Raw genomic sequence first — 55,481 nt, forward strand, 5'->3', positions numbered from 1 at the left:
CTCGATTTCACAGGCGCTGAAAATCTTGTGTCAGGCCCTCTAGGCCATCACCCCAAACACCGAGTCACATGCTTCACCGACTGGTACCCCGACAACCCCCAAGGCCCCAGCTCCCGCCCAATCCCGCTGCCCTTGGTGCCGCCCCACGACGTCTCGACGAACACCGCCTGCACCGAGTTGATCCACACATGCCCGACCTCCAGCGCATCGGCCACGCGCTCGGCGCGTTCCAGGTCGGCGGAGCAGACCGTGGCGACCAGCCCGAAGCGGCTGTCGTTGGCCTCGGCAATCGCTTGCTCTTCAGTGGCGAAGCGACGCGCGCACAGCACCGGGCCAAAGATTTCCTCGGTCCACAGGCGGCTGTCCTTCGGCACTTCGGTGTACAGCGTCGGGCTCACGAACCAGCCCTCACGGTCAAGCGCCTGCCCGCCGGCCAGGCACTGCAGGCCTTCTTCACGCGCCGTCGCGAAGTAGCTGGCAACCTTCAGCCACTGCGCCTGGCTGGTCAGCGGCCCCATGTCCACCTCTTCGGTCAGCGGGTTGCCGACCCGCAGCTTTTGCAGTGCTGCCTGCAGGCGCGGCAGCAGTGTGTCGGCAATGCCGTCCTGCACCAGCAGGCGCGAGGTGGCCGAGCACATCTGCCCGGCGTTCCAGGTGATACCGGCAACGATCCACTCCACCGCCTGGTCCGGGTCGCAATCGTCGAACACCACGATCGCCGATTTGCCACCGAGCTCCAGGGTCACTGGCCGGCACTGCGCCGAAGCGCTGCGCATCACCTGGCTGCCGACGCTGTTGCTGCCGGTGAACGACAGCTTGTCGAGGCCGTTGTGGCTGCTCAGCGCAGCGCCAGTCTCGGCCTTGCCGTTGACGATGTTCAGCACCCCGGCCGGCAGGCCCAGGGTGTCGGCGATCTGGCCGTAGGTCTGCTCGATCAGCGGGGTGACTTCCGACGGCTTGAGCACCACGGTGCAACCGGCTGCCAGGGCCGGGGCGAGCTTCCAGGCGCTGGTCACCAGCGGGAAGTTCCACGGCACGATCAGGCCGACCACGCCCACCGGCTCCAGGCGGGTGCGGGCGGTGAAGCCCGCTGCCGCCAATGGCACGTCACGGTTCTTCGAGGGCAGTTGTTCGGCCAACTCGGCGTAATAGGCGAAGGTGGCGACCGCATCATCCAGGTCGATTTCGGCCTCGTGCCGCGGCTTGCCGTTGTTGCGCATCTGCAACGTGATCAGTGCTTCGCGACGCTGGCCGAGCTGTTCGGCAAAGCCGCGCAGGAAGGCCGCGCGCGTGCTGGCGCTGACCTTTTTCCAGGCAGGCAGGGCGTCACGGGCGGCGGCCACGGCTTGGTCGACCTGGGCCACGCTGGCAGCCATCAGTTCGGCGAAGGGCAAGCCCAGCGCAGGCTCGCTGACGCTGATGCAGTCGCTGCCCTGGCCTTCGACCCAGCGGCCGGCAATGTAGTGGGAGGTAGTCATGGTCGGTATCCAGTCAGGCCATTTCGGCAGTGGTCACCGGCGTGTGCGGGGCGCTTTTGCAGCGCACCCAGCGCGGGCCGTTGGGGCCATACACGCCAGCAGGTTCAGGGAACAGGTTGAGCAGCAGCAGGTACAGCAGGCCGGCCAGGCCCAGGGTGACCGGCAGGCTCAGGTCGATGCCACCGGCCAGGTCGCCGAGCGGGCCGACGAACTGCCCTGGCAGGTTGACGAAGCACAGGCCGACCACCGCGCTGGGGATCCATGCGCCCATGCCGCGCCAGTTCCAGCCATGCAGGAACCAGTAGTGGCCGCCACGCTGGCCGCGGGTAAACACCTGCAGGTCGTCTGCGTGGTAGAAGCCGCGGCGGGTGATCAGGCCGAGGATCATGATCACCATCCATGGGCTGGTGCAGGTGATGATCAGCACGGCGAAGGTCGACACGCTCTGCACCAGGTTGAACGTGAAGCGGCCGATGAAGATGAAACCGATGGCCAGTACACCGATCAACAAGGTGGCGCCGGCGCGGCTGAGCAGGCGCGGGAACACGCTGGACATGTCCAGGCCGGTGCCATACAGCGCGGTGGTGCCGGTGGACATGCCGCCGATCACCGCTATCAGGCACACCGGCAGGAAGAACCAGCTCGGCGCCACGGCCAGCAGGCCGCCGACGTAGTTGTTGGCGGCGATGTAGTCAGGCGCCTGGCTGGCCACCAGGGTGGCAGTGCACAGGCCGAACAGGAAGGGGATCAGCGTTGCCACCTGGGCGGCGATCACGGCCAGCATGATGCGGGATTTTGGCGTCTGTCGCGGGATGTAGCGCGACCAGTCACCGAGGAAGGCTCCGAACGACACCGGGTTGCTCATGGCCAGGATCGCCGCGCCGACGAATGCCGCCCAAAAGCCCGGCTGGCTGAGGTTGACGCTACCGGCGAAGCCCGCATCGAACGGCCCGGCGAAGGCGAAGATGCCCAGCAGGAACAGCAGGCTCGAAGCCCACACGGCAATCTTGTTGACCCACAGCATGAAGCGGAAGCCAAAGATGCACACCACCAGCACCAGCACCGCGAACAGGCCATAGGCCAGGCCCAGGGTCAGGTCGGTCTCCGGCAGCCCGGCCAGGCGCTTGGCGCCGCCAACCAAGGCATCACCCGAGCTCCACACCGACAGCGAAAAGAACGCCACTGCGGTGAGCAGTGACAGGAACGAGCCGACGATGCGCCCGTGCACGCCAAAGTGCGCGCCCGACGACACCGCGTTGTTGGTACCGTTGAGGGCACCGAACAGGCCCATCGGCGCGAGGATCAGCGCGCCCACGCCGACGCCCAGCAGGATCGCCCAGACGCCGGCCTGGAACGATAGCCCGAACAGCACCGGGAAGCTGCCCAGTACGGCAGTCGCGAATGTATTGGCACCGCCGAAGATCAGGCGGAACAGGTCCAGCGGGGAGGCGTCGCGTTGATCGTCGGGGATCTGCTCGACGCCATTGGTCTCGATACCGGTCGAGTGACTCATGGTGATGCTCCAGCGCGGTAGTTGTAGGCCCATCGCGGTGCGCGGGCCCTCTTGTGGGTGCGATGGCAGTGCGGCAAGGCCGCGTAAGTGCGGATCAGGAGGCGGTGACGACCGACAGGTGTTCGTGGCACGCCAGCCATTGCTCGCCGTGACGGCGGAAGACGATGGTCTCGCGTTCGGCCAGCTGGTGCTCCTCACCGGCAAGGCGGATGTGAGTGGCCACGTCATGCATGAAGATTGCCACGTCGCCTTGCAGGCTCACTTGCACGTTGCGTGACTCACAGCCGAGCACGGCAAAGCCCTCGGCCTGCCACTGGGCCCAGAGGGCTTCATAGGCACGACGTGACAGCAGCGGTTGCGGCAAGGTGTGGAAGAGGAAGCTGGCGTCTTCGCTGAAACAGGCGAAGTAGCGAGCGGTGTCGTTGCTGGCAAAGGCCGCGACGAGGTCGGCGGCAGCTTGCCGTACCTGGAGTGTCTGGTCCACGGGAGTGGCCTCACGGTTATTGTGATTGTGGTGAAGCGATTCTGGTGGGGGCGGCTGAGGGGAAAAATCGCGGCGGAGAAATAATCAGTTCAGGAATTTGTGAAGTGATGGCTACCGATCAAGTAGCCCCCAAGCGAACCGACTGACGGTCCCTCCTGCCCCCCATCCTTGCCTACGCTGAAACTCCAAACCTACGATGCAAGGAGTTCCGTCATGGCCTTCCAATACAAGCGTCTGGACAAGAACAACGCCGCCGTCCTGCTGGTCGATCACCAGGCTGGCCTGCTTTCACTGGTGCGCGACATCGAGCCCGACCGCTTCAAGAACAACGTGCTGGCCCTCGCCGACCTGGCCAGGTACTTCAAGCTGCCGACCATTCTCACCACCAGCTTCGAAACCGGCCCCAATGGCCCGCTGGTGCCCGAACTCAAGGAGCAGTTCCCCGACGCCCCTTATATCGCCCGCCCCGGCAACATCAACGCCTGGGACAACGAAGACTTCGTCAAGGCCGTGAAAGCCACCGGCAAGAAGCAGCTGCTGATCGCCGGGGTGGTCACCGAGGTCTGCGTGGCTTTCCCGGCATTGTCGGCGCTGGAGGAGGGCTTCGAGGTGTTCGTGGTCACCGATGCCTCCGGTACCTTCAACGAGCTGACCCGAGATTCGGCCTGGCGGCGCATGGAGGCAGCCGGTGCCCAGCTGATGACCTGGTTCGGCGTCGCCTGCGAGCTGCACCGTGACTGGCGCAACGATATCGAAGGCCTGGGCACATTGTTCTCCAACCACATCCCGGACTATCGCAACCTGATGACCAGCTACAACAAGCTGGCGAAATAAGGGCTGCTCAGGCGCCGCCTGTTGCCTGACAAGCGAAGCGGAAAAGTGCCATGAATCGACCATACTGACTCTTCATTCGCCCTCAGGAGAGCGCCATGGCCAAACCGTCCAGGAAGAAAGATTCGAACGAGCAGCCAGAAAAACTGGGCGGCAAAGCGTATGAGCAAGCGCTCAGGAAGCTTCACGTGGAGCTGGTGAAACTGCAGGAATGGGTGGTGGCCAAGGGCTTGAAGGTATGCATCGTGTTCGAGGGCCGTGATGGTGCCGGCAAAGGCGGCACCATCAAGGCCATCACCGAACGGGTCAGCCCGCGGGTGTTCCGCGTGGTGGCGTTACCGGCACCGACCGAGCGGGAAAAGACCCAGATGTACGTGCAGCGCTACCTGCGCCACCTGCCGGCCGCCGGCGAAGTGGTGATTTTCGACCGCAGCTGGTACAACCGCGCCGGTGTCGAACGGGTAATGGGGTTCTGCAGCGAAGAGCAGAGCACCAAGTTCCTCACCGTGGTGCCGCTGTTCGAGAAATTGATGGTCGAATCGGGGATCATCCTCATCAAGTACTGGCTCGAAGTCAGCGCCGAAGAGCAGACCAGGCGCCTGCAGGACCGTATCAATGACGGGCGCAAGCTGTGGAAGCTGTCGCCCATGGACCTCAAGTCGTACACCCGCTGGGACGACTACACCCGTGCACGCGACGACATGTTCGCGGCTTCCGATTCATCCTGGGCGCCGTGGTTCATGGCGTATTCCAACGACAAGCGGCGTGCCCGGCTGAACATCATCAGCCACCTGCTGACGCGCATCCCCTACAAGGACATCACCCGCGATGAGGTGGTGAAGCTGCCCAAGCGCGGCAAGATCGGCAAATACAAGGCCGTGCCCTATCCCTTCAAGGTGGTCGAAGAACATTTCTGATCTCTTCCAAAGGGGCTGGCAAGAGTGCGAATCCATGCCACATGACGGCAGCCTGTTGCAGGCGACGGTAGTGTTTCTTCTGGCCGTGGTGCTGCTGGTACCACTGGCGCAGCGTTTGAAGATGGGGGCCGTGCCCGGCTATCTGCTGGCCGGCATCCTGATCGGGCCTTCAGTGCTGGGCCTGCTGGGCAACCCCGACAACGTTGCCCGCCTGTCGGAGATGGGCGTGGTGATGCTGCTGTTCGTCATTGGTCTGGAGCTGTCGCCGCGCCGCCTGTGGACCATGCGCAAGGCATTGTTCGGCATCGGCTCGCTGCAAGTGGGTTTGACGGCGGTGGTGCTCGGCCTGCTGGCGTATTTCCTGTTTGGCCAATCGAAGGCGGCGGCGATCGTGCTCGGTCTGGGGCTGGCGCTGTCGTCGACGGCGTTTGGCCTGCAGGTGCTGGCCGAGCGCAAGGACCTGGGCAAGCCGCACGGTCGCCTGGCCGTCGCGATCCTGCTGTTCCAGGACATTGCTGCCATTCCGCTGATTGCCGTGGTGCCTTTGCTCGGTGGTGATGTCAGCACTGCCGACGAAGGTTCCTGGCCGCTGCTGGCCGTGGCGGCCGGCATTGGCGTGCTGATCGTCTTCGGCCGCTATCTGTTGAGCCCCGTCTTCAGATGGACTGTCGGTTCCGGCTTGCCCGAACTGTCTACCGCCACCGCGTTGCTGGTGGTGCTGGGCACGGCCTGGTTGATGGAGCACGTAGGGGTGTCCATGGCCCTGGGGGCTTTCCTGGCCGGCGTGATCATGGCCGAGTCGCCCTTTCGCCACGAATTGGAAACCCAGATCGAGCCGCTCAAGGGCCTGCTGTTGGGGCTGTTCTTCGTCGGCGTCGGCATGAGCGCCGACTTGCGCCTGCTGTTCGGCATGCCCCTGATCGTCCTGGGGCTGACGCTGCTGCTGGTGGTGGTCAAGTTGCCCCTGCTGCTCGTCCTCGGGCAAACGGCGGGCGGCCTCAACCGCGCCGAGGCGTTGTGCCTGGCGATCGTGCTGGCGTCTGGCGGTGAGTTTGCCTTCGTGGTGTTCAAGCTGGCGCTGGAGCATCAAGTACTGACACAACAGGTACACGACTTGCTGGTGCTTGCCATCACCATGTCGATGGCGGTGGTGCCCCTGGTGATGATGGCTCTGGCGCGGCGGTTGCCTGACGGAGACTGCCCGGTCGGCGAGACGGGCCACTGAATCGCGCCTCGCGGGCGCACCTACTGCGGAGGTGAAACATGCAGCCGAGTCTGAAGCTGGACAGCGCCCTGTCGCGGGGCCTGCTCGACGTGCTGATCAAGGCGGGCCTGGTGGCCGCCCTGGTGATGTTCTCCTTCCAGGTTTTCCAGCCGTTCCTGGAACTGATGCTGTGGTCGGTGATTCTGGCGGTCACGCTGTATCCGTTGTACTTGCGAATCAGGCGCGGCACCGGCATCAAGGATGGCTAAGTGGCAACGCTGGTGGTGTTGCTGGTGCTGATCGTGCTGCTGGTCCCGATCTACCTGGTGGTGATGTCCATCGGCGATTCGGTGGACAGCCTGGTGACCCTGCTCAAGAGTGGTACCTGGAGCGTGCCGGCCCCGCCCGAGTCGGTAGCGACCTGGCCGCTGATCGGGCCCAGGCTGTATGCACTGTGGCTGTCGGCGTCGCAAAACATGGCCAGCGTGCTCAACCAGTGGATGCCACAGCTCAAGGGTGCCGGGCTTACAGTGCTGGGCGCCGCGGCCAGTGTCGGTGGTGCATTTTTGCTGTTCGTCGGTGCGATCATCATTTCTGGCGTGATCATGGCCTTTGGCGAGCGCGGTGAAGTCGCCTCGCAGCGCATCGCCATGCGGGTATCCGGCGAGGAGCGCGGCAAGCCGCTGGCCCAGCTGTGCACCGCAACCATTCGTGCCGTGGCCCAGGGCGTGATCGGCATCGCCTTCATCCAGATGTTGCTGATTGGCGTCGGTTTCGTGGTCAAGGGTGTGCCTGGGGCGGGCATGCTGGCGATCGTCATCCTCATGCTGGGGATTGCCCAGGCACCCGCAACGCTGGTCACGGTGCCGGTGATCATCTATGTGTTCAACGTCGAGGGTTTCACTGCCGCGACCATCATCTTTGCCGTCTATACCTTCGTTGCCGGGCTTGCCGACAACGTGCTCAAGCCGCTGCTGCTGGGGCGTGGGGTGGATGTACCGATGCCGGTGGTGCTGATCGGTGCCCTGGGCGGCATGGTGGTCAAGGGCATCATCGGCCTGTTCATCGGCCCGGTGATCCTCGGCGTGACCTATGTACTGTTCTGGCAATGGGTGGCGCTGCAGGTGCCGGAGCAACCGACCCCGCCTGCGGCCTGAGCCATGCCCAAGCGCTGCTATGGCCTGGGCCTGCTGATGATTCTGGCCGGCTGTACCCAGGTCGGCCCGGACTTCGAAAAGCCCCAGGACCCATGGCTGGACAGCTGGAACACGCCCCTGCTGGAGCAGGCCGGGCGCTTTGCGCCAGCACCGGACCTGCGCCAGTGGTGGCGGGTGTTCGCCGACCCTACACTCGAAGAGCTGATCGCCGAAGCCGATGCCAACAATACCAACCTGCGAGTGGCTGGCTTGCGCATTGCCGAGGCGCGGGCGCAGCTGGCCATCGTGCAGACCGGGCGTTATCCACAGCTGCAGCAATTGAACGCGCAGAGCCTGTACCTGAAGCAAGACCAGTCCGGCACCTCCACCGCCCGTGACTCGGTGTTCTGGCAGTCCAGCGTGGGCTTCGACATCGGCTGGGAGATCGACTTCTGGGGCCGTTTCAGCCGCGCCATCGAGAGTGCCGATGCGGTCTACTTCGCCTCCCAGGCCAACTACGCCGATGCCATGCTGCTGATGCGGGCGCAGGTGGCCGACACCTACTTTGCCCTGCGTACCGCCGAGGCGCGGCTGGATATTGCTCAGGAAAACGCCAAACGCCAGGAGCGCAGCCTGCAGATCACCGAACGGCTGTTCCGCCACGGCGAGAACGACGAACTCGACTGGCAGCAGGCGCGTACCCAGTACCTGGCGACCCTGGCCACCATTCCCGAGTTCGAGAACCAGCTCAACGCCTTGCGCAACGTGCTCTGTTCGCTGCTCGGCCGGCCACCGGGGCCGCTGCCCGAGCTGCAGGCGCGCCACGGGCAGTTGCCGCTGCCGGACCGCGCGGTGCTGCAGGACGTGCCGGCCAGCCTGCTGCAGCGGCGCCCGGACATCCGCGTCGCTGAACAGGCAGTGGCGGCGCAATCGGCGCTGGTGGGCGTGGCCGAAGCAGACCTTTATCCACAGCTGAGCCTGCTGGGCAGCATTGGCTGGACCTTCCTGTCGACCAGCCGCCTGCCCAACACTTTCGACCTGGCGGCGGGGCCGAGCCTGATCTGGAACCCGTTCGACTACGGCCGGCGCAAGAATGCCGTGCGGGTCGAAGACGCCCGCCTGCAGCAATTGATCGAGCTGTATCACCAGAGCGTGCGCGAAGCGGCGCAAGAGGCCGACGCTGCTGCCAGCGGCCTGGTGCGCTCGCTGCAAAGCGCCAGCATTCGCCAGGATGCCTCGCAGGCCGCCCAGCGTTCGCTGACCCTGGCCAGTTCGCAGTACCAGGAAGGCTTTGCCGACTTCCAGCGCGTGCTCGACGCCCAGCAGCTGCTGTTGCAGCAGCAGGACGGCTACCTGGTCAGCCGTGGCAATGCGGTGAGCAGCCTGGTGAGCTTGTACAAGGCACTGGGCGGCGGCTGGGACAACAACCGCAAACCGATCGACCCTGTTACCCGCCAGAAGATGCAAAACCGTACCGATTGGGGCGACCTGCTCGACGAGCCGGCCGCCGCCGACCCCGCACAAGGTGAGCCGAAATGAGTGATTCTGCGCAGAAGCCGCCAGCCCCCGATCGCGGCATGCGCTGGGTGTTGATCCTGATCGCTGTCAGCCTGGTCTGGTACCTGCTGGCCGACCGTTTCACGCCCTACACCCAACAAGCCCGGCTGCAGGCCTACGTGGTACCGGTGGCCGCCGAAGTGGCCGGGCAGATCAAGCGCGTGGCGGTGGGCAACAACCAGCAAGTGCGCCAGGGCGATGTGCTGTTCGAACTCGACCAGGAACAGTACCGCATCGCCCTGGCCCGCGCTGAAGCCGACCTGGACACCGTGCGCCGGCAGATCGGCGCCAGTACCGCCGGCATCGACTCGGCCCAGGCCGCGCTGGTGGCGGCACAGGCCAACGAACGCAAGGCGCGCCAGGATGCCGAGCGGCTCAAGCGCTTGATCGATGAAGACCCGGGCACGGTATCGGTGCGTCGTCTGGAAGGTGCGCAGGCCACCCGTGACCAGGCCATCAGCCAGGTGGCAGCCGCCCGCGCCGAGGTCGAACGGGCCCGCGAGCAGCAGGGCGGGGCCGACGCCGATAACGCTCAACTGCGCAGCGCCGCGGCCAACGTGGAAAAGGCGCGCCTGGACCTGGCCCGCACCGTGGTGCGCGCCGACGCCAACGGTTTGATTACCGACCTGCGCACCGACGTGGGCCACTACGTGGGTGCCGGCAGCCCGATGATGACCCTGATCACCATCCACGACGTGTGGATCAGTGCCGACATGACCGAGAACAACCTCGGTCGCCTGCGCCCCGGCGCGCCGGTGCTGGTGGTACTCGATGCCTTGCCCGGCACCGTGCTGAAGGGGCAGATCCGCAGCATCGGCTATGGCGTGAGCGTCGGCCAGCCTGCGCCCCCTGGGGCCTTGCCAACAGTGCAGAACAGCCGCGACTGGCTGCGTTCGGCGCAGCGCTTCCCGGTGATCGTCGAACTCGACCGTGATCAGCTCAACGACAAGTCCGGATTGCGTGTGGGTGGCCAGGCCGAAGTCATGGCCCTGCCCAGCGAAGGCAACCCGCTGAACCTGCTGGGTCGCGTGTTCATGTGGCTGATGAGCTGGCTGTCGTATGCCTATTGAGCTGCGCCGCCTGCGCGCGCTGCGCCTGGCCTGGGGAGTGGCGCTGTGCCTGGCGACCAGCTTTGGCCTGGGCCTGCCGGTGCCGATCCTGGCGCCGGTGTTTGCGGTGCTGTTGCTGGCCATGCGCAGCGAGCCGCTGCCGTTCAAGGCAGCGCCGGCACTGGCGATCCTGGTATTGCTCAGTTGCGGCAGCGGCCTGTTGCTGATTCCGCTGTTGCGCCATGCTCCGGTGAGCGGGGTGCTGCTGGTCGGCGTGGGGGTGTTCCTGGTCTTGCGCTACGCGCTCAAGGGCGGCAATGGCCTGCTGGCCAACCTGCTGGTGATCGGCCTGACCATGATCGCGGCGGCTGGCACCAGCGATTTTACCTTGGCGCTGTCGGTGGTCGAGGCGTTGGCCAAGGGCATGCTATTGGCGGTGTTGGGGAGCGCGTTGGCCCATGTGCTGTTTCCCGAGCCGCCCGGCGCGCCTGTGCAGCCGTCGCCGCCCTTGCTGGACAGCGCGGATGTCGGCTGGGTTGCCCTGCGCGCCACGCTTATCGTGATGCCGGCGTTTCTGCTGGCGTTGATCGCCCCGGATCAGTTCATGCCGCTGATCATGAAGGCGGTGAGCCTGGGGCAGCAGGCCGGGGAGACGCGGGCGCGGCATGCCAGCCGCGAGCTGATCGGCTCGACCTTGCTGGCTGGGCTACTGGCAATGCTGGTGTGGGGCGCGTTGAGCCTGTTCGTTCACCTGTGGATGTTCTTTCTATGGGTGCTGCTGTTCGTCCTCTGGCAGGCGCGCAGGCTTTACCGTGCGGTGCAGACCCGGCAGAGCCCGGCGTACTGGGTGAGCTGCCTGACGACCATGCTGATCCTGCTCGGGCAGTCGGTGCAGGACAGTGCTGGCGGGCAGGATGTGTACAAGGCGTTTGCCGTGCGCATGGCGCTGTTCGTGGCGGTGTCGCTGTATGCCAGTGCCATGCTGATCTGGATCGACCGGCGCCGGGTTCGGGCTGCCTAGCCCCCCTGCACCGGCCTATTCGCGGGCACGCCCGCTCCCACAGGTACAGCGTCGCTGATGGGATCACACACACCCTGTGGGAGCGGGCAAGCCCGCGAAGAGGCCGGTACAGGGAACTCAGGGCTTCCAATCAATCCCGGTATCTGCCAGGTAGGCATCCACCGCCGCCCCGACCGTAGGGTGAAACGCCCGCTCCCCCATATGCTCGAACAACTCGAAGCGCTTCATCTTGTCTTTCACCGGGTCTTTCATCTCGGCAAACTGCAGCTCCACCCCCCGAGCTTCCAGCGCCCGATCCAGCTCGGCGAGCATGTCTGCCGAAGTGATATCGATGCTGGTCACAGGTTCCGCTGCAATCACCAGCCGCTGCACCGGAGTCGGCGATTCGTCCACCGCCGCCAGCACCGTACCCTGGAACTGCTCGGCGTTGGCGAAGAACAGCGGCGCATCCCAGCGCAGCAGCACCAGCCCGGGAATCCGCCGGGCCTGTGGATAACGTTTCACGTCGTGGTAGCCGCGGGTGCCATCGACCCGCCCGAGCACGGCGAAATGCGGCCTCCAGCCGTCCCACAGGAATTCGATCACCGAGATCGCCACGGCAATGCAGATACCCGGGATGGCACCGAACACCGCGACGCCGACGAAGCAGGTGAACGACAGCCAGAACTCCCATTGCTGCATGCGGAAGATGCGCTTGAGGTCGGCGAACTCGAACAGCCCCAAAGCGGCGGCGATGACCACGGCAGCCAAGGCGCTGTTGGGCAGGTGCTGCATCAGGTTGGGGGCGACCAGCAGCAACAGGGTCACCGCCAGCGCGCCGATGATGCCGGTCAGCTGGGTTTTCGAGCCCGCTGCCTCGGCCACCGGGGTACGTGACGAGCTGCTGCTGATGGGGATGCCCTGGAACAGGCCGGAGGCCAGGTTGGCAACGCCCAGGCCGAACATCTCCTGGTTGGGGTTGACCGGTGTCTTGAGCCGCGCGGCATAGGAGCGCGACAGCACGCTGGTGTCGGCAAACGACACCAGGGCCACGGCAATCCCGCCCAGCACCACTTCGACCAGGTCGATGTCGCTTACCCATGGGAAGACGAAGCTGGGCAGACCCTGTGGCAACTGGCCGAGTACCTTGACGCCCATCTGGTCGAGGTTGAACAGGCTCACGGCCAGGGTCGCCAGCACCACGGCGATCAGGATTCCAGGGATGCGCTTGAAGGGTTTGAGCAGGAGGATCAGCACCAGGCTGCCGGCGCCGACGATGAAGCTTGGCCAGTGTCCCTGGCCGGCGAACAGTGCCTGGCCAAGGTGCCAGAGGTCGCGCAAGGGCCCCCCGCTATCGACTTTGATACCGAACAGCTTGGGTAGCTGGCTGATCAGCACGGTGAGGGCGATACCGTTCATGTAGCCGTAGCGGATCGGCTTGGACAGCAGCTCGGTGATGAAGCCCAGGCGCAGCAGCCCGGCGATCATGCAGAAGGCGCCGGCCACCAGGGCCATCAGGCTGGCGATGGCGATGGCGATGGCGCGCTGCGGGTCGCTGGCGGCGTACTGCACGACCACCGCCAGGATTGGCGCGGCCAGTGCCGAGTCCGGGCCGAGCACCAGGATGCGGCTGGGGCCGAACAGGGCGTAGGCCAGCAGCGGGATGATGGTGGCGTACAGGCCGTAGATGCCCGGTACCCCGGAAGCTTCGGCGTAGGCGATGCCGACCGGCACCAGCATGGTGGTCAGCACCAGGCCGGCGGCGATGTCCTTGGGCAGCCAGGCGGGCTGGTAGTGCAGCAGGGTGGCCAGGCCGGGGAGCCAGCGCTGCCAGTCGAAGCCCGAGCGGGGAGGCGTTTCATGCATGGTCGAGGCTCCTGGGAGGAGGGCGCATGAAGCGCTAGGTGGTCCTTTAGATACTCTGCTTAGATGCAGAAAGTTGGGGCCGCTCTGCGGCCCTTTCGCGACACAAGGCCGCTCCTACAAGTACAGCGCAGTTATCCAGATTTCGCTGTATCTGTAGGAGCGGCCTTGTGTCGCGAAAGGGCTGCAAAGCAGCCCCGGCAATCGTGCAGGAGAAGCTCAAAGACAAAACCCCTTGAAACCATGGGCCTCAAGGGGTTTTCAGTGCTGCAGACTGCCGTTTAGACGTTGAAGCGGAAGTGCATCACGTCGCCGTCTTTGACGATGTAGTCCTTGCCTTCCAGGCGCCATTTACCGGCTTCCTTGGCACCGCTTTCACCCTTGAACTGGATGAAGTCGTCATAGGCGACCACTTCGGCGCGGATGAAGCCTTTTTCGAAGTCGGTGTGGATCACGCCAGCGGCCTGCGGGGCGGTGGCGCCGACGCGTACGGTCCAGGCGCGCACTTCCTGCACGCCGGCAGTGAAGTAGGTCTGCAGGTTGAGCAGCTCGTAACCGGCGCGGATCACGCGGTTCAGGCCAGGCTCTTCCAGGCCCAGGGCCTCGAGGAACATGTCCTTCTCTTCGCCGTCTTCCAGCTCGGCGATTTCCGCCTCGATCTTGTTGCACACCGGCACCACGACCGCGCCTTCTTCCTCGGCGATGGCCTTGACCACGTCCAGGTGCGGGTTGTTGTCGAAGCCGTCTTCGGCGACGTTGGCGATGTACATCACCGGCTTGCTGGTCAGCAGGTGGAAGCCACGGATCATGGCCTTCTCGTCGTCAGCCATGTGCTTCATCAGGCTGCGCGCTGGCTTGCCTTCGGTGAAGTGCGGGATCAGCTTCTCCAGAATCGCCTTTTGCGCCAGGGCGTCCTTGTCGCCGCCCTTGGCGTTGCGAGCAACTTTCTGCAGTTGCTTCTCGCAGCTGTCGAGGTCGGCGAAGATCAGTTCGAGGTCAATGATCTCGATGTCGCGCTTGGGGTCGACGCTGTTGGAAACGTGGATCACGTTCTCGTCTTCGAAGCAGCGCACCACGTGGGCGATGGCGTCGGTCTCGCGGATGTTGGCGAGGAACTTGTTGCCCAGGCCTTCACCTTTCGACGCACCGGCCACCAGGCCTGCAATGTCGACGAACTCCATGGTGGTCGGCAGGATGCGGTTAGGCTTGACGATTTCCGCCAGCGCCGCCAGGCGCGCATCGGGCATCGGCACGATGCCGCTGTTCGGCTCGATGGTGCAGAAAGGGAAGTTCTCCGCCGCGATGCCAGACTTGGTCAGGGCGTTGAACAGGGTGGACTTGCCGACGTTGGGCAGGCCGACGATGCCGCAATTGAAACCCATGGGTATTCCCCTCTCTAGGAAATCAGGCCTTCTGGCTGTGCAGCTCGCGCATGGCCTTGGCGAAGTCGCCAGCCAGCACGTCCGGCAGCACGCCGAGGGCAAAATCGATGCTGGCGTCGAGCTTCTCCTGCTCGGCGCGCGGCGCGCGGCCCAGGACGAAGTTGGAGACCAGTTTGGCGTCGCCCGGGTGGCCAATGCCAAGCCGCAGGCGGTGGAAGTCGTTCTGGTTGCCGAGCTGCGCGATGATGTCGCGCAGGCCGTTGTGGCCCCCATGGCCGCCGCCGCGCTTGAGCTTGGCAACGCCCGGAGGCAGGTCGAGTTCGTCGTGTGCCACCAGGATCGCTTCCGGCTTGATGCGGAAGAAATTGGCCAATGCCGCCACGGCCTGGCCGCTACGGTTCATGTAGGTGGTGGGGATTAACAGACGAACGTCGTTGCCCTGATGGCTGAATTTAGCCGTCAGGCCGAAATATTTTTTGTCAGCAGTCAGCGATACACGCTGGGCGCTGGCAATGCGTTCAACGAAAAGAGCCCCTGCGTTATGCCGGGTCTGTTCGTATTCGGGGCCGGGGTTACCCAGGCCAACGATCAACTGGATGGCGGTCACGTCAGGGGCTCTTCCTTGGAGTTGGTGGGTTACAGGGCGCGGGGCGCACTGTAACCCGATCAACACCGGCGTGCGAGTGGATTACTCGGCAGCGCCTTCTTCAGCAGCTTCGGCGGAAACGCGCGGAGCGTGAACGTTGGCAACAGCTTTGTCATCACCGTGGGCCAGAGCAACGAACTCTACGCCTTTCGGAGCTTTCAGGTCCGACAGGTGGATGATGGTGCCGATTTCGGCGTTGGCCAGGTCGACTTCGATGAACTCTGGCAGGTCTTTGGCTTCGCAGGAAACTTCGATCTGCGATTCAACGTGCGAGATCTCGCCGCCTTTCTTGACCGGTGCTTCTTCGTTGATGAAGTGCACTGGAACAACAGCGGTCAGCTTCTGGCCAGCAACGACGCGAACGAAGTCGGCGTGCATGATGAAGCCTTTGGCTGGGTGGCGCTGCATGGCCTTGACGATGACGTTCTGCTTGGTGCCGTCGACGTTCAGTTCGATAACGTGGCTGAAGGCAGCTTCGTTTTCGAACAGCTTGGCGATTTCCTTGGCCACGATGGTCAGGGATTGAGCTTCTTTATCGCCACCGTATACAACGGCAGGGATGCTGGCGGAGTGACGCAGGCGGCGGCTCGCACCTTTCCCCAGGTCAGTACGCGCTTGGGCGTTCAGGATGAAATCAGTCATTTTGCTTCTCCAAAATAGCCTCCCGAATGGCGTTTGCGACCAGCGCCAGACGGGGATGGCAAAAAAGCCCCGCCCCAACACATGCTGGGGCGGGGCGCTTCACATCAACACGCGTTCCGCTTAGCGGAACATCGCGCTGATCGATTCTTCGTTGCTGATGCGACGGACCGCTTCAGCGACAACCGGTGCGATATCCAGCTGGCGGATACGGTCACAGGCTTGAGCAGCGGCAGACAGCGGAACGGTGTTGGTCACCACCAGCTCGTCCAGTACCGACTTCTCGATGTTCTCGATCGCGCGGCCCGACAGGACAGGGTGCGTGCAGTAGGCGTAAACCTTGGCAGCGCCGTGCTCTTTCAGGGCTTTGGCCGCGTGGCACAGGGTGCCGGCGGTGTCGACCATGTCGTCTACCAGGATGCAGGTGCGCCCTTCGACGTCGCCGATGATGTGCATGACCTCGGAGTGGTTAGCCTTTTCACGGCGTTTGTCGATGATACCGAGGTCGACGCCCAGGGACTTGGCAACGGCGCGTGCGCGCACAACGCCACCGATGTCCGGGGAAACGATCATCAGGTTCTCGAAACGCTGGTCTTCGATGTCGTCGACCAGTACGGGCGAGCCGTAGATGTTGTCGACCGGGATATCGAAGAAGCCTTGGATCTGGTCAGCGTGCAGGTCGACGGTGAGAACACGGTCGATACCCACGACAGTGAGCATGTCAGCAACGACTTTGGCGCTGATGGCTACACGTGCCGAACGCGGACGGCGGTCCTGGCGGGCATATCCGAAGTACGGAATCACGGCGGTGATTCGGGATGCTGAGGAGCGGCGGAAGGCGTCGGCCATCACTACCAGTTCCATCAGGTTATCGTTGGTCGGGGCACAGGTCGGCTGAATAATGAAGACGTCTTTACCGCGGACATTTTCATTGATCTCAGTGCTGATCTCACCGTCGGAGAATTTACCGACAGAGACGTCACCGAGAGGGATATGCAGCTGACGTACGACACGCCGAGCCAGATCGGGGTTAGCGTTCCCCGTAAAGACCATCATCTTGGACACGCGCAGTACCTGAAGGCTGAGGGTATACCTGGATGAGTATAAGGAAAATGGCAGGGGCGGCTGGATTCGAACCAACGCATGGCAGGATCAAAACCTGCTGCCTTACCGCTTGGCGACGCCCCTGTATCTGTTGCTGCGAACGCTTATGCGCTCGACTTCTTGACCAGACTTTGCAGCTTGCGATGCAACATCGAAATATTGCTTCCTTTCGCCACAAACCCTGTTTGGGTCGCTGAAAGAAGGGCCAGAACTTTATCAGCTTCGGCTTTGCTTGGGAAGGCCCCAAACACACAACTTCCAGTGCCGGTTAGTCGAGCCTCTGTGAATTTACCCAGTGAATTCAGCGCGTTGCGAACTTCCGGATAATTCTGCTCTACCACCGGTTGGCAGTCATTTCGACTGTTTCCCTTGGGAACGGGGCGCATCTTAAGGGGGAGGGAATCACGTGTCAACTGTGGATGTGAAAAAATTTCTACTGTGCTGACAGACACTTGCGGCACCAGGACGACATACCACGGCTCTTCCGGGTCGACCGGGGTCAGTTGCTCACCGACGCCCTGGGCAAAGGCGGCATGGCCACGGACGAACACCGGCACATCGGCGCCCAGGCTCAAGCCCAGCGCGGCCAGGCGGTCTTCGTCCCAGTCCAGCTGCCACAGGTGGGCCAGCGCCAGCAGCGTGGTCGCCGCATCCGAGCTGCCGCCGCCGATACCGCCGCCCATGGGCAGTACCTTGGTCAGCCAGATATCGGCACCCAGCCGGGTGCCGGACTGTTCCTGCAATTTACGCGCGGCGCGCACGATCAGGTTGCTGTCGTGGGGCACGCCTTCGATTTCGGTATGCAGGCGGATCACGCCGTCTTCGCGCAGGGCGAAGCTCAGCTCGTCGCCATGGTCGAGAAACTGGAACACGGTTTCCAGCTCGTGGTAACCGTCGGCGCGGCGACCGATGATGTGCAGCCACAGGTTGAGCTTGGCCGGGGCGGGCAGGGTGAGCGTGTGCATGGATCAGTGCCCCAGCTGGCGCGGTTGCCAGTCCTTGACCACCAGGGTCACGTCGAGGTCTTTGCCATGCAGCTTCATGCGTTCCGGCAGCCAGTAGCCGTTCTGCTCGGTATAGCTCAGGTACTGAACCTGCCAGCCATCCTGGTCGAGGCTGGCCAGGCGGCTGTCGCCATCCAGGGTCAGCTTGCTCTTGCTGTCGGGGGCGGGCAGGCCGCGTACCCACCAGACCAGGTGCGAGACCGGCAGCTGCCAACCGAGCTGTTCTTCCAGCAGGGCTTCGGGGCTGCCGGCTTCATAGCGGCCCTGGTTGGCCACTTCCAGCACCACGCCACCCGGGCGGCCAGTCAGGCGAGCTGCGCCACGGCCGAGCGGGCCGGCCAGGCGGATGTCGTAGTAATCCTGGCGTTGCAGCCAGAACAGCGTGCCGCTGCCGGAGTCGCGCGGGGCGCGGATGCCGACCTTGCCGTTGATCTGCCAGCCGTCGAGGCTGCTCAGCTGCTCTTTGTGGGCGCGCCACTGCTGTGGGTCGCCGTGGCCCTGCAAGGCCTCACGGCTACCGAAGCCGGCACAGCCGGCCAGCAGGGCGATCAGGGTGAAGGTGATGCAATGGCGCAGAAACATGGCGTTAAAGAGTCTCGGATCCGGTCAGGCGCAGGAGGGTCTTGCGCAGGATGGGGCTGTCGGCCTGGGCTTCGAAGCCCTTGGCCCAGACCTGGCGGGCTTCGCGGCGCTTGCCGTTGGCCCACAGGACTTCGCCCAGGTGAGCGGCCACTTCGTGGTCGGGGAAGCGAGCAAAGGCCTGGCGCAGGTAGTCTTCAGCCTCTTCGAGGTGGCCCAGGCGATAGTTGATCCAGCCCATGCTGTCGAGCACGGCTGGGTCGTCCGGGGTCAGCTGGTGGGCCTTGTCGATCAGTGCCTTCGCTTCGTCGTAGCGGGTGGTGCGGTCGGCCAGGGTGTAGCCGAGGGCGTTCAGCGCCATGGCGTTGTCCGGCTCGCGGGCGATGATGGCGCGCAGGTCTTTTTCCATCAGCGGAAGGTCATTGCGCTTTTCGGCGAGCATGGCGCGGGTATAAAGGAGGTTGAGGTCGTCCGGGTAGCGCTTGAGGGCTTGCTGCAGCACCTGGTCGGCCTGGGCGTCCTTGTTGTTGTTGCTGTAGCTTTCCGATTCGATCAGGTACAGCTGCACCGCGTAGTCCGGCTGCGCCTCGCGGGCCTCGGCGAGCAGGCGCGAAGCCTCGGTGCCGCGGCCGTTGGCGATCAGGATGTCGGCTTGGCGCAGTTGCGCCGGCAGGTAATCCGGGCCGTTGCCGACCAGGGCGTATTCGCGCAGGGCGCCGGCCGGGTCATGGCGCTCTTCGGCGATGCGGCCCAGGTTGAGGCGGGCGGCGTCGACGTTGCTGTCGCGCTCGATCAGCTCGCGCAGGTAGACCTCGGCTTCATCCCAGTCCTTCATCTCCAGGCACACCAAGGCCAGGGAGTAACGCGCTTCGTCATCATCCGGGTACTGCTGGACCAGGCTGAGGAATTCGGCCTTGGCGTCGGCCATGCGGTCCTGTTCGACCAAGGTGCGCGCATAGGTCAGGCGCAGGCGCTTGTCATCGGGGTTGTCACGGATTGCCCCGCGCAGCAACGGCAGCGCTTCCGGCCCACGGTCCAGAGCCTGGAGCAGGCGGGCGCGCAACAGGATCGGGGCGATTTCGCCATTCTGCGCCGGGTGCGCTTCGAGCAGGTCGAGGGCTTGCTGGGCCTTGCCGTCCTGGTTCAGCAGCAGCGCCTTGCCGAACACCAACTGGCTGTTGTCCGGGTATTTGACCAGCAGGCGATCGAAGCTCTGCATCAGGCCGTCGCGGGTGCTCTGGTCGGTTTCGGCGGCGGACAGGGCAAGGAAGTCGAAGTGGGTGTCACCCTGGCCTTGCAGCACCTTCTCCATATAGGCCATGGAGTCGTCGTAGCGGCCGGCGCGGGCCAGCTGAATGGCGGCGGCGCGCTGGGCGTCGAGGTTGTCCGGGTCGTTCTTGGCCCAGATCAGTGCGCTGTCCAGCGCCGGCTCGTCGGCGCCGAGGTACTCGGCAATCCGGTACGCGCGCTCGGAAACGCCCGGGTCCTGGGTCTTCTCGGCCTGGTCGGCGTAGTTGGCCAGGGCGATGTCGAAGCGGTTGCGCTGGCCGGCCAGTTCGGCCACCAGCAGGCTATAAAGAGTGTCTTGCGTGAACGACCCATACACCACGGGCTTCTTCGCCTCGGCCTCGGCGGCGGGAGGCTCGGCCTTTTGCGGGGCCAGGCTCTGGCAGCCCTGGAGCAGGGCGAAGGCAAGCAGCAATGCGTAGGGTCTGTTCATAGAGAGGCTTAAAAAGACTAACCGGCGGTCGGAGCATGATGACACAAGCGCGAGGGCAAACCCACCTGCGAAGGTCGTGGTTTACAGCTTGGGTGGTGCTAGGTCGGACAGCGGGGTAGGTGAGAGGTTCGGTGGTGTAGATCGCTCCGTTGATTCGGCTATTTAACGGGAAACAGGAAGTGGGAGAGCACGAGCGCAGAGAGCAGCGTCAGATGCAAGGCCAGCAGGCAAAGAAGAATGCGTCGATGCTTTCGGGGGAAAGCCTTGACCTCCTCTGCGTTAGCGAGTCCTCGCCATATGAACAATTTGGGGGTTGCCAATACTACCGATATGGAACCAGTGCGTATCAGCTTTCCTGGCAGGCCCGCGAACCTGTAGATTTTTCTGTTATCTATGACGTATTTGCAATTTGATAGAAAAGACTCAAAAAGCTCGGTGTATTTTTGAGCAACGTAGCACTGGGTAATGAATGTGAGTGCCATGGGGACAATGATTGAAATCCCCACTATTCCCGGTTCCCAGGTCGTATTCACTTCAGGCTTTCCCGATATAGAAATTCACCGAAGGATTTGCCCTTTTCTCCAGCGTAATCACCAGCAGATTTTCCTCCTATAGCTCCTCCCACAACTGCGCAAGCAAGTGTGCCTGTCCCACCACTGGCGACGCCCAGAACTGCGCACACCGCTGGGCCAATATATGCGCCAGCATATGCTCCAGCGCTAGCACCTGCTAAACCACCAACCAAAGATGCAGTCTCGACGAACTGCGCTCTGCTGCATTCCTCCTCTCTCCCCAAGGTACAGGCCTTCTGAATCTCGAGTCCCGTAGCTCCCACTCCGAGTGCTACACCGATATAGCTGCCATTCTTGATCAGGCGCGCAGCTTTGCCCACCCCGGCAACCTTATCCGCATACCCCGAAATTTCGGACTTGGCCCGGTCAGTGATTGGCAGGCTAGGCACCGATATCGGGAAGGCAATAGAGGGACATCCATTTGGGAAATGGACTACAAGATTGTGGATAACTTTGCCTTAGATGTGTCGGGAAGTTTCATTGACAGGTGCTAATTGTAGGAAATATTCCCTTGTGACTTATGGACGCTCGGAGCGGAGAGTGTCACGAGGGGAGGCGACTGGGGGATTCGCTTCTCCTGCTCTGGCCTTTTCGCGGGCATGCCCGCTCCCACAGATTTTGCGCTTGCCTTGGCGGTGGGGTTTTTTCGGGCGGGGCGTGGACAGGGCTCCCTGGGGCCAGGTTGGTCCGCCCTATCACGACAATAGCGAACGGTGGTTGTTCTAAAACCTGCGAAAGAGGACAATTATCGGCTTCTCGTCACAACCAGCGACCTTGCATGGCCTTTCTTGCACTTGGTATCAACCATAAGACTGCCTCGGTAGACGTACGCGAGCGCGTGGCGTTTACCCCAGAGCAGCTGGTCGACGCCCTGCAGCAGCTCTGCCGACTGACCGCCAGCCGTGAGGCGGCGATCCTGTCGACCTGCAACCGTAGCGAGCTTTATATAGAGCAGGACCACCTGTCCGCCGACGCCGTTCTGCAATGGCTGGCCGAGTATCACCGGCTGAGCCTGGACGAACTGCGCGCCAGCGCCTACGTCCACGAAGAGCACGATGCGGTGAAGCACATGATGCGGGTCGCCTCCGGGCTCGATTCGCTGGTGCTCGGCGAACCGCAGATCCTCGGTCAGATGAAGTCCGCCTATGCGGTGGCGCGTGAGGCCGGCACCATCGGCCCGCTGCTCGGGCGCCTGTTCCAGGCCACCTTCAGCGCCGCCAAGCAGGTGCGCACCGACACCGCGATCGGCGAAAACCCGGTTTCCGTGGCATTCGCTGCGGTCAGCCTGGCCAAGCAGATCTTCAGCGACCTGGGCCGCAGCCAGGCCCTGCTGATCGGTGCCGGCGAAACCATCACCCTGGTCGCCCGTCACCTGCATGAACAAGGTGTGCGCCGCATCGTCGTGGCCAACCGCACCCTGGAGCGGGCGAGCATCCTCGCCGAGCAGTTCGGTGCCCATGCCGTGCTGCTGGCCGACATCCCGCAGGAGCTGGCCAACAGCGATATCGTCATCAGCTCCACAGCCAGCCAGTTGCCGATCCTCGGCAAGGGCGCGGTGGAAAGCGCGCTGAAGCAGCGCCGGCACAAACCGATCTTCATGGTCGATATCGCCGTCCCGCGTGACATCGAGCCGCAAGTGGGCGAACTCGACGACGTCTACCTGTACACCGTCGATGACCTGCACGAGGTGGTCGCGGAAAACCTCAAGAGCCGCCAGGGTGCAGCCCAGGCCGCCGAAGAGCTGGTTTCGGTGGGCGCCGAAGATTTCATGCTGCGCCTGCGCGAACTGGCCGCGGTCGATGTGCTGCGCGCCTACCGCCAGCAAAGCGAGCGCCTGCGCGACGAAGAACTGCAAAAGGCCCAGCGCCTGCTGGCCAATGGCGGCAACCCCGAAGAAGTATTGGCGCAACTGGCCCGGGGCCTGACCAACAAACTCCTGCATGCCCCTAGCGTGCAGCTGAAAAAGCTCTCGGCCGAGGGCCGCCTCGATGCGCTGGCCATGGCCCAGGAACTCTTTGCCCTCAACGAGGGCTCGACGGACAAATCCCCGCAATGAAAGCGTCGCTGCTGAACAAACTGGAGATTCTCCAGGACCGCTTCGAGGAACTCACCGCGCTGCTCGGTGACGCCGAAGTGATTTCCGACCAGACCCGCTTCCGCGCCTATTCCCGCGAATATGCCGAAGTCGAGCCGGTTCATGCCGCCTACAAAGAATGGCGCAAGGTGCAGGACGACCTTGAAGGCGCCCAGGCGCTGCTCAAGGACGCTGACCCCGACCTGCGCGAAATGGCCGTTGAAGAAGTGCGCGAAGCCAAGGAGCAGCTGGTCGAACTGGAGTCCAACCTGCAGCGCATGCTGCTACCCAAGGATCCCAACGATGGCCGCAACGTATTCCTCGAGATCCGTGCCGGTACTGGCGGTGACGAAGCGGCGATCTTCTCTGGCGACCTGTTCCGCATGTACTCGCGCTACGCCGAGAAGCGCGGCTGGCGCCTGGAGATTCTCTCCGAGAACGAAGGCGAGCACGGCGGTTACAAAGAGATCATCGCCCGTGTCGAAGGCGACAACGTGTACGGCAAGCTCAAGTTCGAGTCTGGCGCGCACCGTGTTCAGCGGGTGCCGGAAACCGAATCCCAGGGCCGTATCCACACCTCGGCCTGCACCGTTGCCGTGCTGCCCGAGCCTGACGAGCAAGCGGCAATCGAGATCAACCCGGCCGACCTGCGTGTAGATACCTACCGTGCCTCGGGTGCTGGTGGTCAGCATGTGAACAAGACCGACTCGGCGATCCGCATCACCCACTTGCCCACCGGCATCGTGGTCGAGTGCCAGGAAGAGCGTTCGCAACACAAGAACCGCGCCCGCGCCATGTCCTGGCTGTCGGCCAAGCTCAATGACATGCAGACCAGTGCCGCGCAGAACGCCATCGCCAGCGAGCGCAAGTTGCTGGTCGGCTCCGGTGACCGCTCCGAACGCATCCGTACCTACAATTACCCACAGGGACGGGTGACCGATCACCGCATCAACCTGACCCTGTACTCCCTCGACGACATCCTTGCCGGTGGCGTGGAGGCCGTCATCGAACCGCTGTTGGCCGAATACCAGGCCGACCAGCTGGCTGCCCTGGGGGACTGATGACCATCATTGCCAGCCTCCTGCGCAACGCGCAGCTGCCGGACTCGCCCAGCGAACGCCTGGACGCCGAACTGTTGCTCGCCGCTGCCATCGGCAAGTCGCGCAGCTTCCTGCACACCTGGCCCGAGCGCATCGTCAGCAGCGAAGATGCCGAGACCTACGCCAGCTACCTGCAGCGCCGCCGGGCCGGCGAGCCGGTGGCCTACATCCTCGGGCAGCAGGGCTTCTGGAAGCTCGACCTTGAAGTGGCGCCGCATACGCTGATTCCACGCCCGGATACCGAGCTGCTGGTCGAAACCGCCCTGGAGCTGCAGCCCGCATCGCCTGCCAAGGTCCTCGACCTGGGCACCGGCACTGGCGCCATCGCCCTGGCCCTGGCCAGCGATTGCCCGGCCTGGCAGGTAACGGCGGTGGACCGCGTCGAAGAGGCCGTGGCCTTGGCCGAGCGCAATCGCCAGCGCCTGGGCCTGAGTAACGTCCGGGTGCTGGTCAGCCACTGGTTTGGCAGCCTCGCCGGGCAACGTTTCGACCTGATTCTCAGCAACCCGCCATACATCCGCGCTGAAGACCCGCACCTGGTCGAGGGCGACGTGCGTTTCGAGCCCAGCAGTGCGCTGGTGGCTGGTAGCGATGGCCTTGATGACCTGCGGGTGATCGTCGCCCAGGCGCCTGAGCACCTGGTGCCGGGTGGCTGGCTGCTGCTCGAGCACGGTTACGACCAGGCGACGGACGTACGTGCCCTGTTGGCCGCACAAGGCTTCACCGAGGTGGCCAGCCGCAAGGACCTGGGTGGCCATGAGCGTATTTCACTGGGGCGTCTGCCATGTTGAGCGATCAGGAGCTGTTGCGTTACAGCCGGCAGATCCTGCTGGCCCAGGTGGACATCGATGGCCAACTGCGGCTCAAGCGCAGCAAGGCATTGATCGTCGGTCTCGGTGGCCTCGGCTCGCCAGTGGCGCTGTACCTGGCGGCTGCGGGCGTAGGTGAGCTGCACCTGGCCGACTTCGACACCGTCGACCTGACCAACCTGCAACGCCAGGTCATCCATGACAGCGACAGCGTCGGCATGAGCAAAGTGGATTCGGCGCTGCAGCGGCTGCAGGCGATCAACCCCGAGATCGCGCTGGTCGCCCACCGCCAGGCACTGGACCAAGACTCCCTGGCCGCTGCGGTGGCTGCGGTCGACCTGGTGCTGGACTGCTCTGACAACTTCGGCACCCGCGAGGCGGTCAATGCGGCCTGCTTCGCAGCGGGTAAACCCCTGGTGAGTGGCGCGGCGATCCGACTGGAAGGCCAGTTGTCGGTGTTCGACCCGCGTCGTGACTACAGCCCTTGCTACCACTGCCTGTACGGCCACGGCAGCGAAGATGAGCTGACCTGCAGCGAAGCCGGCGTGATCGGCCCGCTGGTTGGACTGGTGGGAAGCCTGCAGGCGCTGGAAGCGATGAAACTGCTGGCCGGCTTCGGTGAACCGCTGATAGGCCGCCTGCTGTTGATCGACGCCCTCGGCACGCGCCTGCGTGAGTTGCGGGTCAAGCGAGACCCGGCTTGTGCCGTGTGTGGCAAGCGCGATGGCTGATCGCTCGGCGCCGGTCGGCGTGATGGACTCGGGGGTCGGCGGTTTGTCGGTGCTCGCCGAAATCCAGCGCCTGTTGCCCAATGAGTCGCTGCTCTATGTGGGCGATTGCGGTCATGTGCCTTATGGCGAAAAGTCTGCGGACTACATCCGCCAGCGCTGCCGGCGCATCGCCGAGTTCTTCCAGGCGCAAGGTGCCAAGGCAATGGTCCTGGCCTGCAATACCGCGACCGTGGCTGCGGTCGGCGACCTGCGCGAGCTGTACCCCGACTGGCCCTTGGTCGGCATGGAGCCGGCGGTCAAGCCTGCTGCCGCCGCCACCCGCTCGGGCGTGGTCGGCGTGCTGGCCACCACCGGCACCTTGCAGAGTGCCAAGTTTGCCGCCTTGCTCGACCGTTTCGCCAACGACGTGCAAGTGGTCACCCAACCCTGCCCGGGACTGGTCGAGCTGATCGAAACCGGTGACCTCGGCAGCCCGCAGCTGCGCCAGTTGCTGCTGGGTTATGTGCAGCCGCTGCTCACCGCTGGCTGCGATACCTTGATCCTCGGCTGCACCCATTACCCGTTCCTGCGTTCGCTGCTGGCGCAGATGGTGCCCGCCGATGTGGCCATCATCGATACCGGAGCCGCCGTGGCGCGCCAGTTGCAACGCCTGCTGGCCGCACGCGATCTCCTGGCAGCGGGGCCGGCGCGTGATGCGGCATTCTGGACCAGCGGCGAACCGCAGGCCCTGAGAAACATCCTGCCAGTGCTGTGGCACAAGTCGGACGTCGTGCAACGCTTTCAGTTGTAAAAAAAATGTGAAAACAGCTGAACTATCGTTGCCTTGCCGATTTCTACCGATTTGCCTGACACAAGGCGAACACTAATAACAGCATCAGGAAAGGATGTTTTTCATGAGGAAGCTGATCGGTTTGGCGGCCGCTGCCGCGTTTACCCTGGGGCATGTGGTGGCAGCGCAAGCAGCCGATGTATCGTTTTCGGTGGGACAGACCGGTGATTCCACCATGGTTTACCGACTGGGCCTGCAGTCCAACTGGGATGCGAGCTGGTGGCAGACCAGCGTCGGCCGGCTGACTGGCTATTGGGACGGCGCCTACACCTATTGGGAGGGTGACGAGACGTCGAGCAACCACAGCCTTTCGTTTGCGCCCGTGTTCGTTTACGAATTCGCCGGTAATTCGGTAAAGCCGTATATCGAAGCGGGGATTGGTGTGGCGGCATTTGCCCATACCGAACTCGAGAGCAACAAGTTAGGTTCGGCGTTCCAGTTCGAAGACCGAATTGGCTTCGGCCTGCGTTTTGCCGGTGGGCATGAGGTCGGGGTAAGGGCGATTCACTATTCCAATGCGGGGATCCAGACCCCTAACGATGGTGTCGAGAGCTACAGCCTGCATTACCGCATGGCGCTCTGAGCCTGTGCCGGCCTCTTCGTGGGTTGAGCCGCGATGAGGCCGGGCCTGAGAACCCGCAACTTAGCGAGATAACGGCCACAGGCTGCTGATATCCAGCACTTCCAGCACCAACTCCGGTTCACGCAACGCCAGACGAGCGATCAGTTCATCTGCCGCACTGTGCGGCGTCCAGGCATCCGGGACGGCCTGCTCGGAGGTCACCGGCGTCTTCAGCGACTGCGGTGCCACCACGGTCAGGTCAACCCCCAGCCCTTTCAACGCCTGGCGCTGTTCGCGCGACCACTGCGGCAGATTGTTCCAGCCCGCCGAAACCTGGGTCGGTGAGTAGAGCTGCAAGGCCGAATAGCGATTGAAAATCGCCATGACCTGCGGCTGATGCCCCTTTGCCAGCAACGGCTGTGCACTGGCCAGGCAATGCTCGCCAGCCAGCTGGTTGTCAGTGACGATGGCCTCGAACACATCGCTGTCCGCCACGTCTTCGGCCAGGTAATCACTGGCCCCACCGTTGATGATCAATACGTCCAGCGAACACCAGGCATGGCATATCTGTTCTGCCGCCCTGGCGGCCGTGCCGTCTTCATGCAGTTGCCAAGGCAGGCGCAACAGCCGGCCACCATGGCGCACGGCCAGTGCGTCCAGTTCCTCGCTTCCTTTGCCACTTGCGGCAACCCGGTGCCCTTGCTCGAGCAACCGCTCCACCAAGGCCAGACCCAGTCCGTTGCTGGCCCCCGTAACCCAGAAACTACGCGAGTAATTCAAGATGCTGCCCTCTGATCCTGCCGGCGTGGTAGGCCCTTGAAGGCTTCCAGTGCACGCTGGCGACTGCTGCCGAGATCGACAATCGGACTGTGATACGAATTATTAGCAAAAAGATCGGCTGACTTCACTGGCTGGTGGATGGATTTTTCGTCCAGCCCGCGCAATTCCGGTAGCCAGTAGCGAATGAAGCGGCCTTCGGGGTCGAACCGCTGCGACTGGGAAACCGGGTTGAAGATGCGGAAATAGGGCACTGCGTCGGTGCCGGTGGAGGCACTCCATTGCCAGCCGCCATTGTTGGCGGCCAGATCACCGTCTATCAGATGGCGCATGAAGTGCCGTTCGCCCAGGCGCCAGTCGATCAGCAGGTTCTTGCTAAGGAACATCGCGACGATCATGCGCAGGCGGTTGTGCATCCAGCCGGTGTGCAGCAGTTGGCGCATGGCCGCGTCAATGATCGGGAAGCCGGTACGCCCCTCCTGCCAGGCCTTGAAATCGTCTGGCGCATCGCGCCAGGGCAGGGCTTCGGTCTGGGGGCGGAAGGCACGATGCCTGGAGACCTGTGGGTAACCTGTCAGGATGTGCTTGTAGAACTCGCGCCAGAGTAATTCGTTGATCCACGTCTGCACGCCGCTGCTGCCACTGTCGAGCTCGCCGCGGTTGCTGGCCAGCGCTGCGTGCAGGCATTGGCGGGGCGAGATCACGCCAGCAGCCAGGTAGGCAGAAAGTTGGCTGGTGCCAGGTTTGGCCGGGAGGTCGCGCAGGTGCGCATAGTCTTCGACCGTTTCATCGATGAAGCGGGCAAGCCGCGCCTGCGCCTGGTCTTCACCGGCGGGCCAGTAATCACTCAGCGCAACGGCGGGCTTGTCGAAGCCATCGATATGCTGCGGGATCGGGTCGCTGGCGATATCCAGTGGCTGCTGGCGCTTCACCCGCGGGGCCAGTGTCGGCAGGCTGCGGTGCAGGTGTTCCAGGCAGACCTTTTTGAACTGGGAAAAGACTTGGAAGTAGTCACCGTTGCGAGTCACGATGGTGCCCGGGCGGAAGAACAGCTGGTCCAGGTAGCTGTGAGCGCGCACACCGGCATTCTCCAGCAGCTTGCGCGTGGCTGCATCACGCTGCTCCTCGTTGATGCCGTATTCGTCGTTCCAGTGCACCGCTTCGATGTTGTGCCGCCGGCACACGTCGAGCAGGGTTGCCGGCGCCTGGTCCCACGTGTCGATCTTGCGCACCAGCAGTGGAATGTTCAGTTGCTCCAGTGCCTGGCGCAGCTGGCGCAGGTTGCGCAGCCAGAAGTCGACCTTGCAGGCAGCGTCGTCGTGGGCCTGCCATTGGCCGGGGCTGGCCAGCCACAAGGCCACGGTCGGGCCGCGTTCGCAGGCGACGCTGAGGGCGGAGTTGTCGTCGATGCGCAGGTCGCTGCGCAGCCAGATCAGTTGCATGGGGCACTCGTCTCTACAGGCTGGCGCACATTGCCTTGCAGCACACGCAATGCCGCCTGCGGGGTATCGAACAGGAAAAGGTCGGGCAGATCGAAAGCGTGCAGCTCGGCTTGGTGCAGGGCGAGGGTGGCGCCGCCCAGCAGCTTGGTCACACCGATGCCCTGCAAGGTCCGCTGCAAGGTGCTGGCATCGATGCGTGGGCCAAGGTGCATCAGCACGGCCCAAGGTTGCAGGGTGGTCACGGCACGTTGTAGCTGCGCGCCGCCCACCGGTTGTTCAAGCACCTCTACGGGGATGCCGTTGCTGCTTAGCAGCCAGGCGCACAGCCACAGGCTTGGATCGAACGGGCGCTCGCTGTCTTCGCAGAGCAGCACGGCCGGCCCCTGCAACGATTGATTGTCGTGATACACCCGAGCCCCTAGCTTGCTGCGTAGCCAGGTATGGAAAAACACCTGTTCGAGGCGCGCGTTGAAGTGGCTGCGCCAGCGCACCGCGAGGGATGCCAGCAGTGGCAGCAGCAACTGTTCGCACAGCGTCACGGCGGGGTACAACGCCATCACCTGGTTCAGTTGCTGGTCGAGACTGCGTTGGGAAAGGTGGGCAATGGCTTCGATCAACTGCAGCTGGCGCGGCTGCCAGTCGCCCATCGGCGCACGCTTCACCGGTTGATCGAGCAGCTCACGAACCTGACCGACCGAAGCACCACGTTCAAGCCAGCCGAGTATCGCCTGAACCCGTTCGAGCTGGTCTTGCCCATACAAGCGATGCCCTTTGGCGGTGCGTTGCGGCTTCAGCAAGCCATAGCGACGCTCCCAGGCGCGCAAGGTGACCGGGTTGACGCCGGTGCGCCGGGCCAGCTCGCCAATCGGCACGAGCGTTTCAGACAGCATTGCGCAGCCCCAGGCTGGCAGGGTGGGGCTGCAGGTAAGTCTGCTGTTGCAGGTAAGGATCGGGATGCTTGCGCAGGTGATGCTTGAGCAGCGTCAGTGGCACCACCAGCGGTACTTCACCTTGCTGGTACTGACCGATGAGGTGCTGCAGCTCAGCTTTGTCCTGCTGTGTCAGCGAGTCCTTGAAGTAGCCGCTCAGGTGCTGCAGGACATTGCCGTGGGTACCCCGGCTGGCGCAACGCCGTAGCGCTTGCATCAGCTGGCTGAAGTAGCGAGCCCCGATCTGCTCGGGATCGTCTTCCCGGCTCATGCTGCCCAGCAGGCGGCCGAGCTGGCGGTAGGCCTGGGGATTGTTGGCCATCAGCAGGTACTTGTAGCGTGAATGGAAACGCACCAGGGCGCCACGGCTCAACCCTTGCGCCAGCAATTGCTGCCAGTCGGCGTAGGCGTAGACGCGGCTGATGAAATTTTCGCGCAGCACCGGATCGTGCAGGCGTCCTTCCTCCTCGACCGGCAGGTCCGGGCGACGGGCGCAGAAGGCAGCGGCATAGGCCCCCATGCCGCCTTGCGGCGCAGGATAGCCGTTTTCCTGATAGACCTTGACCCGCTCCAGGCCGCAGGAGGGTGACTTCTGCATGAAGATGTAGCCACAGATGTCATCGAGCTCATTGGCCATCTGTTCGCCATAGTCGCGCAGGGGAGCGGTCAGGTCGGTCTCCGGGTTGCGCGTGCCAACCACGGCGGGTTGCGAGGGGTCGCCGACCAGGCGGATCGGGTCGCGTGGCACGCCCAGGCCGATGGCGACTTCAGGGCATACCGGCAGCCAATCGAAGTGCGCTTGCAGTTGTTCACGGCACAGGTCGGAAGCCTTGTGCCCGCCGTTGTAGCGCACGCTATGGCCGGTCAGGCAGGCGCTGATGGCAATGCGGGGCTTAGATGCGGGTGCAGGATCTGGCATGGCTGTCTCCGAAAACTTGTACAAAGAATCTATTACGTACAAGTTTATTCCAGCACAGCCGGGAAGTTATGCAAACTAGTATTTTTGTATAGCGCTGCCGCGCGACGTTAGTCCAGGTGCTCCAACAGCCGCCGCGCAGCTTCCTGGCCACTGAGCCAGGCGCCTTCGACACGGCCTGACAGGCACCAGTCGCCACAGGCATAGAGGCCTTGGTCGGCATCGGCCAGCGCACCCCATTCGTGATTGCTGGTTGGCCGCGCATACAGCCAGCGGTGGGCCAGGGCGAAGCTCGGGGCCGGGACCACGCAGCCGATCAGCTCGGCGAATTCACCCCGCAGGTGCTCGATCACTTCTTCCTTGGCCAGGTCGATGTGCTGCCTGCTCCAGTCGGATGTGGCATGCAGCACCCAGGTATCGAGATGTTCTTCGCGGCCGGGTTTGCTGCGGTTACGGGCCAGCCAGTCGAGTGCGCTCCCTTGCACGAAGCAGCCTTGCATCGGCGTATCCAGCGCTGCCTGGAAGGCCAGCGCGACGGCCCAGGTCGGTTCCATCTGCACCCCGGCTGCCACGGCCGCGAGCTTCGGCGTGGCGGCCAGCAATTGGGTGGCCTGGGGCGCGGGTACGGCGATCACCACGCGGCTGAACGGGCCATGGCTGCAACCTTCGGTATCCTGCAGGTGCCAGAATTGCTTGCCGCGGAACACTTCGGCGATACGGCAGCCGAAGTTCACCGTGACGTCCTTGAGCAGGCCGCGGGTGATGGCGCTCATGCGGGGCACGCCTACCCAACGGGTCTGTTCATCGGGAGAGGGGGTCAGTTCACCGTCCCGGTAGTTGTACAGCTGGGGCTTCCACTGCGCGGCCCAGCCGGCAGCCACCCACTGCTGCACCTGCTCGACGAAGCGCCGGTCACGGGCGGTGAAATACTGCGCACCCAGGTCCAGTGCGCCGGCTTCGCTGCGCTTGCTGGCCATGCGCCCGCCGCTGCCATGGCCTTTGTCGAACAAGTGAACGGACTGCCCGGCCTTCTGCAGGGCCTGGGCGGCGGACAGGCCGGCGATGCCGGCACCGATGATGGCAATAGGTACTGTCATGATGGCCTCTTCGAACCTTGCTGTAGGCAGACTACGCTGTCAGGCAAACCTGTACAATGTACAATTTCTGTATAAGGTTATTCCGCTTCATAGGCAACTTGGCCTATGGTTATCCGAGAGCGATAGGTCTGGAAAAGTGCCTTGTTCTTAAAAATAGACCATGGCCGCACGCTGCGAGGACACAGGCATGCATATATTGCTGACAGGTGGTACCGGGTTGATCGGCCAGCACCTTTGCCAGTACTGGCTGGGCAAGGGGCATCGCCTGACCGTGTGGAGCCGGCGCCCTGAACACGTCTCGCGATTGTGTGGCAGCGGGGTGCGCGGCATTGGCCGGCTGGAGGATCTGGGCCCTGATGAGCAGGTGGATGCAGTGGTCAATCTGGCCGGTGCGCCGATCGCCGATCGGCCCTGGTCGGCCGCGCGCCGCAACCTGCTGTGGGCCAGCCGCATCACCCTCACCGAGCAGCTGCTGGCCTGGCTGGGCAACCGTGAACAGCGCCCGGAGGTGCTGATTTCCGGTTCCGCCGTAGGCTGGTATGGCGATGGCGGCGAACGCGAACTGACCGAGGCCTCTGCGCCGGTTCGCGAGGACTTCGCCAGCCAGCTGTGCATCGCCTGGGAAGAAACCGCCCAGCGCGCACAGCAGCTTGGCATTCGCGTGGTGCTGGTGCGCACCGGGCTGGTACTGGCTAGCGACGGTGGTTTCCTGTCGCGCCTGCGCTTGCCGTTCAAGCTGGGGCTGGGCGGGCCGTTGGGGAATGGCCGGCAGTGGATGCCGTGGGTGCATATCGACGACCAGATCGCCCTGATAGATTTTCTCTTGCAGCACAAGGATACCAGCGGTCCCTATAATGCCTGCGCACCAGAGCCGGTGCGCAACCGCGATTTCGCCAAGGCCCTGGGGCGCACGCTGCATCGGCCTGCATTCATGCCGATGCCCGGCTTGCTGCTCAAGGCCGGTCTCGGCGAGCTGTCGACCTTGCTGCTCGGCGGTCAGCGAGCGCGCCCGGTGCGCTTGCTGGCGGCAGGCTTCACTTTCCGCTTCAACGATCTGCAATCGGCCCTGGGCAACTTGTCCAGCCGCCTCTGACAAAGGACGCTGCATGACCGATCACGCTTTACTGCTGGTTAACCTGGGTTCGCCGGCCTCCACCTCGGTGGCCGATGTGCGCCGCTACCTCAACCAGTTCCTCATGGACCCCTACGTGATCGACTTGCCCTGGCCGGTGCGACGCCTGCTGGTGTCGCTGATCCTGATCAAGCGCCCGGAGCAGTCGGCGCACGCCTACGCCTCTATCTGGTGGGATGAAGGCTCGCCACTGGTGGTCCTGACCCGTCGCCTGCAGGCGGCGATGGTCGAACACTGGCCACACGGGCCGGTGGAAATCGCCATGCGCTACGGTGAGCCGGCGTTGCCCGAGGTGCTGGCGCGTCTGGCTGCGCAAGGTGTGCGTAAAGTGACCTTGGCGCCGCTTTATCCGCAGTTCGCCGACAGCACGGTCACCACGGTGGTGGAACAGGCAAAGCAGACGTTGGCCGAGCGCCAGCTGCCGTTGCAGTTGCGCGTGCTGAAGCCGTTCTACGACCATCCTGAGTACATCAACGCGTTGGTCGCCAGCGCCCGGCCTTACCTCGAGCAGGACTTCGACCATCTGTTGCTGAGTTTCCATGGCTTGCCGGAGCGGCACCTGAAGAAGCTGTACCCGGCCGGCAAGCACGATCTGCGTTCAGCCGACTGCTGCCGCGATGCCAGCGCCGAAGTGCGTGCCGTGTGTTACCGCGGGCAGTGCCTGGCTACGGCCAAGGCCTTCGCGGCGAAGATGGGCATTGCGGATGGCAAGTGGTCGGTGTCGTTCCAGTCGCGGTTGGGGCGTGACAAGTGGATCGAGCCTTACACCGAGACGCGCCTGGACGAGCTGGCCAAAGCCGGGGTGAAGAAGCTGCTGGTGATGTGCCCGGCGTTCGTTGCCGATTGCATCGAGACGCTGGAAGAGATCGGCATGCGTGGCAGCGAGCAGTTTGTCGAAGCGGGCGGCAGGGAGCTGGTGCTGGTGCCGTGCCTGAATGATCACCCGGAGTGGGTGAAGGTGCTGGCGGGGATGTGTGAAAAGGCCTGAGTGGTGCTAAGTCTGATCCGGCCTCTTCGCGGGTAACCCGCTCCCACAGGTACTGCACATGCATCAGGGCAGTGGTGAACCTGTGGGAGCGGGTTTACCCGCGAAGAGGCCAGGTCAGGTCAAGGCCGGATCAAGGCAATTGATCATCCAGCTTCTTGTGCTTCCAGCCGTCATTGCCCGGCAGGATCAGGTTCAGGGCGATGGCCACGAGGGCACACAGCGCAATACCCTTCAGGCCCCAGTCATCCGGGCCGTCGCCACTGCCGATCAGCACGCCGCCGATACCGAACACCAGGGTCACTGAAACGATCACCAGGTTGCGCGCTTCGGCCAGGTCGATCTTGTGGCGGATCATGGTGTTCATGCCCACCGCCGCGATCGAACCGAACAGCAGGCACAGAATGCCGCCCATGACCGGCACCGGGATGCTCTGCAGCAGCGCGCCGAACTTGCCGATGAAAGCCAGGGTGATGGCAAAGACTGCCGCCCAGGTCATGATCTTCGGGTTGTAGTTCTTGGTCAGCATCACCGCACCGGTCACTTCGGCGTAGGTGGTGTTGGGCGGGCCGCCGAACAGGCCGGCTGCGGTGGTGGCCAGGCCGTCACCCAGCAGGGTGCGGTGCAGGCCGGGTTTCTTCAGGTAGTCGCGGCCGGTCACACTGCCGACTGCAATCACCCCGCCAATGTGCTCGATCGCCGGCGCCAGGGCGACCGGCACGATGAACAGAATTGCCTGCCAGTTGAACGCCGGTGCGGTGAAGTTGGGGATTTCCAGCCAAGGTGCGGCGGCGATCTTGGCGGTGTCGACCACGCCAAAGGCGAACGACAGGGCAAAGCCCACCAGCACGCCGGCAATGATCGGTACCAGGCGGAAGATGCCCTTGCCGAACACCGCGACGATCAGGGTCGTCAGCAGCGCAGGCATGGAGATCAGCATCGCGGTCTTGTATGGCAGCAGCACGCTGCCGTCACCGGCCTTGCCCATCGCCATGTTGGCGGCGATCGGGGCCATGGCCAGGCCGATGGAAATGATCACCGGGCCGATGACGACCGGCGGCAGCATGCGGTCGATGAAACCGGTGCCCTTGATCTTCACCATCAAGCCCATGAAGGTGTACACGAAGCCTGCGGCCATCACGCCGCCCATGGTCTCGGCCAGGCCGAACTGGCCCTTGGCGAGGATGATCGGGGTGATGAAGGCAAAGCTCGATGCCAGGAATACCGGTACCTGGCGGCCGGTGACCAGTTGGAACAGCAGGGTACCGATGCCGGCGGTGAACAATGCCACGTTGGGGTCGAGGCCGGTGATCAGCGGCATCAGCACCAGCGCGCCGAATGCCACGAAGAGCATCTGCGCGCCCGAGACGACCTGGCGCCAGAGCGGGTCGTTGAAGCCGTCCTGCATGGTCAGGCGTCCTTCTGCTTGGTGCCGAAGATCTTGTCACCGGCATCGCCCAGGCCTGGGACGATGTAACCATGCTCGTTGAGGCGCTGGTCGATCGAAGCGGTGTAGATCTGCACGTCCGGGTGGGCTTTCTCCACCACTTCGATACCTTCTGGCGCGGCGACCAGCACCATGGCGCGGATCTCCTTGCAACCGGCCTTTTTCAGCAGGTCGATGGTGGCCACCATCGAACCGCCGGTGGCGAGCATCGGGTCGATGATCAGGGCCAGGCGCTGGTTGATGTCTGGCGCGAGCTTTTCCAGGTAGGTGTGTGCTTCGAGGGTTTCTTCGTTGCGGGCAACACCCACGGCGCTGACCTTGGCGCCCGGGATCAGGCTGAGTACGCCGTCGAGCATGCCGATGCCGGCGCGCAGGATCGGTACCACGGTGATCTTCTTGCCGGCTATTTTTTCAACTTGTACCTTGCCGCACCAGCCGTCGATCTCATAGCTTTCGAGGGGCAGGTCCTGGGTGGCTTCGTAGGTCAGGAGGGCGCCGACTTCCTGGGCGAGTTCGCGAAAATTCTTGGTGCTGATGTCGGCACGGCGCATCAGGCCGAGCTTGTGGCGGATCAGCGGATGGCGGATCTCACGAGTAGGCATAGGGGGCTCCGAAAGGCGGGCAAAAAAACCGCGCTAGATTAATCTATTCAGCCTTTGCTGTCGTGTAGTCCTTTTGCACGTTAGTCCATAAATGCTTGATCTGTGACGAGCGGATGCGTACCTTTGCCCGCTTTTCCAAAATGCCCCCCTGGAGAGCGCCATGTCCGCCGATCTCGAGCACATCCGTCAAGTCATGCGCGAGGCAGACTGCCTTTACAACGAAGCTGAAGTCGAAGCGGCCATCGCCAAGGTCGGCGAGCAGATCTGCAAGGACCTGCACGACACCAACCCAGTGGTGTTCTGCGTGATGAACGGCGGCCTGATCTTTGCTGGCAAACTGCTGACCCACCTGCAGTTCCCGCTGGAGGTCTCGTACATCCATGCCACCCGTTACCGTAACCAGACCAGTGGTGGCGAGTTGTTCTGGAAGGCCAAGCCGGAAGTGTCGTTCATCGACCGTGACGTGCTGATCGTCGACGACATCCTCGATGAAGGCCACACCCTCAGCGCCATCATCGAATTCTGCAAGCATGCCGGCGCGCGCGCGGTGCACACTGCGGTGCTCATCGACAAGGACCACGACCGCAAGGCCAGCCCAGGCTTGAAAGCCAGTTATGCCGGCCTGCCGTGCATTGATCGCTATATCTTTGGTTACGGAATGGACTATAAAGGCTACTGGCGTAACGCTAACGGCATTTTCGCGGTCAAGGGACTGTAACCATGAGCCAGCCTGCATTCATCGACCAAACGTTGCTTACCGGGCTGGCGCAAAAAGCCGCCGATGCGCCGCGTCTGCGGCACCATCACAACTTCCATGAGATGGCAGACCCTTGCCACCGCCTGGCGATCGGCTTGCAACCCTCGACCTACATCGCGCCGCACCGGCACCTGAGCGACGACAAGGCTGAAACCATGCTGGTGCTCAAAGGCCGCCTCGGTCTGTTGCTGTTCGATGAGCAGGGCGCGCTGACTGGCACCCGCATCCTCGAAGCGGGCGGCGAGTGCATGGGGGTAGACCTGCCGCCGGGCGTCTACCATGGTCTGGTGGCGCTCGACCCCAACACCATCATGTTCGAATGCAAGGCCGGCCCTTACCGCCAGTTGGTCGAGGGTGAGCATGCCGCCTGGGCGCCACGTGAAGGTGAACCCGGCGCGGCTGAATACCAAGCCTGGATGCTCGCGCAGTTCGATTGAGTTCTGCTGTTGCCTGCGTGCTAGAGTGCGCCTTCATGCCAAGGAGCCTCACATGCGTGCGATTCTTCCCCTGCTGCTGGCGGTGAGCCTGCCTCTCGCCGCCGCGCCGCTGCACAGCCAGTTCCTGCCCCCCGATGACCAGTCCCTGCGCCAGGAAGCGCCGACCGGCCAGCAGTTGCTGCAAGTAACCGACTACTCGGTAGTGGTGGGGGCACAGCGCCAGTCCGACCAGCAGCCGATCCCGATCACGGCTTCGCTGCAGATGCGCCTGAAGGGCAAACCGCTGAACAAGGGCGCGACCATCAGCCAGGTGTTGCTCAACTTCGATGGCGAGGCGGGCAAAAGCCTGAAGAAGCCAGTGTTCGACGAAAAGTCGCGAACCTTGAGCCTGAATTACCCGGTCGGCGATTACCGGGTGATCATGGACCTGCTGCGTAACGAGACCGTCTATGTGCAGTTCCTGACCTACGCCAATGGCCACATCTGGGCCGACCTGCACACCGGTACCGTACGTTCGCGTTGAGGCGCGCTGGCTGTGGGGGGTAAACTGCCGGCCTTCGAAATTCCATGATGGTCAGTTGGAGCCGGCAATGCGCAAAGACAAGAAGCAGGTGATTGGTGACGAAATCAGCGACGACTACATCAAGTCGTTCCTACAGTTTGAGCCGGCCGATGGCGTGACCTCGCCTTCGCACCACAAGCTGATCAAAGGCTACCGCGGCCTGCGTGTCGATGACTTCGAGCGCTTCGTAGGCTTCTTCGTCGAGGCTGGCCTGGACCTGGATGGCAAGGACGAGCACGGCAAGACCTTCGTCGAGGTGATCGCCGACCAGCGTAACGCGCCGGAGTACGTCGAGATCATCGCCAAGGCCCGCGGCTGATAGAGATTCCAGGCACAAAAAAACGCCCCGAGGGGCGTTTTTTCGTTTCAGGCCGGCTCAGGCATAGTGCTTGGCTGGGCTGTCTTCCACCAATTCCAGTGCCACATCGTTGTCGGCACTGATCTTGCGGTACAGCGCGGCATCGGTGGCCAGTGCCTTCTCGCGAGCCGGGAAGATTTCCTTGAGCTTGGCAGCCCAGGCACCTTTGGCCTGCTCGGGGAAGCAGCGCTCGATCAGTTCGAGCATGATCGACACGGTTACCGAAGCACCTGGCGAGGCGCCGAGCAGCGCAGCCAGGCTGCCGTCCTGTGCCGAGACCAGCTCGGTACCGAACTGCAGGATGCCGCCTTTCTTCGGGTCCTTCTTGATGATCTGCACGCGCTGGCCGGCCACTTCCAGGCGCCAGTCTTCGGCTCTGGCCTGCGGGTAGAAGCGGCGCAGGGATTCCAGGCGCTGTTCCATCGACTGCATCACTTCGCTGACCAGGTATTTGGTCAGGTCCATGTTGTCACGGGCTACGGCCAGCATCGGGCCGATGTTGCCCATGCGCACCGACAGCGGCAGGTCCATGAGCGAGCCGTGCTTGAGGAACTTGGTGGTGAAGCCGGCGTAAGGGCCGAACAGCAGCGAAGTCTTGCCGTCTACCACGCGGGTATCCAAGTGTGGCACCGACATTGGCGGTGCACCGACCGCAGCCTGGCTGTACACCTTGGCCTGGTGCTGCTTGACGATTTCCGGGTTGTCGCAACGCAGCCACTGGCCGCTGACCGGGAAGCCGCCGAAGCCTTTGCTTTCCGGGATGCCGGACATTTGCAGCAGCGGCAGGGCCGCGCCGCCAGCGCCGAGGAACACGAAGCGGGCGTCGACTTCACGGGCGCCGCCGCTGATGACGTCCTTGATGCTGACGGTCCAGCCGCTGCCGTTACGGCGCAGGCCGACGACTTTCTTGCTGTACTTGACCTGCGCATCGGCGCTGTCACCCAGAATCTTCAGCAGCTTGTTGGTCAGTGCCCCGAAGTTGACGTCGGTGCCTTTGGCAACGCGGGTTGCGGCGATGTGCTGGTCGGCCGGGCGGCCTGGCATCATCAGCGGCATCCACTCCTTCATCACGCTCTTGTCTTCGGTGTATTGCATCTCGGCGAAGGCGTGGTGCTGCTTGAGCAGCTCGAAGCGCTTCTTCAGGAAGGACACACCCTTGTCACCTTCGACGTAGCTCAGGTGCGGGACCGGGTTGATGAATGCACGTGCCGAGCCGAAGGTGCTCTTCTTGCTCAGGTAGGCCCAGAACTGGCGCGAGACCTCGAACTGGGCGTTGATGTGCACGGCCTTCTTGATGTCGATGCTGCCGTCGGCAGCCTGAGGCGTGTAGTTCAGCTCGCACAGGCCGGCGTGGCCGGTGCCTGCGTTGTTCCAGGGGTTGGAGCTTTCCGCGGCTCCGGAGTCCATTGCCTCGACGACCTCAAGCTTCAGGGTCGGGTCAAGCTCCTTGAGCAGTACGGCCAGGGTGGCACTCATGATGCCCGCGCCTACCAATACCACATCAACCGATTCGTTCTGCGCCATTTAACGCGTCTCCACAATCTACAGCTACCTAATTGACAGCATAGGACCACTGGGGTTGCCAGGATCGCCATGTCCGACTCTTCGCAGTTCTTGCAACTTCCGCGGACACCGCCAACCAGTCTTCGGGTTCAGTTATTGAACGCTGTCTGCCACGGGTGCGGCAATTCGACTTATGGTCAAGGTGTCGTGCGTGCGCTATGGAACGACCTCAGACACTCATCCGGAATGAGCGCTTCTGCCGCCTGTTCAGGGCTGTTCGGGACTCATCTGCCGCTTTTGCACATGCCAGACTGTTCATTTGCTCGCCACACTCTCGTGAAGTTGTGAAAAACCGTTTTTTCACGCTCTTTTGGAGACGTGAACCTCAAAAGGGGACTGCGCGATGGCAACCCACAGGTTCATGCAGTGCGAAGGGCCGGAAAAGCAGGCACGACAGCCGATGCAAGACCTGAGTGGAAGGCTCTCTGTGGGCGAAGCGGGTGTAGGTGTCGAGGTCAATCGACAGATGCGGGGCCCGATCAGGAGACGTCCTTATAATCGGGGGGAGATTATAACGATGTCGCGGGCAGAAAGGTCGTAATTCGTGGTTTTTATTGCAGCGTTTGTCAGGCTGCGAGGATGCGCTGGTGCCAACGGCGGCTTGCGCGGGCGCAAGCCCGGGCTTCGGCGGGCAATTCGCGGCCCAGCCAGGCGAGCTGTATTTCGCTGATCTGCACCCATCCACTACCGCTCGGTGCCTGGCTGCACTGCTTGAAGGCCAGGCATATGCCTTCGCCGTCCAGGCGAGCATAGGCGTTGTGACGCGGGCGTTGGCAGAGCAGTGTCCAGAGCGAGGCCATGGCGGTACGTCCTGTTCGTTTGGGCTTGGCGCAAGGATAAGGGCGCGGCCATGAAACGATTGTGACAAGCGGGTCGGACCGATGACTGGTCTGTGCCTGGCTGGGTATACTGTGGGCCTTCGCCGTATTTTCTGGAGAAACGCGCATGTTGCAACGTCTGTTGTTCGGTTTGATTGCCGTAGCCAGCCTCAGCCTGGTCGGTTGTGCCCACAGCCCGCAACAACTCAGCCCGCAACCCACGCTCAAGGCTCAGCTCGCACCGGTCGGCCACGGCCAGCCGGTAGTGGTCAAGGTGGTCGATGGGCGTGCTTCGCAGTCCCTGGGCACCCGGGGCGGCATGTACCCCGAAACCAGCACCATCAGCGTCAGTGGCAATGATGTCGTGCCCAAGCTGCAGGCCCAGGCCGAAGCCGCCGTGCGCCTGCTCGGCTTCACCCCGACGCCGAATGCCTATAACGCACCACAGCTGACCGTGACCCTGGCCGAACTGAAGTATCAGTCCCCTAAAGACAACCTGTACGTGACCGAAGCCACCATCGGTGCCACCTTCCGTGCCGATGTGCAGAATGCCAGCCGCCGCTACAGCGGCCGTTACGGTGCTTCGCTGGACCAGCGCTTCGGCATGGCGCCGAACCAGGACACCAACACCCAGCTGGTGGGCGATGTGCTGAGCGATGCGCTGACCCGCCTGTTCAAGGACCCGACCATCGGTCAGGTGCTGGGCGAATAAGCCTTACGCTGCAAACCTGAAAACCCGCTACCTGAGTGCCAGGTAGCGGGTTTTTTGTTGCCTGTGCCTGCCTCTTCGCGGGCATGCCCGCTATCACAGGGATTTCACTGATCTCAAGTACAGCGCCTTACCTGTGGGAGCGGGCGTGCCCGCGAAGAGGCCGGAACAGGTTCAAGCGGCTGCTATATGGAAATCCAGCAAGCTGATGCCGGTGCTCGCATCCACCTCCGGCAGGTCCTCGTGCACATGCCCGCCCAGCGCGCAGTAGATCAGCCACTGGCGGTCCTGGACATTGATGGCGAAACCATCGATCAACGCCTGCTGCTCATCGCTCTGAGTCACGTGATAGAGGCGATCCTGGTTTTCGGCGTGCAGCATCAACAAGCTCCGGTACGGGAAAAGGCCGATAGCGTGGCCTGTCCTGATGACGAGCATGTGACAGGATGAAATCAAGTGACACTTTGTCGCCAAGCACGGGCGGCCGGGTCGGACTTCGGTAGAATGCCGGGCTTCGCTGTGGCTATGACCGAGGTTGCGTGATGTCGTTGCAAGTGCTCTGGGGCTTTCTTTCCGCCCACCCTACCAAGCTGATCAATCTGCTGGCGCTCTTGCTGACCTGCCCAGGCGGGTTGCTGCTGCAGAGCGCACGGCGGCGTGAGGCGATTACCCGCGAGCGTCTGGCGGTGGAGGAGGGGCCGGCGGATGTGTTTGCCCAGCGCGTGCCACGCTACTACTACATCCTGGGTTTTTCCTGCCTGGCCATGGCGCTGCTGCTGTCCTGGCTCAGCACCTGGATCTGAACGTACCGGGGCCGCCAGGCGGCCCCGCTCGGGTCAGGCAACAGGCGCCTGCTGCTTGACCTGATACTGGTTGCGCACTGGCGTCGCATACTGCAACACCAGGTAAGGCCGCTGTTCCTCGGGGCAGGCGTCCAGCCGCCGTTGCCACTCTTCCCTGGCCTTGGCCAGCTCCTCTGCCGGGAACACCTTCTCGGCGCTCGGCACCTGCAGTGCCTCGTCCTTCTCGCTCCACATCGCATACGCCAGGTAATGCACCGGGAACAGGCGGTAACCGCCGAGGATCTGCCGGTCGGTTTCCTGTGCCAGCTGCTTGGTGTCCTCGTAGTACTCGGTCACTGGCGGGGCGAAGTTGATGTGCACCCGGCCCTTGTAGCCGGTGATGCCCTTGGCGATGCTGTTGTCGTCTTCGCCGGGGGCCTTCTTGTACGTGCCGGTGGTGGCGCGGATGTACAGCTCGCGGGCCTTGGCCTGGTCGCAGGGGTCGTACTCGTAGCTGATCGACACCGGGATCAGGTTCAGGCTCTGGATCACTGCACCGAACGGCTCGTCCTTGCGACTCATGTGGAACATCTTGAGGATTGCCGAATCGGTCCGGTCGTCACCGTCCTTGGCGCGGCCTTCGGCCTGGGCGATCCAGATCGACGTGCCGTCATTGCGAATCGAATGGTTGATATAGGCCGAGAGCAACTGGTAGGCCGCAAGCTTTTCCCGGCGGCCACTGATCGAGCGGTGCACGATGAAGCTCTTGTTCAGGCGCATCATGTCGCTGACGAACGGCTTTTGCAGCAGGTTGTCGCCGATGGCGATGCGCGGCGTCGGCAGGCCGGCGTGGTAGACCGCGTAGTTGACGAAGGCCGGGTCCATGACGATGTCGCGGTGGTTGGCCAGGAATAGATAGGCCGTGCCCGACTTGAGCTGTTCGACGCCGGAGTAGGTGACGCCGTCGGTGGCGCGTTCGATGGTCTGGTCGACGTAATACTCGACTTTGTCCTGCAGGGTCGATACGCAGGTGACGCCGGCGAACTCCTTGCGCAGGCGGCGGGCGATCAGCGGCTTGAGCAGCCAGCCGAGGGCGCCGGCTGCGCGCGGGAATTTGAAGTGGGTGAGGATATCGAGGAATGCCGGGTCGCTGAGCAGGCGTGCCAGAACGGCAGGGACCTCAGCATCGTCGTACGGTCGGATGGCATCGAATTCGCCCATCATGCTCTCTTGTTGGAAACGGCTAGGGTAATAAGGTAAGGGGTGGGGCCCGAAAAAACGGCTCGGGCACACTCAAGCCCTGTAAACAGACCGACAATTATACGCACAAGTCACCCCGGAGGCCGCGATGCTCGAACAAGCGTTCTACGATTGTCCTTATTGTGGTGAAGAAGTCGAAACGACCGTGGACCTGTCCGGGGGCGACCAGGAGTACATCGAGGACTGCCAGGTGTGCTGCAAGCCTATCCGCTTCGTGCTGCAGGTTCATGGCGAGGAATGGATGCTGGATGTCTACGGTGAGAACGACTGATGCGGCGGATCTACGAACCGGAAAACCTGATGGAAGCTGAAATGCTGGTGTGCATGCTGGCCAGCGAGGGCATCGAAGCGCACCTCGCCGGTCGCGACCTGATGGGCGGCGCGGGTGAGTTGCCGTTGCAGGGGCTGCTCGGGCTTGCGGTGCCCGACGAACAGGCCGAATACGCACGGCAACTGATCGATGCGTACAATGGTGCCGAGCCGCTTGCCGGTGACGAGCCGGAGAGTCATCCCGGTACCTTGATCTGCTAGGTTCTGAAATCGCCCATGTGTGGACGTTACGCCCTGTTTCGCTGGCCTCAGGCGCTGGCCAGCCTGCCGGGTTTCCCTGCCGGCCAGCCGGCCCAATGGAATATCGCGCCTGGCGCTTCGGTGCTGATCCAGCGCCTGCTCGACGGCCAGCAGCAGTTGGAAAAGGCGCGCTGGGGGCTGACCCCTGCATGGCTCACCGACCTCTCGCGCACCCCCGCTCATGCCCGGGCCGAGACCTTGGCCGAGCAGCCGATGTTCCGCGAAGCATTTCGCCTGCGCCGTTGCCTGATGCCCGCCAACGGTTTCTATGAGTGGCGCGGTACGGTGCGCAAACGGCCTTACTGGCTGACGCCGGGGGAGGGCGCATCGCTGTATTTTGCTGCCGTCTGGGAGGCCTACCCGGTACAGGACCAGGTGTGGTTGAGTTGCGCGGTGGTGACCCAGGCCGCAATGAACCAGCGCCGACCCCTGATCCTCGACCAGGCCGGCCAGGCTGCCTGGCTGGACCCGGACACACCGTTGCCACGCTTGCACGAGCTGCTCGCCAGCCCGCCGGCGATGCTGCGCGAGCGGGCCCTGGCAAACTTCGTCAACGACCCGAAACTGGACGCGCCTGAGTGCCTGACACCGGCTTAGGTAAAATCTTCCCTGCGGCTATGGCGGGTACAAGCGACTCAGCCTAGGATACGGCGCATGTAAAAAGGGAGTGTTTTCATGCGTAAGTCTTTTGTCGTCAGCCTATTGAGTGCTGGCATCCTGCTGGCCGGCTGCCAGGCGGTGAATACCACCAGTGGCGGTGCTGTCGGCGTCGACCGCCAGCAGTACATGTTCAGCATGCTTTCGACCGATGAGGTCAACCAGATGTACGCCCAGTCCTACCAGCAGACCCTCGGCGAGGCGTCGAGCAAGGGCGTGCTGGACAAGTCCAGCAACGATGCCAAGCGTGTGCAGGCCATCGCCAGCCGGCTGATTGCCCAGGCGCCCAAGTTCCGCCCGGATGCGGCTCAGTGGAACTGGGAAGTCAACGTCATCAAGAGTGACGAGCTCAATGCCAACTGCGGGCCGGGCGGCAAGATCATCGTCTACACCGGGCTGATCGATCAGCTCAAGCTCACCGATGCGGAAATCGCCGCAGTGGTCGGCCACGAAATCGCCCATGCCTTGCGCGAGCATAGCCGCGAAGCGATGTCCAAGGCCTACGGCGTGCAGATGGCGCGCCAGGGTGCGGGCGCCTTGCTTGGCCTTGGCCAGGACAGCATGGCGTTGGCCGACGCCGTGGTGAACTATTCCATGACCCTGCCGAACAGCCGCGCCAACGAGAACGAGGCCGACCTGATCGGCCTGGAGTTGTCGGCGCGTGCCGGTTACGACCCGAATGCCGCGATCACCTTGTGGAACAAGATGAGCAAGGCCTCGGAGGGGGCGCCACCTGAGTTCATGAGTACTCACCCGGCTTCGAGCAGCCGGATCGCCTCGTTGCAAGCGGCGATTCCAAAAGTGATGCCGTTGTACGAGGCCGCGAAGAAGTAAAACCACAAGGGGCCGCACAGCGGCCCCTGCTTTTCAGCTCAGCCCACCCAGCCACTGGTCTTCATCGCCGAGTACACGGCAACGATGGCCAGCACGAAGAACGCAGAAGCCGCCAGGCGACGAATCAGCGTCAGAGGGAGTTTCTCCGCAGCGAAATTACCCGCCAGCACCACCGGCACGTTGGCGATCAGCATGCCCAAGGTCGTCCCGACGATGACCAGGATCAGGTGCGGATACTGCGCAGCCAGCATCACCGTGGCCACTTGGGTCTTGTCACCGATTTCGGCCAGGAAGAACGCGATAAGTGTGGTCAGGAACGGGCCGAAGCGGCGGGCCGGATTCTCGTCATCGTCCATCTTGTCCGGCACCAGGGTCCACAGCGCGGTGGCGGTGAAGCTCGCGGCAAGAACCCAGTGCAGTACCGACTCGCTGAAGAAGCTGCCGACCCAGGCCCCCACGGCGCCGGCCGCGGCATGGTTGGCCAAGGTAGCCGCGATGATGCCGGCGATGATCGGCCAAGGCTTGCGGAAGCGGGCGGCAAGGATGAGCGCGAGCAGTTGCGTCTTGTCGCCAATTTCGGCCAAGGCAACGATTGCGGTGGGGACCAACAGAGATTCCAGCATCAGGTTTCCTACGGGGGCGGGCCGACACGGCTATGACACGTACAGCCTCCCCGCCCCGGGTAAGGTGTGCGTGTCATAGGTCTTGTCAAACCGAGGACCTGTCTGTGCAGGCCGCTGGGTCGCACGCGCCATGGCCTGTGGGCCAAGTATGTTGACGCGTACCGGGCGAGCAGGGCGCTCGCGGGAGACTACTCCCCTAGGACGGTGCGGATTCTGCCTAGCCGAAACCGTTTCGGCAAGCCCTGTTTTTAACCGCGTGTTGCCCGATAGATGCGGAAGCCATCGGCCTCGGCGCAGGTCTGGCAATTGCCCAAGGCACCTTCGATGAGCGGCTGATAGCGCAGGAAGCTGTTTGCCACGAGGCGCATTTCGCCACCTCTTCTCAGATGTTCGCCGGATTTTTTCAGCAAGTTTTCCGATGCCTGGTAGTTCGTGTGGACCCCGGTATGGAACGGTGGGTTGCTCAGGATCAGGCTCAGGTCGGCAGGTGCGGCATCGATGCCATCGCCGCTGATGACCTCGCCCTCAAGGCAGTTGGCCGCCAGGGTCAGGCGGCTGGCTGCCACGGCGAAGGCATCTACATCCAGCAGCGTGACCCGGCTTTGTGGATAACGCCGTTTGACCGTGGCACCCAGCACGCCAGCGCCGCAGCCAAAATCGAGCACATGGCCGATCGGCAGATTGTCCAGATACTTGAGTAGCAGGGCAGTGCCGCGGTCAAGGCGGCCGTGGCTGAATACCCCCGGCAGGCTCACCACCTGCAGTGGGCCGTCTTCGAGATCGAGGGTGAAGCGTTCGGCCAGGCTCTCCAGCGGTTTGGCTTGCGGCGCGTTTTCCACGGTCACCTGCCACAGTTGGCAATGCCGCGCGCTGTCCAGCTTGCGCGGCTTGCCGAACGCCTGCAGTTGTTTGGCCGCGCCTTCGATGCCACCGCGTTTTTCACCCACCAGGTACAGCTCACCGCCTGCCAGGCGCGCAGCCAGGGCGTTGAGCAGGTAGGCCGCCAGCTCGCGGGACTTGGGCAGGAACAGCACCGCCGTCTCGAAGGCTACCGACGGCACATCGACGCCGTGGTGGCTGCGCCCCGCGAAGCGGCTGTCGAGCATGGCCTGGTCGCCTGCATGCCAGGTCCAGCCAAGGGCTTGGGGCAGCTGCCCGAGCAGGCCGTCGGCGGGGGCGCCGGCGAGCAGCAGCGGGCCCTGGAACAGCTCTGCCTGGCGGAGCAATACTTCACTGCGCGGGTCCATGGACGACGCCTCCTGAAAAAGTGGCGCAGTGTAACAGAGCCGGGCGCGGGACTGAGCTGGAGCTCAGCTGACCACACGGCGCGGCTGGCCTTCGAAATAGGCCCTGGCGTTTTCGCTGAGCTGGCCGACGATGCGCTGGCGCGACTCCACCGCGCCCCAGGCGCTGTGTGGAGTGATCAGCAAGCGTGGGATGCCCTTCTCCAGCAGCGGGTTGCCATTGACCGGCGGCTCGACGCTCAGCACATCGGTGGCCGCGCCGCCGAGGTGGCCGCTGCGCAATGCGTCGGCCAAGGCCTGCTCGTCGATCAGGCCACCGCGGGCGGTGTTGACCACCAGAGCGCCCTTTTTCAGCAGCGCCAGTTCGTGGGCACCGATCATGTGCCGGGTGTGCTCGTTCAGCGGGCAGTGCAGGGTCAACGCGTCGACCTGTGGCAGCAGTTCATCCAGCGCCAGGCGATCGTCACGGGCCGGGCGGCCAGGGATGTGCCCGCTCAGCACGCGCATGCCGAAGGCTTCGGCGAGTCGTGCCACCGCGCCGCCCAGTTCGCCATGGCCTAGCAGGCCGAGGGTCTTGCCTTCCAGCTCGATGATCGGGAAATCCAGCAGGCAGAACTGGCTGGCCTTGGCCCACTCGCCGTCGGCCACCGCCTGGTTGTAGTCGCACAGGCGTGTGGCCAGGGCCAGCAGCAGGGCGATGGTGTGCTGGGCCACCGAGGGGGTGCCATAGCCCTGGCAGTTGCAGACCGTGATGCCCTGGGCGCGGGCAGCTGCGAGGTCGACATTGTTGGTGCCGGTCGCGGCTACCAGGATCAGCTTCAGCTGCGGGTTGGCGGCCAGCGTGGCGGCATCGAGCATGACCTTGTTGCTGACCACCGCGACAGCGCCCTGCAGGCGTTCGACGACCTGCTCCGGGCGGGTGGCGGCGAACAGTTCGAATTCGTCGAACTGTTGCTGCAATGGCGACAGGTCAAGGTCGCCAAGGTCCAGGGATTGGTGATCGAGAAACACGGCGCGGCGCAAGCTAGGCATCACAGGAGCTCCGATGGCAGGGCAGGGGTTGGTCCATCACTGCGCACAATGCCACTCATACCTGGCGCCGCCAAATCATTCCTTCGGCTGATTTGACCGTCACATTGAGCAACTACAGTAGATCCAGACTTGTTCGGCATGCTTTTTCAGAAAAGGGATCACCATGTTGCAGACCCGCATCATCAAGCCCGCCGAGGGCGCCTATAGCTTCCCTCTGTTGATCAAGCGCCTGCTGATGTCCGGCAGCCGCTACGAGAAGACCCGCGAGATCGTCTATCGCGACCAGCTGCGCCTGACTTATCCGCAGCTCAACGAACGCATCGCCCGCCTCGCCAATGTGCTGACCGACGCCGGGGTCAAGGCCGGTGACACCGTGGCGGTGATGGACTGGGACAGCCACCGTTACCTGGAATGCATGTTCGCCATCCCGATGATCGGCGCAGTGGTGCACACCATCAACGTGCGCCTTTCGCCCGAGCAGATCCTCTACACCATGAACCACGCTGAAGACCGTTTCGTACTGGTCAACAGCGACTTCGTCGGCCTTTATCAGGCCGTCGCCGGGCAACTGACCACGGTCGACAAGACCTTACTGATCACCGATGGCCCGGACAAGACTGCCGACTTGCCCAACCTCGTCGGTGAATACGAGCAATTGCTCGCGGCCGCCAGCCCGCGTTACGACTTCCCGGATTTCGACGAGAATTCGGTGGCCACCACCTTCTACACCACCGGTACCACGGGCAACCCCAAGGGCGTCTACTTCACGCACCGCCAGCTGGTGTTGCATACCCTGGCCGAAGCGGCGGTGACCGGCAGTATCGACAGCGTGCGCCTGCTCGGCAGCAATGACGTGTACATGCCCATCACGCCGATGTTCCACGTGCATGCCTGGGGCATCCCCTACGCGGCCACCATGCTCGGCATGAAGCAGGTCTACCCGGGCCGTTATGAGCCGGACATGCTGGTCAAGCTGTGGCGCGAAGAGAAGGTCACCTTCTCGCACTGTGTGCCGACCATCCTGCAGATGCTGCTCAACTGCCCGAACGCCCAGGGCCAGGATTTCGGCGGCTGGAAGATCATCATCGGCGGCAGCGCCCTGAACAGTTCGCTGTACAAGGCCGCGCTGGCCCGTGGCATCCAGCTGACTGCCGCTTATGGCATGTCCGAAACCTGCCCGCTGATATCTGCCGCGCACCTGAATGACGAGTTGCAGGCCGGCAGCGAGGATGAACGCGTTACCTACCGCATCAAGGCCGGTGTACCGGTGCCGTTGGTGGAAGCGGCAATCGTAGATGGCGAGGGCAATTTCCTGCCGGCCGATGGCGAGACCCAGGGTGAGCTGGTGCTGCGTGCGCCATGGCTGACCATGGGCTATTTCAAGGAGCCGGAAAAGAGCGAGGAGCTTTGGCAGGGTGGCTGGCTGCACACCGGTGACGTCGCCACTCTCGACGGCATGGGCTACATCGATATCCGCGACCGCATCAAGGATGTGATCAAGACCGGCGGCGAATGGATCTCTTCGCTCGACCTGGAGGACTTGATCAGCCGTCATCCGGCCGTGCGTGAAGTGGCGGTGGTAGGCGTAGCCGACCCGCAATGGGGCGAGCGCCCGTTTGCCCTGCTGGTGGTGCGTGAGGACAAGGCGATCGACGCCAAAACCTTGAAGGAGCATCTGAAGCCTTTCGTCGAGGAAGGCCACATCAACAAGTGGGCGATTCCCAGCCAGATCGCTGTTGTTACTGAAATTCCCAAGACCAGTGTCGGCAAGCTAGACAAGAAGCGTATCCGCCAGGACATCGTCCAGTGGCAGGCCAGTAACAGCACCTTCCTGTCTACCTTGTAAGCCCGCTCCGGGTCGCACATCACGTTGCGCGACCCGCATGCTAGAGAGGCTGAGCCCTTGCCAAACGTAAAATTTCGGCCATGCTTCAGCACGGCCGATGCGCTGCCCGGGAAACGCCGGGCCGATTTGGCAGCAGGTGCGCAAATCACACTTTAGAGGGATCAAGCACCTGAGCCTGCTGGCTATAGTCGGGCCCAGGGGATTTTCAGGAATGGGGGAGGGCGGCACGCGCAAGACGTGCCGCTGCAGGGGAAACCTGCTCACCGGTCGCTCGGGCCGTTTCTGAAAGGACTCACTGCCATAACAATAAAGTACATGGAGTAGCGTCGATGAAATCTGCAAATCCGTTCTGGCGCCGGGCCAGGTTGCCCTTGGCCGTCAGCCTTGCTTCCACGCTCGCAAGTCCTGCTTTCGCTGTCAGTTTCAACATTGGTGAAATCGAAGGCCAGTTCGACTCGTCGCTCTCCGTCGGCGCCAGCTGGTCCACCGCCAACCCCAACAAGAACCTGATCGGGGTGAACAACGGTGGCAAGGGCCTGTCGCAGACCTCCGACGACGGCCACCTGAACTTCAAGAAGGGCGAAACCTTCTCGAAGATCTTCAAAGGCATCCATGACCTCGAACTCAAGTACGGCGACACCGGCGTGTTTGTGCGCGGCAAATACTGGTACGACTTCGAGCTGAAAGACGAAAACCGCGAATTCAAGGACATCAGTGACTCAAACCGCAAGGAAGGCGCCAAGTCGGCAGGTTCGGAGCTGCTCGATGCCTTCGTCTACCACAACTACGCTATCGGCGATCAGCCGGGCTCGGTACGCCTGGGCAAGCAGGTGGTTAGCTGGGGCGAGAGTACCTTCATCGGCGGCGGCATCAATGCGATCAACCCGATCGACGTTTCGGCGTTTCGTCGCCCGGGGGCCGAGATCAAAGAGGGCCTGATTCCGGTCAACATGTTCTACGTGTCGCAAAGCCTCACCGACAACCTGTCGGCCGAAGGCTTCTACCAGATCGAGTGGGACCAGACGGTTGTCGACAACTGCGGCACATTCTTCTCCCAGCCGGACGTGATCGCCGATGGTTGCAACAACAACCTGGCGGTGCTCGCCACGAAGAACTCGCTGGCCAGCCGCCTTGGGCCGCTGGCGACCCCGGTGAACAACACCCTGGCCGCCCGGGGCGTGACCTACGGCAACCCTGACGAAGGGGTGATCGTGCGTCGCGGCGCGGATCGCGATGCGCGCGACAGCGGGCAGTTCGGTTTGGCCATGCGCTACATGTTCGAGCCGCTCAACACCGAGTTTGGTGGCTACTTCATGAACTATCACAGCCGTGCGCCAATCTTCAGTGGCCGCGGCGCAGACGCTCAGTTCTACAGCACCAGCGGTCTGGCCGGCGCGTTGGTCAGGGCGGGGGTGCCGGCCGGTGCCTTGGCCAACCTGCTGCCGAGCCTGATGCCGCTGCAGGTCGCAGGCAATTCCAGCTACTACGTGGAATATCCGGAAGACATCCGCCTGTATGGCCTGAGCTTCTCGACCACGTTGCCCACCGGCACCGCCTGGAGCGGGGAAATCAGCTATCGGCCAAATGCCCCGGTGCAGCTCAATACCACCGATATCCTCTACTCGGGCCTGACTCCGCTCAACCCCAACGTATCCGTACTGCAAGGCACTCCAGGTGCCGATCAGCCGGGCTACCGCCGCAAGGAAATCACCCAGTTGCAGACCACGTTCACCCACTTCTTCGACCAGGTAATGGGGGCTGAGCGGCTGACCATGGTTGGCGAAGTCGGCTGGACCCACGTCGGTGGCCTGGAAAGCACCTCCAAGGCGCGTTACGGGCGTGACCCGGTCTTTGGCCCGGGCCCGCTGCCCAGTGGCCAGTGCGAGGCGCTCAACACAAGCACTCTGGGCACCTCCAATGCCAACAACGTATCGCGCTATTGCGAAAACGACGGCTACACCACTGCCGATTCCTGGGGTTACCGCGTCCGTGCGATCTGGGACTACAACAACGTGTTTGCCGGGGTGAACCTGCGCCCGAGCGTGGCCTGGTCGCATGACGTCGATGGTTATTCGCCAGGCCCTGGCGGCAACTTCGAGGAAGGGCGCAAGGCGATCAGCCTGGGCCTGGACGCGGAGTATCAGCAGACCTATACCGCCAGCCTGTCGTACACCTCCTTCTTCGACGGCAAGTACAGCACCGTGGATGATCGCGACTTCGTCGCCCTCAGCCTCGGCGTGAACTTCTAAGAATACTGATCCAGGACGACACGAGATGAACAAGACCAGAAGTCTGTTGCAAGCCGGTGTACTGGGCCTGTCCCTGCTGGCGACCAGCGTAATGGCTGCGGTATCCGCCGATGAAGCGGCAAAGCTTGGCAGCACACTGACCCCGATGGGCGCGGAAAAGGCAGGTAACGCCGACGGTTCGATCGGCCCGTGGGAGCCACTGTCGAAGACCGCAGGCAGCGTCGATGCCAAGGGCTTCCTTGCCGACCCCTATGGCAGTGACAAGCCGCTGTTGACCATCACCGCGCAGAACGCCGACCAGTACAAGGACAAGCTCTCGCCGGGCCAGCTGGCAATGCTCAAGCGTTACCCGGACACCTTCAAGATCCCTGTCTACAAGACCCACCGTGGCGCCACGGTGCCTGACGATGTGTTCGCCGCGATCAAGAAGAACGCCACCGCGACCACCCTGGTCGAAGGTGGTAACGGCCTGAACAACTTCCAGACCGCCGTGCCTTTCCCGATCCCGAAAAGCGGCCTGGAAGTGATCTGGAACCATATCACCCGCTACCGCGGCGGCAGCGTCAGCCGCCTGGTGACCCAGGCAACCCCGCAGCAGAACGGCTCCTACAGCCTGGTGTATTTCGCCGACCAGTTCGTTTTCCGCGACAAGATGAAGGACTACGACCCGAACAACCCAGGCAACATCCTGTTCTACTTCAAGCAGGAGGTGACGGCTCCGGCGCGCCTGGCCGGCACCGTGCTGCTGGTGCACGAGACCCTCGACCAGGTCAAGGAACCGCGCAAGGCCTGGATCTACAACGCCGGCCAGCGCCGGGTGCGCCAGGCACCGCAGGTGTCGTACGACGGCCCGGGTACCGCGGCCGATGGCCTGCGCACCTCAGACAACCTGGACATGTACAACGGCGCACCGGACCGCTACGACTGGAAGCTCGAAGGCAAGAAGGAGATGTACATCGCTTCCAACGCTTTCAAGCTGGACGACCCCAAGCTCAAGTACGCCGACATCCTCAAAGCCGGGCACATCAATCAGGACCTGACCCGCTACGAGCTGCGCCGGGTCTGGCATGTGGTTGCGACCCTAAAGCCCGGCCAGCGGCACATCTACGCCAAGCGAGACTTCTACATCGACGAAGACACCTGGCAAGCGGCTGTGATCGACCAGTACGACGGCCGTGGCCAACTGTGGCGCGTGTCCGAGGCCCATGCCCAGCCGTACTACAACGTGCAGGTGCCTTGGTACACCCTTGAAGCCATCTACGACCTGCAGTCGGGGCGCTACCTGGCCCTGGGCATGAAGAACGAAGAGAAGCGTGCTTACGACTTCGGCTTCAGTGCCAGCAAGGCCGATTTCCAGCCAGCCGCCCTGCGTCAGTCGGGTATCCGCTAAGCTGAAAACCTGCAACTCCGTGTGACCCTCCCAGAACGCCCCGGCTTGCCGGGGCGTTTCTGTCTGGCCTGCCGATAAGGCCGATGAATACCTCGCCAAAGCCCCACGCCAGCCGCTGTCCATCAGCCATGTTGCTTTTTGTCGCAGTCTTTTCCGAGGCAATGGCTCCCATCGTCTTCAAATGCGTTGCATTACCCGCTAGTCTCGCAAGCATCCGTACCGCCGTAGTCTTCCCAACAGAACGAGCCGGCCATGACAGACCTGTCCCGTACGCATGGATTCGCCAGCCAGGCCCTGGGCCTGCTGGACGGGCGCTTCTTCCGGCCGCCGCAGCCCGACGGCCACGTGCCGCGTGCACGCCTGTGCCAGCGCTTGCAGGGCGGCCTTGGCGGGCGCTTGTTGCTGGTCAATGCCCCCGCCGGCTTTGGCAAAAGCTCCCTGGCCATCGAGTTCTGCGAGTCACTGCCCGCCCATTGGCGCAGTCTCTGGCTCGGCCTGAGCCAGAGGGACGCCGACCCCGGCCGTTTCCTCGAGCGCCTGCTCGAAGGCTTGCAGCAGTACTGTCCGGCACTGGGCGGGCAGGCCATGGGCCTGCTGAAGATGCGTCAGCGCCACCAACCCTTTGCGTTCGAAGAGTGGCTCGACAGCTTGCTGGACGAGTTGGCGCTCTACCTGCAGGCCGATACCCCTTTGCTGCTGGTGCTGGACGACTACCACCTGGCCCAGGGGCCGGTTCTCGATCGCTGCCTGCAGTTCTTCCTCAATCACTTGCCTGCCGGCCTGGTACTGCTGGTTACCAGCCGCCAGCGGCCGGACTGGCACCTGGCGCGGCTGCGCCTGTCACGGCAACTGGTCGAACTTGGCGAGCAGGATCTGCGCCTGACGCCGGATGAATCACTGGCAGTGATTGGCCGCCAACCCACCGGGCTGCGCGGTCAGGCGCTGGATAACCTGATTCAGCGCAGCGATGGCTGGGTGGCGGGGCTGCGCTTCTGGCAGTTGGCAGCCAGCGAGGCTGGTGACGAGCATGCCTTGCCCCAGGCCCTGCATGGTGGCGAAGGGTTGATTCGTGACTACCTGCTGGAAGAAGTCATCGAGATGCTGCCGGCGGACGTGCAGGCGTTCCTGTTCGACACGGCCTGCCAGGAGCGTTTCTGCGCGGCGCTGTGCGATGCGCTGCGTGAGCGCCACGACAGCGACGCGATACTGCGTTATCTGCAGGCGCACCAGGTATTCCTGGTGCCGCTGGACGAGCATGGTCATTGGTATCGGTACCATCACCTGTTCTCTGACTTGCTGCGCAGTCGCCAGTCCAGCGAACCGCAGGCGCGCCTGCACCTGCGTGCCTGCCGCTGGTTCCAGGCCCAGGGGTTGCTCGATGAGGCGGTGGAACAGGCGTTACGCGCCGGCCACCTCGACGTTGCGGCTGACCTGGTGCAGAGCCTGTCCGAAGAGCAACTGCTGGCCGAGCAGAATGTGGGCATGCTGTTGCGCTGGAAGATGGACCTCCCCGACAGCCTGCTGATCAGCACGCCGCGGTTGATCGTGCTGTACAGCTGGGCGCTTGGCCTGGCCTGCCAGCTCGATGCAGCGCAAGAACTGGCAAGTTACCTCAGCCGCTTCCTGCCCGCGCCTTCGGCCACTGCACAGAAGTCCATGCTGGCGCAGTGGCTGGCCCTG

Annotated in this window: 53 protein-coding genes, 1 tRNA gene, 1 pseudogene and 1 riboswitch (1 of these 56 running past the window's edge); of the genes and pseudogenes, 29 read left to right on the forward strand and 26 right to left on the reverse strand. The window is 63.3% G+C overall.

What is annotated here, in order from left to right:
• Nucleotides 1-47: 47 nt before the first annotated feature.
• The 3 genes from APH33_RS23520 to APH33_RS23530 all read right to left on the reverse strand — a co-directional run bounded on the left by APH33_RS23520 (nt 48) and on the right by APH33_RS23530 (nt 3,475).
• On the reverse strand, nt 48-1,478 hold the full coding sequence (locus tag APH33_RS23520) for an aldehyde dehydrogenase family protein (RefSeq protein WP_054887446.1): 1,431 nt from the start codon (nt 1,476-1,478) through the stop codon (nt 48-50).
• A 13-nt stretch (nt 1,479-1,491) separates the two neighbouring features.
• On the reverse strand, nt 1,492-2,991 hold the full coding sequence (locus tag APH33_RS23525) for a cytosine permease (RefSeq protein ID WP_054887447.1): 1,500 nt from the start codon (nt 2,989-2,991) through the stop codon (nt 1,492-1,494).
• Nucleotides 2,992-3,085: 94 nt separating this feature from the next.
• Nucleotides 3,086-3,475 carry a nuclear transport factor 2 family protein gene (locus tag APH33_RS23530; RefSeq protein WP_054887448.1) on the reverse strand — a complete coding sequence of 130 codons (390 nt, stop codon included), beginning with the start codon at nt 3,473-3,475 and terminating at the stop codon, nt 3,086-3,088.
• A gap of 213 nt (nt 3,476-3,688) precedes the next feature.
• On the opposite strand from APH33_RS23530, the gene ycaC reads away from it, so the two are divergent.
• The 7 genes and pseudogenes from ycaC (at nt 3,689) to APH33_RS23565 (ending at nt 11,190) form a co-directional block, all read left to right on the forward strand.
• Nucleotides 3,689-4,309 (forward strand): isochorismate family cysteine hydrolase YcaC, encoded by a 621-nt coding sequence (gene ycaC, locus APH33_RS23535; RefSeq protein WP_054887449.1) that lies wholly within the window; start codon nt 3,689-3,691, stop codon nt 4,307-4,309.
• A gap of 95 nt (nt 4,310-4,404) precedes the next feature.
• A complete protein-coding gene (gene ppk2 / locus APH33_RS23540; protein WP_054887450.1) occupies nt 4,405-5,223 on the forward strand; it encodes a polyphosphate kinase 2 in 819 nt (272 codons plus the stop codon).
• 34 nt (nt 5,224-5,257) lie between these two features.
• Nucleotides 5,258-6,448 (forward strand): monovalent cation:proton antiporter-2 (CPA2) family protein, encoded by a 1,191-nt coding sequence (locus APH33_RS23545; RefSeq protein ID WP_054887451.1) that lies wholly within the window; start codon nt 5,258-5,260, stop codon nt 6,446-6,448.
• A 38-nt stretch (nt 6,449-6,486) separates the two neighbouring features.
• Nucleotides 6,487-7,584 (forward strand): annotated as a pseudogene (locus tag APH33_RS23550) (AI-2E family transporter).
• 3 nt (nt 7,585-7,587) lie between these two features.
• The gene (locus tag APH33_RS23555; protein ID WP_054887452.1) at nt 7,588-9,102 is read left to right on the forward strand and encodes an efflux transporter outer membrane subunit; all 1,515 of its coding nucleotides are present in this window, start codon (nt 7,588-7,590) and stop codon (nt 9,100-9,102) included.
• Nucleotides 9,099-10,190: an HlyD family secretion protein gene (locus APH33_RS23560; protein ID WP_054887453.1), complete on the forward strand. Its 1,092-nt coding sequence runs from the start codon at nt 9,099-9,101 to the stop codon at nt 10,188-10,190. Before APH33_RS23555 ends, APH33_RS23560 begins: the two co-directional genes overlap by 4 nt.
• On the forward strand, nt 10,180-11,190 hold the full coding sequence (locus tag APH33_RS23565) for a DUF2955 domain-containing protein (RefSeq protein ID WP_054887454.1): 1,011 nt from the start codon (nt 10,180-10,182) through the stop codon (nt 11,188-11,190). Before APH33_RS23560 ends, APH33_RS23565 begins: the two co-directional genes overlap by 11 nt.
• Nucleotides 11,191-11,307: 117 nt before the next feature.
• Here the strand turns inward: APH33_RS23565 and APH33_RS23570 are convergent, their stop codons facing one another.
• The 9 genes from APH33_RS23570 to APH33_RS23610 form a co-directional block, all read right to left on the reverse strand.
• Nucleotides 11,308-13,035, reverse strand: coding sequence for a SulP family inorganic anion transporter (locus tag APH33_RS23570; RefSeq protein WP_054887455.1), 1,728 nt, complete (start codon nt 13,033-13,035; stop codon nt 11,308-11,310).
• Nucleotides 13,036-13,313: 278 nt separating this feature from the next.
• Nucleotides 13,314-14,414, reverse strand: coding sequence for a redox-regulated ATPase YchF (gene ychF, locus APH33_RS23575; RefSeq protein ID WP_054887456.1), 1,101 nt, complete (start codon nt 14,412-14,414; stop codon nt 13,314-13,316).
• A gap of 22 nt (nt 14,415-14,436) precedes the next feature.
• Nucleotides 14,437-15,021, reverse strand: coding sequence for an aminoacyl-tRNA hydrolase (gene pth, locus APH33_RS23580; protein WP_009686183.1), 585 nt, complete (start codon nt 15,019-15,021; stop codon nt 14,437-14,439).
• An 81-nt stretch (nt 15,022-15,102) separates the two neighbouring features.
• Nucleotides 15,103-15,702, reverse strand: a complete 600-nt coding sequence (locus APH33_RS23585; protein WP_054887457.1) for a 50S ribosomal protein L25/general stress protein Ctc — start codon at nt 15,700-15,702, stop codon at nt 15,103-15,105.
• 120 nt (nt 15,703-15,822) lie between these two features.
• The gene (locus tag APH33_RS23590) at nt 15,823-16,764 is read right to left on the reverse strand and encodes a ribose-phosphate pyrophosphokinase (RefSeq protein ID WP_003247410.1); all 942 of its coding nucleotides are present in this window, start codon (nt 16,762-16,764) and stop codon (nt 15,823-15,825) included.
• A gap of 48 nt (nt 16,765-16,812) precedes the next feature.
• Nucleotides 16,813-16,887, reverse strand: a tRNA-Gln gene (locus APH33_RS23595).
• A gap of 20 nt (nt 16,888-16,907) precedes the next feature.
• Entirely contained in the window at nt 16,908-17,768 is an 861-nt protein-coding gene (gene ispE / locus APH33_RS23600; protein ID WP_054887458.1) for a 4-(cytidine 5'-diphospho)-2-C-methyl-D-erythritol kinase, read from the reverse strand.
• Nucleotides 17,769-17,771: 3 nt separating this feature from the next.
• Nucleotides 17,772-18,389, reverse strand: a complete 618-nt coding sequence (lolB, locus tag APH33_RS23605) for a lipoprotein insertase outer membrane protein LolB (protein ID WP_054887459.1) — start codon at nt 18,387-18,389, stop codon at nt 17,772-17,774.
• 4 nt (nt 18,390-18,393) lie between these two features.
• A complete protein-coding gene (locus APH33_RS23610; RefSeq protein WP_054887460.1) occupies nt 18,394-20,106 on the reverse strand; it encodes a tetratricopeptide repeat protein in 1,713 nt (570 codons plus the stop codon).
• A 1,350-nt stretch (nt 20,107-21,456) separates the two neighbouring features.
• Here APH33_RS23610 and hemA point away from each other — a divergent pair.
• From hemA to APH33_RS23645, 6 genes are all read left to right on the forward strand, one after another.
• Complete coding sequence (gene hemA, locus APH33_RS23620) at nt 21,457-22,734, forward strand: glutamyl-tRNA reductase (protein WP_054887461.1); 1,278 nt, start codon at nt 21,457-21,459, stop codon at nt 22,732-22,734.
• The gene (prfA, locus tag APH33_RS23625; RefSeq protein ID WP_054887462.1) at nt 22,731-23,813 is read left to right on the forward strand and encodes a peptide chain release factor 1; all 1,083 of its coding nucleotides are present in this window, start codon (nt 22,731-22,733) and stop codon (nt 23,811-23,813) included. The genes hemA and prfA overlap by 4 nt, the downstream gene beginning before the upstream one ends.
• Complete coding sequence (gene prmC, locus APH33_RS23630) at nt 23,813-24,643, forward strand: peptide chain release factor N(5)-glutamine methyltransferase (RefSeq protein ID WP_054887463.1); 831 nt, start codon at nt 23,813-23,815, stop codon at nt 24,641-24,643. The genes prfA and prmC overlap by 1 nt, the downstream gene beginning before the upstream one ends.
• A complete protein-coding gene (locus APH33_RS23635; RefSeq protein ID WP_054887464.1) occupies nt 24,637-25,392 on the forward strand; it encodes a molybdopterin-synthase adenylyltransferase MoeB in 756 nt (251 codons plus the stop codon). The genes prmC and APH33_RS23635 overlap by 7 nt, the downstream gene beginning before the upstream one ends.
• Nucleotides 25,385-26,182 (forward strand): glutamate racemase, encoded by a 798-nt coding sequence (gene murI / locus APH33_RS23640; protein WP_054887465.1) that lies wholly within the window; start codon nt 25,385-25,387, stop codon nt 26,180-26,182. The genes APH33_RS23635 and murI overlap by 8 nt, the downstream gene beginning before the upstream one ends.
• Before the next feature lie 103 nt (nt 26,183-26,285).
• Nucleotides 26,286-26,804: an acyloxyacyl hydrolase gene (locus APH33_RS23645; protein ID WP_054887466.1), complete on the forward strand. Its 519-nt coding sequence runs from the start codon at nt 26,286-26,288 to the stop codon at nt 26,802-26,804.
• Between the two features lie 60 nt (nt 26,805-26,864).
• Here APH33_RS23645 and APH33_RS23650 read toward each other — a convergent pair whose 3' ends face one another.
• From APH33_RS23650 to APH33_RS23670, 5 genes are all read right to left on the reverse strand, one after another.
• Entirely contained in the window at nt 26,865-27,563 is a 699-nt protein-coding gene (locus APH33_RS23650) for an SDR family oxidoreductase (protein ID WP_156352047.1), read from the reverse strand.
• Nucleotides 27,560-29,002, reverse strand: a complete 1,443-nt coding sequence (phrB, locus tag APH33_RS23655) for a deoxyribodipyrimidine photo-lyase (protein ID WP_054887468.1) — start codon at nt 29,000-29,002, stop codon at nt 27,560-27,562. Before phrB ends, APH33_RS23650 begins: the two co-directional genes overlap by 4 nt.
• The gene (locus tag APH33_RS23660) at nt 28,993-29,892 is read right to left on the reverse strand and encodes a MerR family transcriptional regulator (protein ID WP_054887469.1); all 900 of its coding nucleotides are present in this window, start codon (nt 29,890-29,892) and stop codon (nt 28,993-28,995) included. The genes phrB and APH33_RS23660 overlap by 10 nt, the downstream gene beginning before the upstream one ends.
• Entirely contained in the window at nt 29,882-30,850 is a 969-nt protein-coding gene (locus tag APH33_RS23665) for a DUF523 and DUF1722 domain-containing protein (RefSeq protein ID WP_054887470.1), read from the reverse strand. The genes APH33_RS23660 and APH33_RS23665 overlap by 11 nt, the downstream gene beginning before the upstream one ends.
• A 107-nt stretch (nt 30,851-30,957) precedes the next feature.
• On the reverse strand, nt 30,958-31,944 hold the full coding sequence (locus APH33_RS23670) for an NAD(P)/FAD-dependent oxidoreductase (protein WP_054887471.1): 987 nt from the start codon (nt 31,942-31,944) through the stop codon (nt 30,958-30,960).
• 187 nt (nt 31,945-32,131) lie between these two features.
• Between APH33_RS23670 and APH33_RS23675 the strand changes: the two genes are divergently transcribed.
• Both APH33_RS23675 and hemH read left to right on the forward strand, forming a co-directional pair.
• Nucleotides 32,132-33,037, forward strand: a complete 906-nt coding sequence (locus tag APH33_RS23675) for a TIGR01777 family oxidoreductase (RefSeq protein ID WP_054887472.1) — start codon at nt 32,132-32,134, stop codon at nt 33,035-33,037.
• A gap of 13 nt (nt 33,038-33,050) precedes the next feature.
• Nucleotides 33,051-34,064 carry a ferrochelatase gene (hemH, locus tag APH33_RS23680; RefSeq protein ID WP_054887473.1) on the forward strand — a complete coding sequence of 338 codons (1,014 nt, stop codon included), beginning with the start codon at nt 33,051-33,053 and terminating at the stop codon, nt 34,062-34,064.
• A gap of 130 nt (nt 34,065-34,194) precedes the next feature.
• On the opposite strand, the gene APH33_RS23685 is transcribed toward hemH, so the two are convergent.
• Complete coding sequence (locus APH33_RS23685) at nt 34,195-35,469, reverse strand: uracil-xanthine permease family protein (RefSeq protein WP_054887474.1); 1,275 nt, start codon at nt 35,467-35,469, stop codon at nt 34,195-34,197.
• Nucleotides 35,470-35,471: 2 nt separating this feature from the next.
• Nucleotides 35,472-36,110: a uracil phosphoribosyltransferase gene (gene upp / locus APH33_RS23690; RefSeq protein ID WP_054887475.1), complete on the reverse strand. Its 639-nt coding sequence runs from the start codon at nt 36,108-36,110 to the stop codon at nt 35,472-35,474.
• A 160-nt stretch (nt 36,111-36,270) separates the two neighbouring features.
• Here upp and APH33_RS23695 point away from each other — a divergent pair, with 160 nt between their 5' ends.
• The 4 genes from APH33_RS23695 to APH33_RS23710 all read left to right on the forward strand — a co-directional run bounded on the left by APH33_RS23695 (nt 36,271) and on the right by APH33_RS23710 (nt 38,185).
• On the forward strand, nt 36,271-36,828 hold the full coding sequence (locus APH33_RS23695) for a hypoxanthine-guanine phosphoribosyltransferase (protein WP_054887476.1): 558 nt from the start codon (nt 36,271-36,273) through the stop codon (nt 36,826-36,828).
• 2 nt (nt 36,829-36,830) lie between these two features.
• Nucleotides 36,831-37,304: a WbuC family cupin fold metalloprotein gene (locus tag APH33_RS23700; protein ID WP_054887477.1), complete on the forward strand. Its 474-nt coding sequence runs from the start codon at nt 36,831-36,833 to the stop codon at nt 37,302-37,304.
• 52 nt (nt 37,305-37,356) lie between these two features.
• Entirely contained in the window at nt 37,357-37,827 is a 471-nt protein-coding gene (locus APH33_RS23705; RefSeq protein WP_054887478.1) for a hypothetical protein, read from the forward strand.
• A 67-nt stretch (nt 37,828-37,894) separates the two neighbouring features.
• Nucleotides 37,895-38,185, forward strand: coding sequence for a PA4642 family protein (locus APH33_RS23710; RefSeq protein ID WP_027918322.1), 291 nt, complete (start codon nt 37,895-37,897; stop codon nt 38,183-38,185).
• A gap of 57 nt (nt 38,186-38,242) precedes the next feature.
• Here APH33_RS23710 and mqo read toward each other — a convergent pair whose 3' ends face one another.
• Both mqo and APH33_RS23720 read right to left on the reverse strand, forming a co-directional pair.
• On the reverse strand, nt 38,243-39,748 hold the full coding sequence (gene mqo, locus APH33_RS23715) for a malate dehydrogenase (quinone) (protein ID WP_054887479.1): 1,506 nt from the start codon (nt 39,746-39,748) through the stop codon (nt 38,243-38,245).
• 605 nt (nt 39,749-40,353) lie between these two features.
• Entirely contained in the window at nt 40,354-40,587 is a 234-nt protein-coding gene (locus tag APH33_RS23720) for a hypothetical protein (RefSeq protein WP_054887480.1), read from the reverse strand.
• Nucleotides 40,588-40,732: 145 nt separating this feature from the next.
• Between APH33_RS23720 and APH33_RS23725 the strand changes: the two genes are divergently transcribed.
• Nucleotides 40,733-41,317 (forward strand): YajG family lipoprotein, encoded by a 585-nt coding sequence (locus APH33_RS23725; RefSeq protein WP_054887481.1) that lies wholly within the window; start codon nt 40,733-40,735, stop codon nt 41,315-41,317.
• A 171-nt stretch (nt 41,318-41,488) separates the two neighbouring features.
• On the opposite strand, the gene APH33_RS23730 is transcribed toward APH33_RS23725, so the two are convergent.
• Entirely contained in the window at nt 41,489-41,695 is a 207-nt protein-coding gene (locus APH33_RS23730) for a hypothetical protein (RefSeq protein ID WP_054887482.1), read from the reverse strand.
• A 161-nt stretch (nt 41,696-41,856) separates the two neighbouring features.
• Between APH33_RS23730 and APH33_RS23735 the strand changes: the two genes are divergently transcribed.
• Nucleotides 41,857-42,117: a hypothetical protein gene (locus APH33_RS23735; protein ID WP_054887483.1), complete on the forward strand. Its 261-nt coding sequence runs from the start codon at nt 41,857-41,859 to the stop codon at nt 42,115-42,117.
• A gap of 33 nt (nt 42,118-42,150) precedes the next feature.
• Here APH33_RS23735 and APH33_RS23740 read toward each other — a convergent pair whose 3' ends face one another.
• Nucleotides 42,151-43,320, reverse strand: a complete 1,170-nt coding sequence (locus APH33_RS23740; protein WP_082433693.1) for a 1-acyl-sn-glycerol-3-phosphate acyltransferase — start codon at nt 43,318-43,320, stop codon at nt 42,151-42,153.
• A 124-nt stretch (nt 43,321-43,444) separates the two neighbouring features.
• Here APH33_RS23740 and APH33_RS23745 point away from each other — a divergent pair, with 124 nt between their 5' ends.
• From APH33_RS23745 to APH33_RS23760, 4 genes are all read left to right on the forward strand, one after another.
• Entirely contained in the window at nt 43,445-43,627 is a 183-nt protein-coding gene (locus APH33_RS23745; RefSeq protein WP_008096588.1) for a CPXCG motif-containing cysteine-rich protein, read from the forward strand.
• Nucleotides 43,627-43,887, forward strand: a complete 261-nt coding sequence (locus tag APH33_RS23750) for a putative signal transducing protein (RefSeq protein ID WP_054887485.1) — start codon at nt 43,627-43,629, stop codon at nt 43,885-43,887. Before APH33_RS23745 ends, APH33_RS23750 begins: the two co-directional genes overlap by 1 nt.
• A 15-nt stretch (nt 43,888-43,902) precedes the next feature.
• Nucleotides 43,903-44,523, forward strand: coding sequence for an SOS response-associated peptidase (locus APH33_RS23755; RefSeq protein WP_054887486.1), 621 nt, complete (start codon nt 43,903-43,905; stop codon nt 44,521-44,523).
• Nucleotides 44,524-44,601: 78 nt separating this feature from the next.
• On the forward strand, nt 44,602-45,417 hold the full coding sequence (locus APH33_RS23760) for a M48 family metallopeptidase (protein ID WP_054887487.1): 816 nt from the start codon (nt 44,602-44,604) through the stop codon (nt 45,415-45,417).
• Between the two features lie 38 nt (nt 45,418-45,455).
• Here APH33_RS23760 and APH33_RS23765 read toward each other — a convergent pair whose 3' ends face one another.
• The 3 genes from APH33_RS23765 to APH33_RS23775 form a co-directional block, all read right to left on the reverse strand.
• The gene (locus APH33_RS23765) at nt 45,456-46,037 is read right to left on the reverse strand and encodes a TMEM165/GDT1 family protein (RefSeq protein ID WP_177332442.1); all 582 of its coding nucleotides are present in this window, start codon (nt 46,035-46,037) and stop codon (nt 45,456-45,458) included.
• 17 nt (nt 46,038-46,054) lie between these two features.
• A riboswitch (yybP-ykoY riboswitch) is annotated at nt 46,055-46,249 on the reverse strand.
• A gap of 39 nt (nt 46,250-46,288) precedes the next feature.
• Nucleotides 46,289-47,287 carry a class I SAM-dependent methyltransferase gene (locus APH33_RS23770; protein ID WP_054887489.1) on the reverse strand — a complete coding sequence of 333 codons (999 nt, stop codon included), beginning with the start codon at nt 47,285-47,287 and terminating at the stop codon, nt 46,289-46,291.
• 63 nt (nt 47,288-47,350) lie between these two features.
• Nucleotides 47,351-48,316, reverse strand: a complete 966-nt coding sequence (locus APH33_RS23775; protein WP_054887490.1) for a 2-hydroxyacid dehydrogenase — start codon at nt 48,314-48,316, stop codon at nt 47,351-47,353.
• A gap of 163 nt (nt 48,317-48,479) precedes the next feature.
• Here APH33_RS23775 and APH33_RS23780 point away from each other — a divergent pair, with 163 nt between their 5' ends.
• The 4 genes from APH33_RS23780 to APH33_RS23795 form a co-directional block, all read left to right on the forward strand.
• Nucleotides 48,480-50,162: a fatty acid--CoA ligase gene (locus APH33_RS23780; protein WP_054887491.1), complete on the forward strand. Its 1,683-nt coding sequence runs from the start codon at nt 48,480-48,482 to the stop codon at nt 50,160-50,162.
• A gap of 329 nt (nt 50,163-50,491) precedes the next feature.
• Complete coding sequence (locus APH33_RS23785) at nt 50,492-52,411, forward strand: DUF1302 domain-containing protein (protein WP_054887492.1); 1,920 nt, start codon at nt 50,492-50,494, stop codon at nt 52,409-52,411.
• A gap of 25 nt (nt 52,412-52,436) precedes the next feature.
• The gene (locus tag APH33_RS23790) at nt 52,437-53,801 is read left to right on the forward strand and encodes a DUF1329 domain-containing protein (RefSeq protein ID WP_054887493.1); all 1,365 of its coding nucleotides are present in this window, start codon (nt 52,437-52,439) and stop codon (nt 53,799-53,801) included.
• Between the two features lie 252 nt (nt 53,802-54,053).
• A protein-coding gene (locus APH33_RS23795; RefSeq protein WP_054887494.1) for a LuxR C-terminal-related transcriptional regulator crosses the window boundary here: on the forward strand, nt 54,054-55,481 show its 5' portion. Its footprint extends 1,290 nt past the window's final position; only the first 1,428 of its 2,718 coding nucleotides appear in the window; its start codon is at nt 54,054-54,056; the stop codon falls past the right edge of the window.

It is taken from the genome of Pseudomonas sp. NBRC 111130 (genome assembly GCF_001320485.1).
Taxonomy (GTDB): domain Bacteria; phylum Pseudomonadota; class Gammaproteobacteria; order Pseudomonadales; family Pseudomonadaceae; genus Aquipseudomonas; species Aquipseudomonas vlassakiae.

What these genes read in the sequence shown, in the direction of transcription:
- APH33_RS23520 (WP_054887446.1), bottom strand. Translation starts at nt 1,478, where the DNA reads ATGACTACCTCCCACTACATTGCCGGCCGCTGGGTCGAAGGCCAGGGC.
- APH33_RS23525 (WP_054887447.1), bottom strand. Translation starts at nt 2,991, where the DNA reads ATGAGTCACTCGACCGGTATCGAGACCAATGGCGTCGAGCAGATCCCC.
- ycaC (WP_054887449.1), top strand. Translation starts at nt 3,689, where the DNA reads ATGGCCTTCCAATACAAGCGTCTGGACAAGAACAACGCCGCCGTCCTG.
- ppk2 (WP_054887450.1), top strand. Translation starts at nt 4,405, where the DNA reads ATGGCCAAACCGTCCAGGAAGAAAGATTCGAACGAGCAGCCAGAAAAA.
- APH33_RS23545 (WP_054887451.1), top strand. Translation starts at nt 5,258, where the DNA reads ATGCCACATGACGGCAGCCTGTTGCAGGCGACGGTAGTGTTTCTTCTG.
- APH33_RS23555 (WP_054887452.1), top strand. Translation starts at nt 7,588, where the DNA reads ATGCCCAAGCGCTGCTATGGCCTGGGCCTGCTGATGATTCTGGCCGGC.
- APH33_RS23560 (WP_054887453.1), top strand. Translation starts at nt 9,099, where the DNA reads ATGAGTGATTCTGCGCAGAAGCCGCCAGCCCCCGATCGCGGCATGCGC.
- APH33_RS23565 (WP_054887454.1), top strand. Translation starts at nt 10,180, where the DNA reads ATGCCTATTGAGCTGCGCCGCCTGCGCGCGCTGCGCCTGGCCTGGGGA.
- APH33_RS23570 (WP_054887455.1), bottom strand. Translation starts at nt 13,035, where the DNA reads ATGCATGAAACGCCTCCCCGCTCGGGCTTCGACTGGCAGCGCTGGCTC.
- ychF (WP_054887456.1), bottom strand. Translation starts at nt 14,414, where the DNA reads ATGGGTTTCAATTGCGGCATCGTCGGCCTGCCCAACGTCGGCAAGTCC.
- APH33_RS23585 (WP_054887457.1), bottom strand. Translation starts at nt 15,702, where the DNA reads ATGACTGATTTCATCCTGAACGCCCAAGCGCGTACTGACCTGGGGAAA.
- ispE (WP_054887458.1), bottom strand. Translation starts at nt 17,768, where the DNA reads ATGCACACGCTCACCCTGCCCGCCCCGGCCAAGCTCAACCTGTGGCTG.
- lolB (WP_054887459.1), bottom strand. Translation starts at nt 18,389, where the DNA reads ATGTTTCTGCGCCATTGCATCACCTTCACCCTGATCGCCCTGCTGGCC.
- APH33_RS23610 (WP_054887460.1), bottom strand. Translation starts at nt 20,106, where the DNA reads ATGAACAGACCCTACGCATTGCTGCTTGCCTTCGCCCTGCTCCAGGGC.
- hemA (WP_054887461.1), top strand. Translation starts at nt 21,457, where the DNA reads ATGGCCTTTCTTGCACTTGGTATCAACCATAAGACTGCCTCGGTAGAC.
- prfA (WP_054887462.1), top strand. Translation starts at nt 22,731, where the DNA reads ATGAAAGCGTCGCTGCTGAACAAACTGGAGATTCTCCAGGACCGCTTC.
- prmC (WP_054887463.1), top strand. Translation starts at nt 23,813, where the DNA reads ATGACCATCATTGCCAGCCTCCTGCGCAACGCGCAGCTGCCGGACTCG.
- APH33_RS23635 (WP_054887464.1), top strand. Translation starts at nt 24,637, where the DNA reads ATGTTGAGCGATCAGGAGCTGTTGCGTTACAGCCGGCAGATCCTGCTG.
- murI (WP_054887465.1), top strand. Translation starts at nt 25,385, where the DNA reads ATGGCTGATCGCTCGGCGCCGGTCGGCGTGATGGACTCGGGGGTCGGC.
- APH33_RS23645 (WP_054887466.1), top strand. Translation starts at nt 26,286, where the DNA reads ATGAGGAAGCTGATCGGTTTGGCGGCCGCTGCCGCGTTTACCCTGGGG.
- phrB (WP_054887468.1), bottom strand. Translation starts at nt 29,002, where the DNA reads ATGCAACTGATCTGGCTGCGCAGCGACCTGCGCATCGACGACAACTCC.
- APH33_RS23660 (WP_054887469.1), bottom strand. Translation starts at nt 29,892, where the DNA reads ATGCTGTCTGAAACGCTCGTGCCGATTGGCGAGCTGGCCCGGCGCACC.
- APH33_RS23665 (WP_054887470.1), bottom strand. Translation starts at nt 30,850, where the DNA reads ATGCCAGATCCTGCACCCGCATCTAAGCCCCGCATTGCCATCAGCGCC.
- APH33_RS23670 (WP_054887471.1), bottom strand. Translation starts at nt 31,944, where the DNA reads ATGACAGTACCTATTGCCATCATCGGTGCCGGCATCGCCGGCCTGTCC.
- APH33_RS23675 (WP_054887472.1), top strand. Translation starts at nt 32,132, where the DNA reads ATGCATATATTGCTGACAGGTGGTACCGGGTTGATCGGCCAGCACCTT.
- hemH (WP_054887473.1), top strand. Translation starts at nt 33,051, where the DNA reads ATGACCGATCACGCTTTACTGCTGGTTAACCTGGGTTCGCCGGCCTCC.
- APH33_RS23685 (WP_054887474.1), bottom strand. Translation starts at nt 35,469, where the DNA reads ATGCAGGACGGCTTCAACGACCCGCTCTGGCGCCAGGTCGTCTCGGGC.
- upp (WP_054887475.1), bottom strand. Translation starts at nt 36,110, where the DNA reads ATGCCTACTCGTGAGATCCGCCATCCGCTGATCCGCCACAAGCTCGGC.
- APH33_RS23695 (WP_054887476.1), top strand. Translation starts at nt 36,271, where the DNA reads ATGTCCGCCGATCTCGAGCACATCCGTCAAGTCATGCGCGAGGCAGAC.
- APH33_RS23700 (WP_054887477.1), top strand. Translation starts at nt 36,831, where the DNA reads ATGAGCCAGCCTGCATTCATCGACCAAACGTTGCTTACCGGGCTGGCG.
- APH33_RS23705 (WP_054887478.1), top strand. Translation starts at nt 37,357, where the DNA reads ATGCGTGCGATTCTTCCCCTGCTGCTGGCGGTGAGCCTGCCTCTCGCC.
- APH33_RS23710 (WP_027918322.1), top strand. Translation starts at nt 37,895, where the DNA reads ATGCGCAAAGACAAGAAGCAGGTGATTGGTGACGAAATCAGCGACGAC.
- mqo (WP_054887479.1), bottom strand. Translation starts at nt 39,748, where the DNA reads ATGGCGCAGAACGAATCGGTTGATGTGGTATTGGTAGGCGCGGGCATC.
- APH33_RS23720 (WP_054887480.1), bottom strand. Translation starts at nt 40,587, where the DNA reads ATGGCCTCGCTCTGGACACTGCTCTGCCAACGCCCGCGTCACAACGCC.
- APH33_RS23725 (WP_054887481.1), top strand. Translation starts at nt 40,733, where the DNA reads ATGTTGCAACGTCTGTTGTTCGGTTTGATTGCCGTAGCCAGCCTCAGC.
- APH33_RS23730 (WP_054887482.1), bottom strand. Translation starts at nt 41,695, where the DNA reads ATGCTGCACGCCGAAAACCAGGATCGCCTCTATCACGTGACTCAGAGC.
- APH33_RS23735 (WP_054887483.1), top strand. Translation starts at nt 41,857, where the DNA reads ATGTCGTTGCAAGTGCTCTGGGGCTTTCTTTCCGCCCACCCTACCAAG.
- APH33_RS23740 (WP_082433693.1), bottom strand. Translation starts at nt 43,320, where the DNA reads ATGATGGGCGAATTCGATGCCATCCGACCGTACGACGATGCTGAGGTC.
- APH33_RS23745 (WP_008096588.1), top strand. Translation starts at nt 43,445, where the DNA reads ATGCTCGAACAAGCGTTCTACGATTGTCCTTATTGTGGTGAAGAAGTC.
- APH33_RS23750 (WP_054887485.1), top strand. Translation starts at nt 43,627, where the DNA reads ATGCGGCGGATCTACGAACCGGAAAACCTGATGGAAGCTGAAATGCTG.
- APH33_RS23755 (WP_054887486.1), top strand. Translation starts at nt 43,903, where the DNA reads ATGTGTGGACGTTACGCCCTGTTTCGCTGGCCTCAGGCGCTGGCCAGC.
- APH33_RS23760 (WP_054887487.1), top strand. Translation starts at nt 44,602, where the DNA reads ATGCGTAAGTCTTTTGTCGTCAGCCTATTGAGTGCTGGCATCCTGCTG.
- APH33_RS23770 (WP_054887489.1), bottom strand. Translation starts at nt 47,287, where the DNA reads ATGGACCCGCGCAGTGAAGTATTGCTCCGCCAGGCAGAGCTGTTCCAG.
- APH33_RS23775 (WP_054887490.1), bottom strand. Translation starts at nt 48,316, where the DNA reads ATGCCTAGCTTGCGCCGCGCCGTGTTTCTCGATCACCAATCCCTGGAC.
- APH33_RS23780 (WP_054887491.1), top strand. Translation starts at nt 48,480, where the DNA reads ATGTTGCAGACCCGCATCATCAAGCCCGCCGAGGGCGCCTATAGCTTC.
- APH33_RS23785 (WP_054887492.1), top strand. Translation starts at nt 50,492, where the DNA reads ATGAAATCTGCAAATCCGTTCTGGCGCCGGGCCAGGTTGCCCTTGGCC.
- APH33_RS23790 (WP_054887493.1), top strand. Translation starts at nt 52,437, where the DNA reads ATGAACAAGACCAGAAGTCTGTTGCAAGCCGGTGTACTGGGCCTGTCC.